A 57,671-nucleotide genomic window follows, 5' to 3' on the forward strand; every position below is an offset into this window, starting at 1 on the left:
GGGCAACTGGCGCTACTGGGGGCGGGCGATCCGGTGTTGCAGGAGGGCTTCCTGGCCGCTGCGGCAGAGCATCCGGGGCAGGTAGGGGTTCAGATTGGTTATCACGAAGCCTTCTCGCATCGCATTATGGGCGGTGCGGACGTGATTCTGGTGCCGAGTCGTTTCGAGCCCTGCGGCCTGACTCAGCTGTATGGTCTGAAATACGGCACCTTGCCGCTGGTGCGTCGCACCGGGGGGCTGGCGGATACGGTATCCGACACCTCGCTGGAGAACCTGGCGGACGGCATCGCCACCGGTTTTGCGTTTGAAGACAGTAATGCCTGGTCGCTGTTGCGTGCGATCCGCCGTGCTTTCGTGTTGTGGTCTCGTCCTTCTCTCTGGCGTTTTGTGCAGCGTCAGGCGATGGCGATGGATTTTAGCTGGCAAGTTGCGGCGCAGTCTTACCGCGATCTTTATCAACGCTTGATATAACAACGCTGGAATCATAGATATGAATGCACCTTTTTCTTATGCATCACCCACCCTCAGCGTAGAGGCTTTAAAGCACTCCATTGCCTATAAGCTGATGTTCACCATTGGGAAAGATCCGGTCATCGCCAATAAACACGAGTGGCTCAACGCCACCTTGTTCGCGGTGCGCGACCGCCTGGTAGAACGCTGGCTGCGATCCAACCGCGCCCAGCTGTCGCAAGAGACACGTCAGGTTTACTACCTGTCGATGGAGTTTTTGATTGGCCGCACCCTCTCCAACGCCTTGTTGTCGCTAGGGATTTATGACGATGTAAAAAACGCGCTGGAAGAGATGGGGTTAGATTTAGAAGAGTTGATCGACGAAGAGAACGACCCGGGTCTCGGCAACGGGGGGCTGGGGCGCCTGGCGGCCTGTTTCCTCGACTCGCTGGCGACTCTTGCGTTGCCGGGGCGCGGCTACGGTATTCGCTATGATTACGGCATGTTCAAGCAGAACATCGTCGACGGGCGGCAGAAAGAGTCGCCGGACTATTGGCTCGAATACGGTAACCCCTGGGAGTTCAAGCGCCACAATACCCGCTATAAAGTGCGCTTCGGCGGCCGCGTTCAGCTGGAAGGGAAAAAGTCCCGCTGGGTTGAAACCGAAGAGATCCTTGCCGTCGCCTATGACCAGATTATCCCGGGTTACGACACCGATGCCACCAACACCCTACGCCTGTGGAACGCGCAGGCCAGTAGTGAAATCAACCTGGGTAAATTTAACCAGGGCGACTACTTTGCCGCGGTGGAAGATAAAAACCACTCGGAGAATGTGTCACGCGTGCTCTACCCGGACGACTCCACCTATTCGGGCCGTGAGCTGCGCCTGCGTCAGGAGTACTTCCTGGTGTCGGCGACGGTGCAGGACATTCTGAACCGCCACTACCAGCTGCATAAAACCTATAACAATCTGGCGGAGAAGACCGCCATCCACCTTAATGACACCCACCCGGTACTCTCGATTCCGGAGCTGATGCGCCTGCTGATCGACGAACATAAGTTCAGCTGGAACGATGCCTTTGAGGTGACCTGTCAGGTCTTCTCCTACACCAACCACACGCTGATGAGCGAAGCGCTGGAAACCTGGCCGGTGGACATGCTGGGCAAAATTCTGCCGCGCCATCTGCAAATTATCTTCGAGATCAATGACTACTTCCTGAAAACGCTTCAGGAACAGTACCCGAACGACACCGGGCTGCTGAGCCGCACCTCTATTATCGATGAGTCTAATGGCCGTCGCGTGCGTATGGCATGGCTGGCGGTGGTGATTAGCCATAAGGTCAACGGTGTGTCGGAACTGCACTCCAACCTGATGGTGCAGTCGCTGTTTGCTGATTTTGCCAAAATCTTCCCGATGCGTTTCTGTAACGTCACCAACGGTGTTACCCCGCGTCGCTGGCTGGCGCTGGCCAATAAGCCGCTCTCTGAGGTGCTGGATGCGAACATTGGCCGCAACTGGCGTACCGATCTGAGCCAGCTTAGCGAGCTGGAGCAGCATGCCGACTTCCCGACCGTGAACAAAGCGGTGCGTGACGCCAAATTGCTGAATAAAAAACGGCTGTCGGTATGGATGGCGCTGCATCTGAACGTGGTCGCGAACCCGAAAGCGCTCTACGATGTGCAGATTAAACGTATCCACGAGTACAAACGCCAGCTCATGAACGTGCTGCACGTGATCACCCGTTACAACCGCATCAAGGCCGATCCGGACGCCAACTGGGTGCCGAGGGTCAACATCTTTGCCGGTAAAGCGGCCTCGGCCTACTACATGGCGAAGCACATCATTCACCTGATCAACGATGTAGCGAAAGTGATCAACAACGATCCGCAGATTGGCGATAAGCTGAAGGTGGTCTTCATTCCTAACTACAGCGTGAGCCTGGCGCAGTTGATCATTCCGGCGGCGGATCTCTCTGAGCAGATCTCCACTGCAGGGACGGAAGCGTCCGGCACCAGTAACATGAAATTTGCCCTTAACGGTGCGCTGACTATCGGCACGCTGGATGGGGCCAACGTCGAGATGCTGGAGCACGTGGGTGAAGAGAATATCTTTATCTTCGGCAATACCACCGAAGAAGTTGAGGCGTTAAGGGCGAAGGGCTATTCACCGCGTGACTACTACGAGCAGGATGAAGAGCTTCGTCAGGTGCTGACGCAAATCGCCACCGGGGTCTTTAATCCGGACGAGCCTGGCCGCTACCGCGACCTGGTGGATTCGCTGATTAACTTTGGTGACCACTATCAGGTACTGGCCGACTACCGGAGCTATGTGGATTGTCAGGATAAGGTTGACGAGCTTTATCGCCGTCCCGAAGAGTGGACCACCAAAGCGATGCACAATATCGCCAATATGGGGTATTTCTCTTCAGACAGGACGATTAAAGAGTATGCCGAGACTATATGGCATATCGACCCGGTAAGGTTGTAAAAGCAAAACGGCAACATCGGTTGCCGTTTTCATTTTTTCACCCTCACCCAATGGGTGAGGGCATCAGCCCGCTCTGTCCCATCAGGACGCAAGCGATAATTCACGCTTTGGGGCGTTTCTGACCAGCCACTGCGCCACGCGCGATTGCTGTTCGGCATCCAGCCACATCCCCTCTTTCGTACGACGCCACAGCGCATCCTCTACACGGCGCACCCACTCGTGCTCAACCAGGTAGCGCAGCTCCGCTTCGTAAAACTCATGTCCGAAGTGCTCGCCCAAATCGGCTATCTCTTTGGCATCGCCGAGGAGCTGGACGCTGTTGCTGCCATAAGTACGGGCATAGTGGCGGGCCAGCGATTCGCTGATAAACGGATAACGGCGACGCAGTTTTGCCGCGTAGTCATCCCGGTTTCCGTCGATATCCCCCCCCGGCAGGGTAGCGCCTTTGGTCCATGCCGGGCCAATGCCGGTGTAATACGGAGTCAATTTCTCCAGCGCGTGTTCCGCCAGCTTACGGTAGGTGGTGAGCTTACCGCCAAACACGGAGAGCAGCGGCGCCTTACCGTCTTGATCGTGAATATCCAGCGTGTAATCACGGGTGATGGCCTGCGGCGAATCGGATTCGTCATCGCACAGCGGACGCACGCCGGAGTAAGTCCAGACCACATCTTCGCGACCCAGCTGCTTTTTGAAGTGCGCGTTATACACCTTCAACAAGTAGCTGATTTCGCTCTCGTCGATTTCGACATTTTTGGCGTCGCCTTTGTACTCCACGTCGGTGGTACCAATAATGGAGAACTCATCCATCCACGGGATCACAAACACGATGCGCTTGTCTTCGTTCTGCAGAATATAAGCCTGCTTCTGGGTATGCACGCGAGGCACGACGATATGGCTGCCCTTGATAAGGCGAATACCGTACGGCGAAGGCAGCTTCATGCCGTCGTCAAAGAACTGTTTCACCCATGGACCGGTCGCATTAACCAGCCCGCGCGCTTGCCAGCTGAACTTCTCGCCGGTATCGATATCTTCTGCTTCAACAATCCACAGACCATTCTCGCGGCGTGCGGAGGTCGCGCGGGTGCGGGTTTTCACCTCACCATTTTTGCGAACCACCATTTGCGCGTTTGCGAGCACCAGACGGGCATCATCGACCCAGCAGTCTGAATATTCGAATCCGCGCACGATTTCTGGCTTAAGGACCGATTCTGCGCCAAAACGCACACCGGTAGAGCCGGGCAGACTGGTGCGTTTACCCAGATGATCGTACATAAAGAGACCGATACGAATCATCCACGCCGGGCGCAAGTGCGGGCGGTGAGGCAGGCGGAAGCGCATCGGGATGGCGAGATGAGGGGCCATTTTCAGTAACACTTCGCGCTCAGCCAGCGCTTCGCTCACAAGGCGAAACTCGTAGTGTTCAAGGTAGCGCAGGCCGCCGTGAATCAACTTGGAGCTGGCGGAGGAGGTTGCGCAAGCGAGATCCTGCGCTTCCAGCATTAATACCGACAGACCACGGCCAGCGGCATCGGCCGCAATCCCGGCACCGTTGATGCCGCCACCTATCACAATCAGATCTTTGGTTTCCATCGTATCCTCACGCACTTTCGCTTACGTTCAAAAATGTTCGATATCGCTCATAATAGCAAAGGAACGCGCCTTTGGTAACATTAAAAAAACAATTTAGAGTGATACAGCTAACATAATGGCGTTTACCCGCCGCCAGGACGTACACTAGAAGGTAAAATAGTGGGGTCCTTACCTCACTTCGCACTACCCTGAATAACCGAAAGAGAGCCGCATGGATCAGTTTGAATGTATTAATGTCGAAGAAGCCCACCAGAAGATGCACCAGGGGACCGCTGTACTGGTAGATATTCGCGACCCGCAAAGCTTTGCCATGGGTCACACCCCGGGTGCGTTTCACCTCACTAACGCCTCCCTTAGTGATTTCATGCGTGACAACGACTTCGATACCCCGGTGATGGTGATGTGCTATCACGGCAACAGTAGCAAAGGTGCAGCACAATACTTGCTGCAACAGGGTTATGACGCGGTCTACAGCGTGGATGGCGGTTTCGACGCCTGGCACCGTCATTTCCCGGCGGAAGTCGAGCACACTGGGTTTTAAGGTATATACTGTCCCCCTTTGTGTGGAATAAGCGACCGCTGCCAATGCTGATGATTACCTCTTTTACCAACCCGCGCGTCGCTCAGGCGTTTGTCGATTATATGGCGACGCAGGGTGTGATCCTGACTATCCAACAACATACGCAAACGGACGTCTGGCTGGCAGATGAGAGCCAGGCCGAACGCGTGCATGCCGAGCTGGCGCGCTTTCTGGAAAACCCGGGCGACCCGCGCTATCTGGCGGCCAGCTGGCAATCCGGCCACACCGGTAGCGGGCTGCACTACCGCCGTTTTCCGTTTTTAGCCACGGTGCGTGAGCGTGCCGGCCCGTTCACGCTGCTGCTGATGGCGGCCTGTATCCTGACGTTTATCATCATGAACGTCGTAGGTGACCAAAGTGTGATGGTGCTGCTGGCCTGGCCCTATGATCCGTCGGTGCAGTTCGATGTCTGGCGCTACTTCAGCCATGCGCTGATGCACTTCTCCTTCCTGCACATTCTCTTTAACCTGCTGTGGTGGTGGTATCTCGGCGGTGCCGTAGAGAAACGGCTCGGCAGCGGTAAACTCATTGTTATCACCCTTATCAGCGCCTTGCTGAGCGGCTATGTGCAGCATAAATTCAGCGGCCCATGGTTCGGTGGGCTCTCGGGCGTCGTTTACGCCTTGATGGGCTACGTCTGGCTGCGCGGCGAGCGTGATCCCGAAAGCGGCATCTTTCTTCAGCGCGGCTTAATTGCCTTTGCGTTAATATGGTTAATTGCCGGATGGTTTGATCTGTTCGGAATGGCGATAGCTAACGGTGCACACGTGGCCGGTCTGGCCGTTGGGCTGGCGATGGCGTTTGCTGATACGCTGCATGCGCGAAAACGAACATAATTCTGGCAGGGATATTTGATGAAACAGACACAACGTCATGATGCCATTATCGAGCTGGTGAAAAAGCAGGGGTATGTCAGTACGGAAGAGCTGGTTGAACAGTTCGCCGTCAGCCCGCAAACCATTCGCCGTGACCTGAACGACCTGGCCGATCAGAACCGAATTTTACGCCACCACGGCGGTGCGGCGCTCCCCTCCAGCTCGGTCAATACCTCCTGGCATGATCGTAAAGCGACCCAGACGTCAGAAAAAGAGCGTATCGCCCGTAAGGTCGCGAGCCAGATCCCAAACGGCGCCACCTTATTTATCGATATCGGTACCACACCGGAGGCGGTGGCCCACGCGCTGCTGGACCATGAGAATCTGCGCGTGGTGACGAACAACCTGAACGTGGCCAATACGCTGATGCAGAAAGAGGATTTCCGCATCATCCTCGCCGGGGGAGAGTTGCGCAGCCGCGACGGCGGGATCATTGGCGAAGCGACACTCGATTTTATCTCCCAGTTCCGCCTCGACTTCGGCATTCTTGGCATTAGCGGCATTGATACCGACGGCTCGCTGCTGGAATTCGATTACCATGAAGTGCGTACCAAGCGCGCCATTATTGAGAACTCCCGCCACGTCATGCTGGTGGTCGATCACTCAAAATTCGGGCGTAACGCGATGGTGAATATGGGCAGTATCAGCATGGTGGATGCGGTCTATACCGATGAGGTGCCGCCTGAAGGGGTGCTGAAGGTGATTAACGACCATAAAATGCAGCTTGAGCTGTGCTGAGGTAAATGCAACACGAAAACTTCGGTTGTCATGCCGATCGGTTAAACAGGGTGGAATTGTTCCGTTCACCTCATATTCAGCGGAATATGGCATGACAACCCGAGGTTGCCATTTTCATTTCTGTACGCGCATAACTACACGCCATACCCCATCATCTTCAGCAGCTGCTGGGCATGCTGTACTGCATCCTGGCGATGCGCCACGCCAAGTTTCTGGTACAGATTACGGATATGGGTTTTGATAGTGGTTGCGGCTACCGCCAGCTCCCCGGCGATCTGCTCATTGCTATATCCCGAGTAGATTAACCCCAGCACCTGCCATTCACGCTGGGTGAGCGGGCTGGTGCGGATAAGCTCAGGCACTTCCGGATGGGTCAGCAGACGCTCGACAAAGGTCTCATCGAAATGGGCGAATTTGTGCCGATGGTGCTGGTTAATTTCACGCAGAATACGCTGCGCACGATGCTGATCCAGCTCGGGCAGGGTGTTCAGTTGAATCAGCTGACGTAACTGTTGCGCCATGGTTTCGCCCTCAATCACAAAGTGACTGATAAAACCGGTGCGGTTAGCCAGCTGCAGCGCTTCCAGTAAGACGCGCTGCGCATCAGTTTTACGACCTGCCTGCCAGTAGAGCTGGTTTTGCAATAGCAGGTTACGGTTCAGGTCGCTAATCAGACGCAGGCTGCGTGCGTTTTCGTTCAGCTCTTCCAGCACGATCTCTGCCGGTTCGAAATCACCCAGTAAAATCTGCACCCGGGCGATGTTGCGCCACTGGCTCTGCAGGAAGTGATTATTGGCAAATTCTGGCATCGGCGTCTGGCGTAACCAGTTGGCGGCCGATTTTTTATCACCCACCATCTGCCAGTAAATCACCCGCACTTTATCCGCATTAGAGACCCAGTCGCTATGGTACTGGCCGTTGCCAAGCAGGTTTTCCAGGCGATTAAGGTGGTTACGGGCATTATCCAGATCGCCGCGCGCCAGTGAACACTGCACCAGCAGCGCCAGGCACTGCAGCTGCTGCTGTGGCTGGAATGCCGAAAGCACTTCCACGCCGTGGCGGGCGGTGCTTTCTGCTTCATCCAGACGGGCCCAGGCCCACAGCAGCTGGGCGCGAATACGCAGCAGGAATTCGTGCATCGGTAATTGTTCAAGATGCTGCTCGCGGATCAGCTGGAATGCCTTCTCCTGCGACTCCCAGGCGGCCTGTAAAAAGCCCTGGGCAAACAGAATCTCGCTTTGTTGAATCAGGCTCCACAGCGCGTAGTGCCAGACATCGTGCCGACGTGCCATCTGTTCGGTCTGCTGCATCAGCGCCAGCGAGCGGGCGAGATCGCCTTTACAGTGCAGCACTTCGCCATGCACCGAGGTGGCAACGATACGGCTATAGAAGTTCGCCAGCGGCAGCTCATCGAGAGCAACCATCGCCAGGCGTTGAGCCTCTTCCTGATCGCCATCGTTAATGGCGACCTGGGCGCGCAGGGCGTTAAACTCGCCGTGCAGCGAGCTATCCATATCGCCTTTCATCTCTTGCTCGGCGCGGGCAAGCAGGGTATTCACTTCGCTGTAGCGGTGCTGGCTCTGCATCAGCCATGCCTGTAGCAGTACCAGACGCGGGTTCTCCAGCAGGCTCTCCCACGGCAGGGCACGCAACGACTCTTCCAGCAGCGTCAGTTCGCTATGGTTGAACAGGCTCCAGGCGTGATTGAGCAGGATATCGCGCAGCATATGGGCATCGCCCGCCGCCAGCGCATGGTGGATGGCCTCGCTCGGGAAGCCTTGCGCCATCCAGCTTTCCGCTGCGGCACGGTGGATCGCCGGCAGCTCGGTGGCCAGCTCCCACTGACAACGCTGGCGCAGGAAGCTGCCAAACAGCGGGTGGTAACTAAACCATTCGCCGGAGTCGTCCATGCGTTGCAGGAACAGCCCCTGACGTTCAATCTCTTCCAGTCGCATCTGGCCATTGTCTTCACCGGTGACGCGAACAATCAGCGCATCGTTCATCGAACGCAGCAGCGAGCTTTTCAGCAGGAACTGCCGCGTGGAGGTGTCAACGCTGTCGAGCACTTCGTCGACCAGATAATCTGACAAGTGGCTGGCGTTAATGCCTGCCAGACGCCGTGCGGATTGATGTGTGGGGCTATTGTTCTGTCGCGCGGAGAGGGCGATAAGCTGTAAAGCGGTGGCCCAGCCGGCAACATCGTCACACAGACGGCTGCTCTCGGCGGCTTCAATCGGGGACGTCAGGCGGCAGTCGAAGAACTGTTTCGCCTCCTGATGGGTAAAGGAGAGCTGCTGACTGCCCAGCTCAAGCAGTTGATCGCGAACGCGCAGGTTGGCAATGCCCAACTGCGGAAGGTTGCGCGACAGCACCACCAGGGTGAGGTTTTCAGGCTGATGGCGCAGGAAGAAGCGCATCGATTCATGGATCACCGGATTGGTGATCAGATGATAATCGTCAATGACCAGGAACAGCGGACGGTGCCACTCGGCCAGCTCAATAAACAGCTGCGAAAAGAGCGAAGAGAGGCTGGCATACTGGCGCTTTTGCACCATGACTTCGCTGGTGACGCAGTGGCCGTTTGTGGCTTGCTGAATGGCAGCGATCAGATAGCTGGCAAAGCGCTCCTGCTGGTTATCGCCCTCATCCAGGGAGAACCAGCCAAGATCGCTTTTATCTGACGCCCACTGTGAAATGAGCGTTGTTTTGCCATAGCCCGCAGGGCTCGTTACCAGCGCCAGTCGGAAATTGTTCGCGCCGGAAAGTTTCGCCAGTAACCGTTCGCGAACCACGGTATGGTCAAGGCGAACGGGGCGACTTAATTTGGACGGAATCAACATGGTATTCACTTCACTGTGTGGAAAACGAGAATTTTGATTTTTTTTGCGCTTCGTAATTAATGCTCATAAGTTCAGCCAGAAACACTTTTATTGCAAGTTATGACCGTTTTTAATGCGCCTGAATTTGCACTCTGTCACAAAAATATTACCGCATGGCAGGGAACTTTTATATTGGCCTTGAGAGCGCATGGATACTGGGTTGCACCGAAGCTGCTGCTTTAACAAGCCAAACCGTAAACGAAGGTTAACAATCACCTGAGTTAATAAAGTTTCGCGACTGTCATCCCTATAAAATAAAACGTTGGTTTAACGTTAATGTCGAAAAATATTATTTCACGTGAGTAATTATTTCTTGCCTGCGCTATTTCTGACGACCTTAAAAAACATATTGTCACAAGGATGACCTTATTGTGTTGATGACATTTCGTTCATCCTCTTCTGAGACAGACGGCGTTTCGGACTGTTTTCTTGAGCGCTGAAGGGCGAAACCGGGTGGATAAAGTGGCCACGATCACACTTTGATGCTCATCCCCGGTACTCCTCCCTGGCTAATCCCTGGCAGGAGGAGGAAGAGCGTTTATGAGCCAGGCACACTAGCACCAACGTGTTTATTTTTTTCTACAGGATGCCGTTTCCCTATGTCACAGCCTACCTTCAACAAAGCGCAATTTCAGGCCGCACTGACGCGTCAGTGGCAACGTTTTGGTTTAGTCGCCGCAGAGGAGATGACGTCTCGCCAGTGGTGGCAAGCCGTTAGCGGTGCGCTCGCCGAGTTACTGAACGCCCAGCCTGCGGCAAAGCCGGTTAAAGGGCAGCGTCACGTCAACTATATCTCCATGGAGTTTTTGATTGGCCGCCTTACCGGTAACAACCTGCTGAACCTGGGCTGGTACCAGGAGGTGAGCGATGTGCTTGAAGGCCACAATATTCACCTTACCGATCTGCTCGAAGAGGAGATTGATCCGGCGTTGGGTAACGGTGGACTGGGGCGTCTGGCTGCCTGTTTCCTGGACTCAATGGCGACGGTTGGCCAGTCGGCCACCGGCTATGGTCTGAATTACCAGTACGGCCTGTTCCGTCAATCCTTTGCGGATGGTCAGCAGAAGGAGGCGCCGGACGACTGGCATCGCGGCAGCTATCCCTGGTTCCGCCACAACGAGGCGCTGGATGTGCAGGTGGGCATCGGCGGTAAAGTGACAAAAGCGGGGCATTGGGAGCCAGGCTTTACCATCACCGGCCAGGCCTGGGATCTGCCGGTGCTGGGCTACCGTAACGGCGTGGCTCAGCCGCTGCGTCTGTGGCAAGCGACACACGCTCACCCGTTCAACCTGACCAAATTCAACGACGGTGATTTCCTGCGCGCAGAGCAGCAGGGTATCGACGCCGACAAACTGACAAAAGTGCTCTACCCGAACGACAACCATCTGGCGGGTAAAAAACTGCGTCTGATGCAGCAATATTTCCAGTGCGCCTGTTCAGTGGCCGATATTCTGCGTCGCCACCATCTGGCGGGCCGTAACGTGGCCGATCTGGCTGATTTCGAAGTTATCCAGTTGAACGACACTCACCCGACGATCGCTATCCCGGAACTGCTGCGCGTGCTGATCGATGAGCACCAGATGAGCTGGGACGATGCCTGGGCCATCACCAGTAAGACCTTTGCTTACACCAACCACACCCTGATGCCAGAAGCGCTGGAGTGCTGGGATGAGAAGCTGATTAAAACCCTGCTGCCACGTCATATGCAGTTGATTAACGAGATCAACAAACGCTTCAAAAAACAGGTCGAGCAAACCTGGCCAGGCGACAAAGCAATCTGGGCGAAGCTGGCGGTCGTCTATGACAAACAGGTGCGGATGGCGAATCTCTGCGTGGTGAGTGGCTTTGCGGTGAACGGCGTGGCTGCGTTGCACTCCGATCTGGTGGTGAAAGACCTGTTCCCGGAATATCACCAGCTGTGGCCAAACAAATTCCACAACGTGACCAACGGCATTACGCCGCGTCGCTGGATCAAGCAGTGCAACCCGGCGCTCTCTGCACTGCTCGACAGCACTTTGCAGAAAGAGTGGGCTAACGATCTTGATCAGCTCATCAACCTGGAAAAGTATGCCGATGACGCGAAATTCCGCGAGCAGTATCGGGCCATCAAGCAGGAGAACAAAGTGCGTCTGGCAGAGTTTGTCAAAGCGCGCACCGGCATTGAGATCAACCCGCACGCGCTGTTCGATATCCAGATTAAACGCCTGCACGAATACAAACGTCAGCACCTGAATTTGCTGCATATTCTGGCGCTGTACAAAGAGATCCGCGAGAACCCGCAGGCCGATCGCGTACCGCGCGTATTCCTGTTCGGTGCCAAGGCGGCGCCGGGTTATTACCTGGCGAAAAACATTATCTTTGCTATCAATAAGGTGGCAGAAGCGGTTAATAACGACCCGAAAGTGGGCGATAAGCTGAAAGTGGTCTTCCTGCCGGATTACTGCGTTTCAGCGGCAGAGCTGCTGATCCCGGCGGCGGATGTCTCAGAGCAGATCTCCACGGCCGGTAAAGAGGCCTCGGGCACCGGCAACATGAAGCTGGCACTCAACGGCGCGTTGACCGTGGGTACTCTGGACGGCGCGAACGTGGAAATTGCCGAGCAGGTGGGCGACGAAAACATCTTTATCTTTGGTCATACCGTGGAAGAGGTGAAGGCCCTGAAAGCCAAAGGCTACGACCCGGTGAAATGGCGTAAGAAAGATAAAGTGCTGGATGCCGTACTGAAAGAGCTGGAAAGCGGTAAATACAGTGATGGGGATAAGCACGCCTTCGACCAGATGCTGCACAGCATAGGTAAACAGGGCGGCGATCCTTATCTGCTGATGGCCGACTTTACGGTGTATGTGGATGCGCAAAAACAGGTGGACGTGCTGTACCGTGACCAGGATGCCTGGACCCGCGCCTGTATTCTGAATACCGCGCGCTGCGGCATGTTCAGCTCTGACCGCTCAATCCGTGACTACCAGGCTCGTATCTGGCAGGCAAAACGCTAAGGAAGCGCGATGGAAAGCAAACGTCTCGATAATGCCGCCCTGGCGGCGGGGATCAGCCCCAGCTACATCAATGCTCATGGTAAACCGCAGTCTATTGGTGCTGAGACCAAAAGGCGTTTGCTGGATGCTATGCACAAAGCCACACCCGGCGCAAAAGCAGCGGTCACCCCTGTACCGAATGTGAAAGTGTTCACTGCCGGTAAAAAAATGCCGCTGCCGATCGAAGGCCACGGTGAGTTTGCCTGGCTGCTGACCACTGAAACGGGGCAACAGCATAAAGGCCATGCCACCGGCGGCAAAAACCTGAACCTTCCGGCAAAGTTGCCGGAGGGCTACCACACCCTGACGCTAACCCGTGACGACCATCGCTGGCACTGCCGCGTGATTGTGGCGCCCAAACGCTGCTATGAACCCCAGGCTTTGCTGGAAGGGAAAAAGTTGTGGGGGGCTTGCGTACAGCTCTACACCCTGCGTTCAGAAGCCAACTGGGGGATCGGTGATTTTGGCGATCTCAAATCGATGCTCGCCGAAGTGGGTGAGCGCGGCGGCGCCTTTATTGGCCTGAACCCGATTCATGCGCTTTACCCGGCGAACCCGGAGAGCGCCAGCCCGTACAGCCCGTCGTCTCGTCGCTGGCTGAACGTGATTTATATCGACGTTAATGCCTTAGATGACTTCAAAAACAGTGCTGAGGCGCAGGCGTGGTGGGCGTTAGATACCACGCAACAGGCGCTGAAGCAGGCGCGTGAGGCTGAATGGGTGGATTACGCCACCGTGACGGCGCTGAAAATGGCCGCCCTGCGTATGGCGTGGAAAGGTTTTTCTCAGCGTGACGATGCCGATATGCTGGCCTTCCGGCAGTTTATCGCCGCCGAAGGCGAAAGCCTGTACTGGCAGGCGGCGTTCGATGCGCTGCATGCGCAGCAGGTTAAAGAGGACGAAATGCGCTGGGGGTGGCCGGTCTGGCCGGAGGCCTATCAGTCCGTTGACTCCCCTCAGGTTCGCGCCTTTTGCGAACAGCATGCTGACGAAGTGGAGTTCTACCTCTGGCTGCAGTGGCTGGCGTATACCCAGTTCGCCGCCTGCTGGCAGGTAAGCCAGGGTTACAACATGCCGATTGGTCTCTATCGCGACCTGGCGGTGGGGGTGGCAGAAGGGGGAGCGGAGACCTGGTGCGACCGTGAACTCTACTGTCTGAAAGCCTCGGTAGGCGCACCGCCGGACATTCTCGGCCCCCTGGGCCAGAACTGGGGACTGCCGCCGATGGATCCGCACGTTATCGTGTCTCGCGCCTACGAGCCCTTCATCGAACTGCTGCGTGCCAACATGCAGAACTGCGGCGCGCTGCGTATCGATCATGTGATGTCAGTGCTGCGTCTGTGGTGGATCCCCTACGGTGAAACCGCGGATCACGGCGCTTACGTTCACTACCCGGTAGACGATCTGCTCGCGATCCTGGCGCTGGAAAGCAAGCGCCACAACTGCATGGTGATTGGCGAAGACCTTGGCACCGTGCCGGTCGAGATCGTCAGTAAACTGCGCGACAGCGGCGTTTACTCCTACAAGGTGCTCTATTTTGAAAACGACCATGAGAAGAATTTCCGTGCGCCGCAAGCGTATCCTCAGCAGTCAATGGCAGTCGCGACGACGCATGACCTTCCTACGCTCAGAGGCTACTGGGAGAGTGGCGATCTCACGCTCGGTAAAACCTTAGGGCTGTATCCCGATGAGGTAGTGCTGCGCGGGCTGTATCAGGACAGAGAGCTGTCGAAGCAGGGGCTGCTGGATGCGTTACATAAACATGGCTGCCTGCCGAAACGTACCGGTCACAAAGCGTCGCTGATGGCGATGACCCCAACCCTTAATCGCGGTATGCAGCGTTACATTGCCGATAGCAATAGTGCGCTGTTAGGGTTGCAGCCAGAAGACTGGCTCGATATGGCCGGGCCGGTGAACATTCCTGGCACCAGTTATCAGTACAAGAACTGGCGCCGGAAGTTATCCACCTCGCTGGAGGCGATGTTTGCCGATGACGCGGTGAACAAGCTGATTAAGGATCTGGATAAGCGGCGAAAAGCGCTGTCAAAACGCCAGAAATAACAAAAACCCGCCGGATGGCGGGTTTCGTTTTTTTATACCACCGTTGCCAGCAGCAGACAGCCCACCAGGCCGCAGACTGAAATAATGGTTTCCAGCATTGACCAGGACTTAATGGTCTCGCCGATAGTCAGGTTGAAGTACTCTTTGAACAGCCAGAAGCCCGGATCGTTCACGTGCGAGAAAATCACGCTACCCGAACCGACGGCAATCACCATCAGCTCCGGGCTGACGCCGGTAGTGGCGATCAACGGGGCAACAATCCCCCCGGCAGTAATGGCTGCCACGGTTGCAGAACCGAGGGCGATACGCAGTACTGCGGCGATAGACCAGGCCATCAGGATCGGCGAGATATTGGTTTCGTGCATCATAGAGGCGATGTATTTATCCACGCCGCTATCAACCAGAACCTGTTTAAACGCACCGCCGCCGCCGATGATCAGCAGCATCATGGCGATGATTTTGATCGAAGAGCTCAGGGTATCGTTAATCTGATCCATGCTACGGCCACGGTTCAGGCCGAAGGTGAAGAGGGCAATCAGCACCGCAATCAGGGTAGCCATAACCGGGTCGCCGAGGAATTCAGCCACGCCCAGGAAAGCATGACCTTTTGGCAGAACCATCTCCGCCACGGCGCGCATCGCCATCAGCACAACCGGTACCAGAGAGGTCCAGACGCTGACGCCAAAGCTTGGCATCTCGTCTTCCGTAAAGGTTTTAGCGTTGTACAGACCTTCCGGAATAGGCTTGTCGATCCCTTTCAGGCAGCGTGCAAACACCGGGCCTGCGAGGATAACGGTCGGGATAGCCAAAATAGTACCGAACAGCAGGGTTTTACCCATATCGGCATGGAAGATGGTCGCGATTGCGGTCGGGCCCGGGTGCGGTGGCAGGAAGCCGTGCGTGACGGAGAGCGCCGCCGCCATCGGAACGCCAACAAACAGCAGAGGAATATTCGCCGCGGCGGCAATGGTGAACACCAGCGGCAGCATCAGTACGAAACCGACTTCATAGAAGAGGGCGAAACCCACGGTAAAGCCGGTTAACACCACCGCCCACTGGATATGCTGCTTACCAAATTTGGCAATCAACGTGGTTGCAATGCGCTGTGCGCCACCGCAGTCCGCCAGCATTTTACCGAGCATGGCACCGAAGCCCATGATCAGCGCCAGGCTACCCAGCGTACCGCCGACACCGGCTTTAATAGAGCTGATAACTTTTACCAGCGGCATACCCTGCATCAAACCGACTGCAAGCGCCACCAGAACCAGAGCGATGAAGCCGTTCACTTTGAAACGGATCATCAAGAGCAGTAATAACACAACACCGATAGCTACGATGACTAATGGCATGATTGACCTGGCCTTTGAATTGTTATGGGTAACGTCGTTGTTTCAACGACTATTGTCCAATTGCCCCAACTGGGAACAGAGTTGTATTGGCACTAACACTGATACCGTCCAGACTACCTAGTTTAGTCGGCTGTTATTGGGGGGGTTAGTGCCCACGCGAATGATACGGGTAACATTGGTGATTTGAGAATCACCCGGCCGGTCAAAATTTGAATTATGAGACGCAGGTCAACTTATGGTGCAGGAGAGGGCAAAAGAAAAGCCGGGCCAGCGTAAACGCATGGCCCGGCCTGGAGTCGGGTTCGATGGCCCGGTTAGCGACGCCGCCACCGGGCAAACCAGACGGGAACTTAGTAGTAAGAGTGCTCGCCGCGCTGGTGCTCGGTAAGATCGCGCACGCCTTTCAGCTCCGGGAACTCATTCAGCAGCTGCTTTTCAATCCCTTCTTTCAGGGTGACGTCGACCATAGAACAGCCGTTACAGCCACCGCCGAACTGCAGAATCGCCAGGCCATCTTCGGTGATCTCCATCAGGGAGACACGACCGCCGTGCCCGGCCAGCTGCGGGTTAATTTGCGACTGCAGAAGGTACTCGACGCGTTCCATCAGCGGAGCGTCATCGCTCACTTTGCGCATTTTGGCATTTGGCGCTTTCAGCGTTAACTGCGAACCCAACTGGTCGGTCACAAAATCAATCTCCGCATCTTCCAGATACGGTGAGCTCAGCTCATCGACATAGGCAGTCAGTTGCTCAAATTTCAGGGCGGTGTCAGTTGCTTCCACAGCGTCCGGTGGGCAATAAGAGACGCCGCATTCTGCGTTCGGGGTACCCGGATTGATGACAAAAACGCGAATCTGGGTCCCTTCTTCCTGATTTGCCAGCAGTTTGGCAAAGTGCGCTTGTGCAGCATCGGAAATACGGATCATAGCATTGGCCTAATAGTTGACTAAAATACCTGGTTATAATACGCCCAACCTGGGGGCGCTACAAGGTTCGACACAGACACCATACCTGAACCGAGGCCGCGCCGCTTCGCAAAAGCAGGCGGGATAGTTCAGCCACGGTCGTACCTGTTGTCACGACATCATCCACAATAGCGATATGGCGACCCGCCACCGGGAATTCAAGCTGAAACGCCTGCTTCAGGTTCTGCTTTCGCAATCTGGCGTTAAGCTGGTGCTGGGTAGCGGTGGGCCGGGTGCGTCGAAGGGCGGCGGGGTTGTAGTCACACTTGAGCCAGCGCGCCAGCGGACGGCAGAGCAGGTCGCTCTGGTTAAACCCGCGCCGCCAGTGACGCCGAGACCAGAGCGGCACGCTGACAATCATCTCCACCGGGGGCAGTGCCCGGGTGCGTCTGGCCCGCAATATTGCTAACAGCAACAGCCTTGCCAGCGGTTGCGCCAGCTGGCTGCGACGAGAAAATTTAAACTGATGTACCAGCCTGCTGACCGGGGGGATATAGGGACAGACTGCCACCAGTGCCTGCCAGGGCGGTGGCCTGCGCAGACAGCGTCCGCACGGCAGAAAAAGGCTGGATGCCGATAAGCCACACTGCGGACAGCATCCACGCTGTGGCGTAATGGCTTTCTCACAGACTGAGCAGATGCCCCAATGGCTCAGCATTAAGGGCATCCGACATAGCCAGCACAAGCCAGGCACTGTTAGCATAGCTCTCCTCCTTGTAGATAAAAGAGAACAGTAAGCGATGAAGAGTCTTTGGTGGCAGACCGTAGGCACAGGAAATTGTCATCTTGTGCTGCTGCACGGATGGGGGCTGAATGCCGAAGTATGGAATACAATTCGCGAGGAACTCGCCTCGCAATTTACTCTGCACCTGGTGGATCTGCCCGGTTTCGGCCGCAGCCGCGGCTATCAGGCTTTGACGCTGGAGGCGATGGCCGAAGAGGTTCTGGAACGTGCGCCGCAAAACGCGATCTGGCTCGGCTGGAGTCTGGGCGGGCTGGTGGCGAGCCAGATCGCACTGACGCACCCGAGGCGCGTTCAGGCGCTGGTGACGGTGGCATCTTCGCCTTGCTTTAGCGCGCGTGAGGGGTGGCCGGGTATCAAACCCGAGGTGTTAGCCGGGTTCCAGCAACAGCTGAGTGACGATTTTCAGCGCACGGTAGAGCGTTTTCTGGCGCTACAAACCATGGGCACCGACACTGCTCGCCAAGATGCGCGCCTGCTCAAAAGCACCGTGCTGTCTTTGCCAATGCCCGACGTCAGCGTGCTGAACGGTGGACTGGAGATACTAAAAACGGTCGATCTGCGCGCGCCGCTGGCTGCGCTGGCGATGCCGCATCTGCGGATCTACGGCTACCTGGATGGGCTGGTACCGCGCAAGATCGTCCCCTTGCTGGATGCGCTATGGCCTGATAGCGAATCGCTGGTAATTCCCAAAGCGGCACATGCGCCGTTTGTCTCTCATCCCGCCGAATTTTGCGCCGCGCTGATTGCGCTACGTCAACGCATCGAATGATTGTTTTTTAATCCGCCTGGCAAAAGTCACGTGCCGCAACAATACTCAAGAAGTCGTTGCGGTTGTTCTGCCTACGACTATCAAAACAACAATTTCTTTGGGAGTTATGACTATGAAACTTGTTACAGGTATTGTTACATCTCTGGTTATCGGGTCACTTTCTTTTGGCGTCTTTGCGGCACAGGAGCTGGAAAAAGACAAAGCGAAAGAGATGAATTTGACCAAAGTCGGTGAGATTTCAACGTCTGACACCACGGCGCCAATGGACGCTAAAAAAGAGCTTTCACAGAAAGCGGACGAAATGGGCGGAAAATATTTTGTGGTTACCAGCGCCAATAAAGATACGAAAAACGTACGCGCAACCGCAGAAGTCTTTAAGTAAGCGAGGCGAGCCGGGCAGTGATGCCCGGCTTCCTGATTAACGCAGTGCCCACCACTCTCTGAGGCAGGCTTTCCCTTCGGGGCAACTTTTACAGCTGCCGGAGAGGCAATTTTCGCGCTCCTCCTGAATACGTACTGCTTTACCCATCGCCTCAAGGCGGTGCAGCATGGCATCCACCAGCGCCTGCGGGATATGCAGACGAAGACCGATCTGTTTCGCCTCCATTCTTCCCTGGAGCGCCAGTAAATCCCGAACATCAATCATCGATGCCATATTGCGCTCCTTAGTGGCAACTTTCTGCTGGGCTGTCGCAGCAGTGAGCCGGCGTTTTACGTGTCGCCAGCAGGTTAATATCCACACGGCTGCGCGCCCGGCGCAGCATGCCAGGCAGTACCACGTTGAACAACACCACCGCCAGAATAGAGACCAGGCTGAACTGCGGATGCTGGCTGAAATTGACCGTCTGATAGAAGAGCGTAGAGAGCGAATACGCGATGTTCAGCCCCCACAGTACGGAGAAGCCCATCCAGCCGCGGCTGGACTCGCGGGCAATCGCCCCCATAACCGAGATGCACGGAATATAGAGCAGAACGAAGATCAGATAGCTGTAGGCGGCCGAGGCGCTGCCAAATTTCTCGCTCATCACGCCCATGGCGCCGGTCGCCATTTCACCGTCGCCTTTGCTGGCTTCGATGGGGTTGGCCAGCACGCTCAGGCTGAAGGTCTCTTTCAGGCTCTGCCAGGTTTCATCCACGGCGCTGTACAGCTCGTCACCGAGGTGAAATTCCGCCGGGTTAAAGGCCTCTTCCTGGATGTTTTCGGCGGTGTAGAGCGTGTTAAGTGTCCCGACGACCACCTCTTTAGCCATCGCACCGGTAAACAGCCCAACGGTGGCCTGCCAGTTATCCTCATGCACGCCGATGGGTTTGAACAGCGGCGTGATGACGCGGCTGACGGAGGCCAGCGCGGAGTCGTTGATGTTATCGGCCGCTTTCCCGCTGAGGGTGAAGCTATTCAGGGCGCTAAGGAAAATACTGACCACCACGATCACTTTACCGGCGCGCACCACGAAGCCTTTAAGACGCTGCCAGGTTTGAATCAGCAGGCTTTTCAGGTGCGGGACGTGGTAGACCGGCAACTCCATTACGAAGGGCGACGCTTCGCCACGCATAATGGTGTGCTTCAGCATCAGGCCGGTAAGAATAGCCATCACAATCCCGAGGACGTACAGCGAGAAGACCACCAGCGCTCCCTGTTGGCCGAAGAACGCCGCCGCAAAGACGGCGAAAATCGCCAGACGCGCGCCGCAGGACATAAAGGGTGCCATCATAATGGTCATCAGACGTTCACGTGGCGCATCCAGGGTTCGCGCCCCCATCACCGACGGGACGTTACAGCCGAAGCCGACAATCAGCGGCACGAAGGATTTGCCCGGCAGACCCAGCGCCTGCATCAGACGGTCCATCACAAAAGCCGCGCGGGCCATGTAGCCAGAGTCTTCCAGGAAGGAGAGGAACAGATACATCATGCCAATCTGGGGAACCAGCGGCAGAACGGTGTTGATCCCGCCGCCAATCCCCTGGGCGAGGAAAATGGTCAGCCATTCGGGGAAGTGCAGGGTGTAGCCGAGCCATTGCAAACCGTGAATGAAGATTGCCACCGAGCCGACGTCAAACAGCGGTTGCAGCGCCCCGCCAATGTTGATTGCCAGCAAAAACATCAAATACATCACCAGCAGGAAGACGGGCAGACCGAGGAAGCGGTTGAGGATAATGCGATCTACCGCAGCGGTGAAGCGTCTGGGCTCAGCGGTCAGGGTATTGCTAACCACTTCGCAGACGGCGGCGATACTCTGATAGCGTGCATCGGCGATATGCAGGGCCGGGTCATCCAGCTCTTCGCTGAGATGGGCCAGCGACGCCTCCAGTTTTTGGGCGGCATTGCCGGCAAAAGCGCGGCTGTAGATATCTCCTTCCAGCATCTGCAGACCAAGCCAGCGGCGCTGTTTTTGCGGCATCGTCGGGTCCATGAATTGCGCCAGCCGATCGGCTTCGCGCAGCAGCGGGCGAGGGTAATGCACCAGCTCAAGGTCACTATTTTTCTGGTGACGGTCAATGGCCAGCTTCAGGGCATCGATACCACGACCACGGGTAGAGATAAGCGGCACCACCGGGCAGCCGAGGCGCGCGGCCAGCGCGTCGATATCGATGCGGACTTTCTGTTTCTCCGCAATATCGAGCATGTTCAGCGCCACCACGCAGGGGATCCCAAGCTCCAGCAGCTGTAATGTCAGATAGAGATTGCGCTCGAGGTTAGAGGCATCCACCACGTTAATCAGTAAATCCGCATCGCCGCTCAAAATATAGTGACAAGCTATTTGTTCATCGAGCGAGGTTTGCGACGAGATAGTGGTAAGAGAATAGGTACCCGGCAGGTCAACCAGCGTGACATTATTATCCGTCGTCGAAAATTGTCCCTCTTTTCGTTCAACCGTAACGCCCGCCCAGTTTCCCACGCGCTGACGTGCGCCAGTTAATTGATTAAATAATGTGGTCTTGCCGGAATTTGGATTGCCAATTAAGCCAATGGTTAATTTATTCATTTTTCAAAACTCGTGGTGACGGCTGGCGGATTATTGAGGCATGGCTTCGACTTCAATGAATGCGAGATCTTTTTTGCGCAGCACCAGGTTCACCCGGCGCGTCTCGATATGTATGGGATCGCCCAGAGGTGCTACCCGCACGACCTGGAACGAGGACCCCGGCAACATGCCCAATGACAGGAGTTTCTGTCGATAAGCCGGGCTGATTTCACGCGTGAATCCGGTGATCTTCCATGCACTGTCTGGAGTGAATTGCATAGTGCCTACTTACACTGAGGTGAAATAATAAACAGATGCAATGATAATGAGAATGGTTACTACCAGCAATATTCAAACTGTGACGAAATGTGCATAGCGCTATTAATTTGCGGGCTGTTTGACCTTGCTCAATATTTAATGAATATTCGATTCGTGGGAAAAATGACTTATTTGTTAATGGAGTGATAAATTACAGTTTAATAACGGATGTGCAATCGGTTTCAGAATGAAATAAAGGGTGAGGAATAAAGCAATACTATTACAGGATTAAATACCCTCTCCGGCTGGAGAGGGTAGAGAGGTTTAGCGTTTTTTACCCATAGCTGCCGCCAGGGCATCCATCATCGCGCTATTACCCGCCGGCTGTGCGTCACGCCCGCGCGGTTTCGCCGCTTTGGCTGCCGGACGCTGCTGATCGCGAGCGCCGCCGCCGTTACCACGGCGCGCGTTGGTCTCGCCCGGCTGCTCATCCAGACGCATGGTCAGGGCAATACGCTTGCGTTGCAGGTCCACTTCCAGCACCTTCACTTTCACGATGTCGCCCGCTTTGACCACGGTGTGCGGGTCTTCCACGAACTTATCGGCCAGCGAAGAGATGTGAACCAGGCCATCCTGATGGACGCCGATATCTACAAACGCGCCAAAGTTGGTGACGTTGGTTACCGCGCCTTCCAGCACCATGCCCGGCAGCAGGTCGTTCATGGTCTCGACGCCGTCGGCAAAGGTGGCGGTTTTAAATTCAGGACGCGGGTCGCGGCCCGGTTTTTCCAGCTCTTTGATGATGTCGGTGACCGTCGGCACGCCGAACTGCTCGTCGGTGAAATCGACGGCCTTCAGGTTGCGCAGCGCGCTGTTGTCGCCCATCAGATCTTTCAGCGCCTGCTGGGTGGCGGCCAGAATACGCTCCACAACCGGGTAGGCTTCCGGGTGAACGGTGGAGGCATCGAGCGGGTTGTCGCCGTGGTTAATACGCAGGAAGCCCGCGCACTGCTCAAAAGCTTTCGGCCCCAGGCGGCTGACCTTCAGTAACTGCTGACGGTTCTGAAACTGGCCGTTCTCGTCACGCCAGGCGACGATGTTCTGCGCCATCATGCGGGTTAAGCCTGCCACGCGGGTCAGAAGAGGAACGGAGGCGGTGTTCAGGTCTACGCCAACGGCGTTTACGCAGTCTTCCACTACCGCATCCAGCTTACGCGCCAGCTGCGTCTGGCTGACGTCGTGTTGATACTGGCCCACGCCGATGGATTTCGGGTCAATCTTCACCAGCTCCGCCAGCGGATCCTGCAGACGACGGGCGATAGAGACCGCACCGCGCAGAGAAACGTCCAGATCCGGGAACTCCTGGGCCGCCAGTTCAGATGCGGAATAGACGGAGGCGCCCGCCTCGCTGACGATCACTTTCTGCGCCGTCACTTTCGGGAACTGCTTCTGCACGTCAAGATAGAAACGCTCGGTTTCACGCGACGCCGTGCCGTTGCCAATCGCCACCAGCTCGACGTTATATTTCTCGCACAGGGCGGCCACCGCAACGGCGGCTTTCGCGGCCTGGCCGGTATGTGGATAGATGGTATCGGTGGCAACCAGCTTACCGGTGCCGTCAACCACGGCCACTTTCACGCCGGTACGCAGACCCGGATCGAGACCCATGGTCGCGCGCAGGCCAGCAGGCGCGGCCATCAGCAGGTCGTGCAGGTTACGGGCGAAGACGTTGATCGCCTCGTCTTCCGCGCGTTCTCGGACGGTGCCCATCAGTTCGGTTTCGAGGTGCATTAAGATCTTGATGCGCCAGGTCCAGCTCACCACGTTTTTGCGCCAGCTGTCCGCTGGGGCGTTGTTCAGGCGAAGATTGAGGTGATCGGCAATGATTTGCTCGCAATGGCTCTCTTTTGGCGGCTCGTCAAACTGCGGGTCAGCATTCAGGGAGAGTTGCAGCACACCTTCGTTGCGGCCGCGGAACATCGCCAGCGCACGGTGAGAAGGGGCGGTAGCAATCGGCTCATGGTGATCGAAGTAGTCGCGGAATTTCGCGCCTTCTTCTTCTTTACCTGCCACCACGGTGGCCACAATGTGGGCATTCTTCCAGAGATAATCACGCACTTTGGCGAGCAGGGCGGCATCTTCGGCAAAACGCTCCATCAGAATGTAGCGTGCTCCGTCGAGCGCGGCCTTGGTATCCGCCACCCCTTTGTCGGCGTCGATAAATTTGGCGGCTTCTGTTTCCGGGTCATGCGAGGGGTCGTTCCACAGCAGATCGGCCAGCGGCTCCAGGCCCGCTTCAATCGCAATCTGCCCGCGCGTGCGGCGCTTCGGTTTGTAGGGCAGATAAAGATCTTCTAATTCCGTTTTGCTCAGGGTGCCATTGATGGCTTTTTCCAGATCGCTGGTCAGCTTGCCCTGTTCGCCGATGGATTTCAGGATCGCCTGACGTCGGTCTTCCAGTTCGCGAAGGTAGCCCAGACGGGTCTCCAGGTTACGCAACTGGGTATCATCCAGGCCGCCGGTGACTTCCTTACGATAACGTGCAATAAACGGCACGGTGTTCCCTTCGTCAAGCAGGCGAACGGCAGCTTCTACCTGTTCGGCTCTGGCCTGAATATCACCCGCAATAATGCGGCAGAGCGACTCTTTCATCATGATTGGTTCATCTTGTGGATCAAAAATCAGGGGGATAGTTATACGGGCTGGCACCGCAAAATGCCAGCCGGGGAGGGTGCTCTCGGACTATTTAACGTACTGGATCTCATTCACGTACCAGCTCGCTTCACCCGCAGGGGTGTGGACGATGGCGATATCCCCTACCTCTTTTTTCAACAGCGCGCGGGCCATGGGGGAGTCGATGGAGATGTAATCCTTACGACCAAAAATTTCATCGTAGCCGACAATGCGAAAACGCTTGAGATCGCCGTCGTCGTTTTCAATTTCAACCCAGGCGCCAAAGTAGACTTTGCCCTCCTGCTGGGGGGAGTAATCGACGATTTTCAGGTTCTCCAGGCATTTGGTCAGGTAACGCACCCGGCGGTCGATTTCGCGTAACCGCTTTTTGTTGTACTGGTAGTCCGCGTTTTCACTGCGATCGCCCAGGCTAGCCGCCCAGGTCACTTTTTTTGTCACTTCCGGGCGCTCTTCGCGCCACAGGGTATCCAGCTCTTTCTTGAGGTTCTCATACCCTTCGCGGGTGATCAGGGGCGTTTTCATCATCTTGCCTTACTACCTGGCCTGTCTCATTTACGCACATTAGGTATCACTGAGCGTAACAGACAGGATTAATAATGATTTATGTGATGGATTATGCAGATAAGCTGCTGTTAAATATGCTTTGTAACAATTTCGACTAGAATTTATACCAGAATTAGCTGGTCGTAGACGCGCACTTTTTTAGAATACGTTCTTCAAGAGTATCCGAACCTTTGGGAGTACACACAATGCAAGAGAATTATAAGATTCTGGTGGTAGATGACGACATGCGCCTGCGCGCGCTGCTTGAGCGTTATCTGACCGAGCAGGGCTTCCAGGTTCGTAGCGTAGCCAACGCCGAACAGATGGACCGCCTGCTGACCCGTGAATCCTTCCACCTGATGGTACTGGATCTGATGTTACCGGGCGAAGATGGCCTGTCTATTTGCCGCCGACTGCGCAGTCAAAGCAACCCGATGCCAATCATTATGGTGACGGCGAAAGGGGAAGAAGTTGACCGTATCGTAGGGCTGGAGATCGGCGCCGACGACTACATTCCAAAACCGTTTAACCCGCGCGAACTGCTGGCGCGTATCCGCGCGGTGCTGCGCCGCCAGGCGAACGAACTGCCGGGTGCGCCTTCTCAGGAAGAGGCGGTGATCGCTTTCGGTAAGTTTAAGCTTAACCTCGGCACCCGCGAGATGTTCCGCGAAGATGAGCCAATGCCGCTCACCAGCGGTGAGTTCGCGGTTCTGAAAGCGCTGGTCAGCCACCCGCGTGAGCCGCTCTCGCGCGATAAGCTGATGAACCTGGCGCGTGGCCGCGAATATTCCGCCATGGAGCGCTCCATCGACGTGCAGATCTCTCGCCTGCGTCGCATGGTGGAAGAAGATCCCGCGCATCCGCGCTATATCCAGACTGTCTGGGGCCTGGGCTACGTATTTGTGCCGGACGGCTCTAAAGCATGAGGCGAATGCGTTTCTCGCCGCGAAGCTCGTTTGCCCGCACCCTGTTATTGATCGTCACCTTGCTGTTCGTCAGCCTGGTGACGACCTATCTGGTGGTGCTGAACTTTGCGATTCTGCCTAGTCTTCAACAGTTTAATAAGGTTCTGGCGTACGAAGTCCGTATGCTGATGACCGATAAACTGCAGCTGGAAGATGGCACCCAGCTGGTGGTTCCGCCGGCGTTCCGCCGTGAAATTTACCGGGAGCTGGGGATATCGCTCTATTCAAACGAAGCGGCGGAAGACGCAGGCCTGCGCTGGGCCCAGCACTATGAATTTCTCAGCCAGCAGATGGCGCAGCAGTTGGGTGGCCCGACGGAAGTGCGCGTCGAGGTTAACAAAAGCTCGCCGGTCGTCTGGCTGAAAACCTGGCTGTCACCCAATATCTGGGTACGCGTACCGCTCACCGAAATCCACCAGGGCGACTTCTCGCCGCTGTTCCGTTACACCCTGGCCATTATGCTGCTGGCGATAGGCGGCGCATGGCTATTCATCCGTATACAAAACCGACCCCTGGTCGACCTGGAGCATGCTGCGCTGCAGGTCGGTAAAGGGATTATTCCACCGCCGCTGCGTGAATATGGCGCATCGGAAGTGCGGTCGGTAACCCGTGCCTTTAACCATATGGCGGCAGGGGTGAAGCAACTGGCGGATGACCGAACGCTATTGATGGCGGGCGTCAGCCATGATCTGCGAACGCCGCTTACGCGCATCCGTCTGGCGACAGAGATGATGGGCGAAGAGGACGGGTATCTCGCCGAGTCGATTAATAAAGACATCGAAGAGTGCAATGCCATTATCGAGCAGTTCATTGACTACCTGCGTACCGGGCAGGAGATGCCCATGGAGATGGCCGATCTGAACGCGGTGCTGGGTGAAGTGGTGGCAGCAGAGAGTGGTTATGAACGCGAAATCGAAACCGCGATGCAGCCAGGCGAAATTCAGGTGCGTATGCACCCGCTCTCCATCAAACGCGCTATCGCCAATATGGTGGTGAACGCTGCCCGCTATGGTAATGGCTGGATTAGAGTGAGCAGCGGTTCTGAACTGAACCGCGCCTGGTTCCAGGTGGAGGATGACGGCCCGGGCATTAAACCTGAGCAGCGTAAGCACCTGTTTCAGCCGTTTGTGCGTGGCGACAGTGCCCGTAGCACGAGCGGGACCGGTCTTGGCCTGGCGATTGTGCAGCGTATTGTTGACAACCATAACGGCCTGCTGGAGATTGGTACCAGTGAGCGGGGCGGGTTGAGCATTCGTGCCTGGTTACCGGTGCCGGTTACGCGAGGGCAGGTGAAAGAGAGTTAGAGCGTGAAGGTGCGGTCTGATGCCCTCACCGCGGCCCTCTCCCACAGGGAGAGGGAGAAGGCATTAAAAAAGGCAACGTTCGTTGCCTTTTTACTTTTATTTTTACCTTGGTCCCGCACTCACCAGCGCAGCGCCCGCCGGGGTATCGGTATACTTCTCGAAGTTCTCAATAAACAGCTTCGCCAGCGATTGCGCTTTTTCTTGCCACTGCTCCGGTGAGCCATAGGTATTACGCGGATCGAGAATGCGCGTCTCTACGCCCGGCAGCGCCGTTGGGATGGCCAGATCAAACATCGGCAACGTAAAGGTTTCCGCATCATCCAGCGAACCATTCAGAATGGCGTCGATAATGGCGCGGGTATCTTTAATCGAGATACGCTTGCCGGTGCCGTTCCAGCCGGTATTTACCAGGTACGCCTGCGCACCAGCTGCCTGCATGCGCTTCACCAGCACTTCGGCATACTGCGTTGGGTGCAGAGAGAGAAACGCTGCGCCAAAACAGGCCGAGAAGGTCGGGGTCGGCTCGGTGACGCCACGTTCGGTACCTGCCAGCTTGGCGGTAAAGCCCGAAAGGAAGTGATACTGAGTCTGGCTCGCGGTCAGACGAGATACCGGCGGCAGCACGCCAAACGCATCGGCGGTAAGGAAGATGACCTTCGTGGCATGACCCGCTTTCGATACCGGCTTCACAATATTGTCGATATGGTAAATCGGGTAACTCACGCGGGTGTTTTCGGTTTTTGACGCATCGTCAAAATCGACGCTACCGTCGGCACGGACGGTAACGTTCTCCAGCAGCGCGTCGCGACGGATGGCCTGATAGATATCCGGCTCTGCTTCGGGTGAAAGACGAATGGTCTTGGCATAGCACCCGCCTTCGAAGTTAAACACGCCGTCATCATCCCAGCCATGTTCATCATCGCCAATCAGACGGCGCTTCGGATCGGTAGAGAGGGTCGTCTTTCCAGTGCCGGAAAGGCCGAAGAAGACCGCTACGTCACCCTTCTCGCCCACGTTAGCCGAGCAGTGCATAGAGGCAATGCCTTTCAGCGGCAGCAGGTAGTTCATGACCGAGAACATCCCTTTTTTCATTTCGCCGCCGTACCATGTTCCGCCAATCAGCTGAATACGCTCCGTGAGGTTGAATGCCACAAAGTTCTCGGAATTCAGCCCCTGCTCTTTCCACTGCGGGTTGGTGCACTTCGCGCCGTTCATCACGATAAAGTCAGGTTCGAAATCCTGTAATTCTTCATCGGTCGGGCGGATAAACATGTTTTTGACGAAATGTGCCTGCCAGGCCACCTCAGTGATAAAGCGCACCGAGAGACGGGTATCGGCATTGGCACCACAGAAAGCGTCGATAATAAACAGACGCTTGCCAGAAAGTTGATGGGTGACCAGCGATTTCAGATGCTGCCAGGTTTCAGGGGAAAGCGGTTTGTTGTCGTTTTTCCCTTTACCGTTATCTGCCCACCACAGGGTGTCACGGGTAGTGTCGTCACGGACAATATACTTATCTTTTGGCGAACGGCCGGTAAAGATACCGGTATCAACGGCGATAGCGCCGGTATTCGTTAATATCCCGCGTTCGTAGCCTTCCAGTGCCGGATTAAGCTCTTCCTGATACAGCGTATCGTAATCGGGGTTATAAACGATTTCCTGGACGTCGTGAATACCATAAGCCTTGAGATCTTGCGGGGTTAAACTTTTAACGCGCATGTCACTGCTCCTTAGCCAATATGTACTGCCTAAAATTGTAGGGTTTTTCTGAGTTTGTTGACCGCGACGGGGCTCATAGATTTACGTATCCGGACAAAACCATTTTAACGGAAAACGCTGTAACTCCTGTCACTCCGCGGCACAGATTATGGCAGGATTCATTTTTTGGTTGGAGAAAATGTTCCTAAAAGGTTAAGAGGTGGTGATTTAATCCAAAAGAATGTGAATGTAATCGCATACATGAAAGTAAATTACGTAATACTTACAGAATGGAAAGTGATTCACATAACGTAAACGAAGAGAAAAAGATGAGTCAGGCTGGGAGGCGCGGGAAAAAGGAAGCGAGAAGAAGATGAACTGCCCTGCAGAGAGGGCAGTTCATAACAGGATTAGTGAACCTGCGGATCCGCCGGAGAGGCGTTATTACGAATTTCTGCTATATCCATGGCATTAAAGACATAGTGTGAACCGCAGTAATCGCAGTTCATGTCGATCTCACCGTCTTCCGCCAGAATGCTGTCGATCTCTTCATCCGGCAGCGTTTTCAGTGCGCCTGCACAGCGTTCACGGGAACAGGTGCACTTGAACTCTACATCCTGTGGATCGTAAAGCGTGACCTCTTCTTCGTGATACAAACGCCACAGTACATCATTCGCGGGTAGCGTCAGCAGCTCTTCCGCTTTGATGGTTTCGGTAAGCGTGGCCAGGTGTTCGAAATCATCGCCCTGCGCATTCTGCGCTGGCAGTACCTGCAGCAGCATACCGCCCGCGGCGGGTTTACCTTCTACTTCGCCGGTACGGATAAACAGACGAGTAGGTAACTGCTCGGAGCGCATAAAGTAATCTTCCAGGCAGGCGGCCAGGGTATCGCCTTCCAGACCTACCACGCCCTGATAGCGTTCGCCCTCTTCCGGGGTGATGGTGATCACCAGGAAGCCGTTGCCGACCAGCGTTTTCAGGTCTGCACCTTCCGGGATGTCGCCCTGCACGCGCGCAACGCCGCGCATCTGCTGCTGGTTATTACCGTTAATCACGGCCAGGTTCATTGGCCCGTCACCCTGCAACTGCACGGTAATGTCGCCCGCGAACTTCAGCGTCGCGGTGAGCAGGCTGGTGGCAACCAGCAGCTCGCCAAGGAGGGTTTTCACCGGCAGCGGATAGTTGTGGTTTTCCAGAATCTGCTGCCAGGTTTCAGATACAGTCACCAGCTCGCCGCGAACAGCAAATTGCTCAAACAGATAGCGGTGTAATTGGTCGTGTTGGGCCATAGTTTTCTCTCGTTTAACGACGATTACTCATTTTCGCCGTATTTAAATTTTATCAGGTTGCGGCGCTCTTTCTTGTCCGGTCGCCTGTCGGGATGCGGCATGGTCAGGGCATTCAGCTTGCGCGCCTGCGCCGTTTTTTCGCGTTTCTCGATGCTTTCTGCGGTCTCTTCATAGAGCAACACGGCTTCGGTCGCGGGTCGACGTTGTTCAGTGATGGCTTTGATCAGCACCGTTCGCTCGTCATTTCCCTGACGCAGCGTCAGGGTGGCATTCAGTTCAACAATCTTGCTGGGCTTAGCGCGCTGCCCGTTGTAGTGCACTTTGCCGCCGTCAACCATCTCGCGGGCCAGGGCGCGCGTTTTATAAAAACGGGCAGCCCACAGCCATTTATCCAGTCTTACCCCATCAGAGGGTTTTTCTTTCATGGCGTCTCCTTCACGCTGAGTGAGGGGATCATCCGGCGATAATCGTTCAGTCCCGGATGGCGCAGGTAGCTTTTTTCTGCCAGACCAGAATCAGGATTGGTCACACCCAGACAATAACGGATACCAAATTGCGCGGCGGCATCCAGAATCGGCTCACTGTCATCAATGAACAGCGTTCTTTCAGGCTGCAATCCGGTTTTCTCAGCCACCGCCTGCCACAAACGCTGATCTTCTTTCGGATAACCAAATGTGTGGGTGGAAAGTAATAAATCAAGGTGTGAGGCCAGTCCGGTATGTTCCAGCTTCACGGCCAGGTTATGCGGATGCGCATTCGTCAGCAAGATGCGTCGCTTGCCGCACGCTTTCAACGCCTCCAGGAAAGGAACCGTGTCTTCACGTAGTACCGCGCGTGCCCCCTGGGCGGTGGTCATCGCGCAGATATCCAGACCGAGGCGCTCGCTCCAGTAATCCAGGCAGTACCAGTTTAGCGTATGCTGCACGGCATGATACTGCTGACGAATATAATCCTGGGCTTCTGCCGGAGTGATGCCCTGCTGCGCGCCGTAAGTTTCGGGCACCAGCTTTTGCCAGAAATAGTTATCAAACGCGAGGTCGAGCAGCGTGCCGTCCATATCCAGCAGGACGGTATCAACGTCCTGCCAGGTGATATCAAGGTGCATGAGGGGGGACTCTCCAGCCAGAAGAAAGATGCGCGACAGGGTAGCACATCTTGTCGCGCAGCAGCGTTATCCGATCAGGCTTTCAGGAGAGGGGATGAGCTTCGGATTAAGGCAGTTATCATAGTACTGCTGGATTTCATCCAGACGAGTGCGCGAGCGCTGATAGCGGCGCAGCGCCAGGAAACCATTCCAGATAATACAGACAGCCAGCGCCAGCATCAGCAGAGTGGTGGAGATATAGCGCCAGAGCCCTGCGCTATCCGGCATACGATGCAGATCAACATGGCGGGTGCCGTTGGCATCGGTAAAGATACCGGTGACAATCCCCTCCGCGCTGAACGGCGTTTGCATCAGCATCTGCGCCAGGCGCTGGAACTCGCCCCACTGTTCCTGAGGCGGATAGTCATACAACGCCACCGGTGGATAGGGTTGATCGACCAGATCGGTGCCTTCATCGCTGATAATGATAAAGCCACCGGGAGCCGGGCTGTTCAGCGCCTGCGCTGCACGGGAGGTTTCACGTATCACGAACGGCGCGGTGGAAGTCGCTACCAGATTATCGAGAGACTCCGCACTGACCGGGCGCAATAGTACGTTCACGCCATCCAGTCGGCCGGCGCTGGCACGTTTGACCAGCGTCTCCCAGTCTTTACTGTTACCCAGATTCACCAGCGCATTTTTTAGCCTCACGCACTCATCCTGCGCTGAACAGAGATCCTGCGTTTTCATCACGATGTCGCCGAAGTCATCCAGCAGCACCATGCCTGACTTCTGAATGGCCGAGCGGAGCGCCGGGCTAACGCGAGAGTTCGTGTCTGGTTTCGGGTGGAGCTGGTTACTCAGCGCCTCGGTTAACGCAACGGCTTTGTTAACGGTGTCGGACTCCGGCAGCGGCAGCGGCGGGGCGTCATTCCAGATAAGTTGTGAGCAGTCAAACGGCGTGAACGGCGAGTTCTGTCGGGTCGTCCAGGTGCCAGGCGCGTGGATGTTACACATTCCTGTTCCTTTCAGACGCAGGGTGTCACCCACGCGGATACCTGCTTCTTCAAGCTGTTTGACGCTGGTGGCCTCAACGGTTTGCGCCCCTTTAATCCATGACAGGGTGAATTTGAGCGGCATATCCAGCGGCACCAGGAAGAACAGCATCGCCAGCACAATGGCGGCCCCGCCCGCAATGACGGTACTACGCAGCCAGTGCTGGAGGGGGAAGTTTTTTACTTCATCGTGCAGGGATAAATAGCGCCCCTGGCGCACGACGTGCCTGTCGAGATAGATATCAATATCGGTTTTTTGTCCGATGTCCTGGGCGATCCACTGCTGCCAGTGACGGGGATAAATAAGGTCGATAATACCGAGCGAAATATTGATATGGTCCTGATCGGTCTCGCCAAACAGACCCCAGCGTTTTGGCGTACCGCGCAGGCAGTGAATTTCACGCAGGGTATTTTTCGCTGGCGGGGCAAAAAGCCCCCATAAACCGGCAGCCAGCAGCAGAACACCGCCGCCAGCCAGCCAGGGAGCAAACACGTCTGGCGTAACCAGGCAGAAGAAGAACAGCAGGAAAGAGGCCACAATCAGTACCGCTTCGCGGATCCCGTCCGGGCGGCTTAAGGCATACTCTTCGTGCGTCTCCTGTCGGATATTAAGCAACTCGATTTGCTCGGTCTCTTCACCGCGGATAGAGGCCTGGGTAGCGCTGACATGTTCCAGCGCAAAGCGAGGCGCTTCCTGCACATACTCACCAATGGTGTGGCCGTTAAGGGCAATCACCAGTGGAATGGAGTCGGTCTGAATCAGTTCAACGCTGTTTTCATCATTGATGTACTGCTCCCAGAACGGCGGCAGGTGGACTTCGGCAGAGTCCAGGTAATAACGCCACTTGTTGGGATCGTCAGTGGTAATGCCGTAGCGGGTAATAGAACGTGTTACGCAAAGCACGGTATTGCTCTGCGCATTCAGAGTAAGGGAAACCGGTGCCGCGCTGGCGCCTGTAGGACCTGGCGTTAGCTGAATGCGGTTAAAGGCGTCGAGATATTGCTCAACGGCACTGCGCTCTTCGGCAGTGAGTTTACGCGTGCCTGCGCCAGCAAACGCATTTAAAAAGGGCAGTCGATACTGACGTTTTGCCCGACGCCTGTACACCCACCCTGCAATCATTGCGCAGGCCAGCATAGCAGCGATAAAAAACAAAATGGTGCTCATGCTTTCCCCATCTTACTTATTTTACAGGTGTAATCAGTTGCACCTTTTACAATGAATGAGAATCTGTGTTCGGCTATCGGCATGTGTGGAGTCAAACTTGAGCAATTTGAAACGCGTCCCAGTGATCCGTCATGATAGCAAAGGCAATCTATGGCGGATATCAGCAAATTCCTGGACATATTTCAACCTCTTGACTTTCAGTTTGAAATAAGGGATGAATCCCTATAAGTTGCATAAATGTAAATACAGAGCGATGAACATTGCCGAACCCGTGCGGCATATCGCACAATGACGTGAGTCCACTCAGCAAAGACCCCCCAATATGAGCAAACCATTACAAAAGCCCACGATTCTGAATGTTGAAACTGTCGCCAGGTCGCGTCTGTTTAATGTCGAAAGCGTGGATCTGGAATTCAGCAACGGCGTGCGCCGCGTCTATGAACGTATGCGTCCGTCCACGCGCGAAGCGGTAATGATTGTTCCGATTATTGACGATCATCTGATTCTGATCCGCGAGTATGCGGTAGGTACAGAGTCCTATGAGCTGGGGTTCTCGAAAGGGCTTATCGACCCGGGTGAATCTGTCTTTGAGGCAGCAAACCGTGAGTTGAAAGAAGAGGTGGGTTTTGGTGCGAAGGATCTCACGTTCCTGAAAAAACTGAGCATGGCGCCGTCCTACTTCTCAAGCAAAATGAATATTGTTCTGGCAGAAGATCTCTACCCGGAGTGGCTGGAGGGCGACGAGCCCGAGCCGCTGCCGCAGGTACGCTGGCCGCTGGCGCATCTGATGGATCTGCTGGAAGAACCTGATTTCAATGAAGCGCGCAACGTCAGTGCGTTGTTCCTGGTGAGGGAATGGCTAAAAGGACAGGGGCGGTTGTAATCGCTTATAAAAAAATAGCCCGGCGAGCCGGGCTATTTTTATGGCTGTCAGAACAGCTCGTGCGTTTCGCCGTTATCAATTAGCGTCGTACCTACCTCGTGCACAGCCTGCTGCGTTGGCTGGGTGCCCTCGATAAAGAACTCTTCACGACTGTTGCCGCCGTTCGCTAACTGACCGGTGCTGCGGTCGATATTCACCGTGATCACGCCTGGCGGCGGGGTCAGAGGTTGTTCCGGTACGCCGTCCAGGGCCACCTTCATATAGGCATCCCATGCTGGCTGAGCACTCTTCGCTCCGCCTTCGTAGCCCGAGATCTGATCCTTAATGGCGCCAGAGGCAGTGGTACGGCCCAAATCACGGCGGTGATCGTCAAAGCCGATCCAGACGGAGGTCACCACCCCCGGGCCGTAGCCGGAGAACCACGCATCTTTCGAGCTGTTGGTGGTACCGGTTTTTCCGCCGATATCTCGACGCTGTAAATCACGTCCTGCGCGCCAGCCTGTGCCCTGCCAGCCCGGCTCACCAAAGATATTGGTGTTGAGCGCGCTTTTAATCAGGAAGGAGAGCGGGGTGTTGATGACGTGCGGAGCGTACTCCTGCGCACCCACCTGCGACACCAGCGCCTGGTTAGCCTGCTCGAGCTTCGGCATTGGCACGGTGGCGTTTTGCTGCTCCTGCGACACGGCAACATCTTCCATATCTTTGCCTTCCAGCACGTCAGACTTCGGCGTGTTGCCATAAATCACCGGAATATCACACTCCGGGCAGGCAATTTTAGGCTTAGCTTCAAAAATGACGCCGCCCTGATCGTTCTCGATTTTGCTGATGAAGTACGGATCGACAAGGAAACCGCCGTTCGCCATCACCGCATAACCGCGCGCCACCTGCAGCGGCGTAAAGGAGGCGGAGCCCAGCGCCAGCGATTCGGTATGGACAATGTTCTGTGCCGGGAAACCGAAACGCTGAAGGTACTCAGCGGCATAATCTACGCCCATGGCACGCATCGCACGTACCATCACCACGTTCTTCGACTGACCCAGCCCCTGACGCAGGCGGATAGGCCCGGAATACTCCGCCGGGGAGTTTTTCGGACGCCAGTCGGAACCGGCCCCGGCATCCCAGCGAGAAATCGGCACGTCGTTCAGAATACTGGCGAGCGTCAATCCTTTATCCATCGCCGCGGTATAGAGGAATGGCTTGATATTCGAGCCGACCTGGCGCAGCGCCTGGGTTGCACGGTTGAATTTGCTCTGGTTGAAATCGAAGCCACCTACCAGCGCCAGCACGGCACCGTTGTGGGGATCGATTGAGACCAGCGCGGAGTTGACGTCCGGAACCTGTGCCAGCCACCAGCTGTCTCCAACCTGGCGGATCCAGATCTGCTGGCCCGCCTGGACGGCATCGGTCACTTTGCGTGGCGTTGGGCCCTGTGCGGTATCAGAGCGGTACGGACGCGCCCAGCGGATCCCTTCCATACGCAGTGACACTGAGGTGCCGTCGGCCATCATCGCCGTGGCCTCTTGCGGGTTGGCGCTGGTCACGACTGCGGCGATAAGCGGGCCATATGTAGGCAGCGTTTTCAGGGAGTCCGTGATTTTTTTGCTATCCCAGGCCGCTTCACCCACCTTCCACAGGACGTTCGACGGGCCACGGTAACCGTGGCGCATATCGTAATCCATGACGTTATTACGCACGGCCTGCTGCGCACCCTGCTGCACTTTGCGGGTGATGGTGGTGTATATACGATAGCCATCTTCGTACGCCTGCTCGCCGTAGCGGGAAACCATCTCCTGACGCACCATCTCGGTGAGATAAGGGGCCGAGAAGGCGATTTCCGGGGCGTGATAGTTGGCGTTAATCACCTCGTTACGCGCCTGCTCGTACTGCGTCTGGCTGATATAGCCTTCGCTCAACATACGCGACAGCACCACGTTACGACGGGCAGTTGCGCGCTCCAGCGAGTAGAGCGGGTTAAAGGTTGACGGTGCCTTCGGCAGGCCGGCAATGGTCGCCATTTCACTTAACGTCAATTGATCGATCGACTTACCAAAATAGACCTGCGCCGCAGCCCCCACGCCATAGGCGCGATAGCCGAGATAGATCTTGTTGAGGTAAAGCTCAAGGATCTCGTCCTTGTTCAGCAGTTGTTCGATGCGGATCGCCAGGAACACTTCTTTGATCTTTCGAATCAGCGTCTTTTCAGGGCTGAGGAAGAAGTTACGCGCAAGCTGCTGGGTAATGGTACTTGCACCCTGAGACGCATGGCCTGAGAACATCGCGACGCTGGCGGCACGGAAAATCCCCACCGGGTCAACGCCATGGTGCTCATAAAAACGGCTGTCTTCCGTTGCGATGAACGCTTTCACCATCACCGGCGGAATCTGATCTAAAGTCAGCGGGATACGGCGCTTCTCACCGTATTGAGCAATGAGCTCGCCATCAGCGCTATAGACCTGCATGGGGATTTGGAGTCGCACATCGCGCAGCGTGGCAACATCAGGTAGCTGGGGCTCTACATATTTGTACAAACCAATAATCGAGCCTGCTCCAAGCAGAATGCAACAGACTGCAAGGATCAATAAATACTTTACGAACTTCACCGGAGATTTCCCATTTAGTTGGACCTGGGCAGTTTCTAAACAATCGCGCGGTAGTATAAAGGCAAGCCTGGATCATTGATATAGCCGTCATCCCCGGCGGTGATAAGGAGATCGTGAAACATGGCGTTCAAAACATGGCGAACAGGCCTGCATATTCAACAGGATAAGGTGCTTGCCGTCGCACTGGTCAAGGAGAAGGCGGGCTGGGGTTTACGCCGCTGGTGGCAGATCCCGCTGGTGCCTGGCATCATCCGCGACGGGCAAATTTTGCAACCCCAACAGCTGGTAACCGCGCTGGGGGAGTGGCGTAGGCTGCTGCCACAGCAGCATCAGATTTTCCTCGCGTTCCCTGCTTCCCGTACCCTGCAGCGCACCCTGCCGCGCCCGGATATGACCCTGCGTGAAAACGAGCAGGTGGCCTGGATTCACACAGCCATCAGTCGTGAGCTGGAGATGGCTCCCGATGCGCTACGCTTCGACTACACCGAAGACACCTTCAGCCACGCTTTTCACGTCACTGCGGCGCAAAACAGAGAGATTGCGACGCTACTGGATCTGGCAGTGGCGTTACGGCTGCGGCTGACAACCATTACCCCCGATGCAGGTGCGCTGGCGCATTTTCTTCCCTGGCTCAGCTTGCCTGCCCAGTGCATCGCCTGGCGCGACAAGGAACAATGGCTATGGGCGATGCGGCACCAGTGGGGGCGGCGAACGCTGGTCGAGGCGGAGACGCCAGATCGGCTGGCGGCCCTGCTGGCGCTGCAGCCAGAGGAGATCGTCTGCTGTGGTAGCGATAGCTTCGACCCCTGGGCAACGCTCTCTTATTGCCAGCCTCCGCTCCCGGAAAATGGTGGAGAATTTAGCGTAGCGCTGGCGCTGGCCATGGGGGAGGGCACCCGGTGAGAACCGCCAATTTACTGCCCTGGCGTCAGAGCCGGCAGCGCCACTGTGTGCGCTTCTGGGGACTGCTGTTTACCGGTTCACTGTTTCTGGTCCTGTCGCTGTACCTGAGCGGACGGGCCAGCCATTTCGCTTCTTTGCCAGTATCTCAGCAGTGGCGCGACAGCAACCTGACGCTAAAGCAGGCGCTCGAACAGCGCAAAAAACAGTGGCTGGCGATGCAGAATCAGCGCCAGCAGCGGCAACGCTGGGAGCAGAAAAAAGCCGCCACTCGCGAATGGCAGCAGGTGCTCATCACCCTTTCAGAAACTCTGCCCGCGCAGGCATGGCTTACCCGTCTGCGCTTTCAGCAATCCACGCTCTACCTGACTGGTTTCACCTCCACGCCAGGCGCCCTGAACCGGCTGGAGCGCGCGCTTGAGGCATTTCCCGGTTTCCTGCTCAAGCCCGCAGGCGAGATGCGACAGGATGCGCAGGGACGCTGGCAGTTTAGCTACGCCCTGAGTAAGCGGGAGGCGAATGATGCCGGTCCCCTTTGAGCGCTGGTACGCGCTTACGCCGCGCGGGCGATGCGCCGTCTGGCTGGCCAGTTCCCTGTTGTTGCTATTGGGGTGGTGGCTCTCGTTTTACCGCCCAGCCCAACAACAGCTCATTTCGCTGGAGGCGCAGCGACAACGTGAAGCGGCTTCTCATCGCGCTATGTGGTCTGCGGCGAGAAAACTCTTTCCGCCCCCGGCTGAGGCAATAACTTCTCCCGCTCAGCCTTTTACGCCGCTGGCGTTCAACGCCAATGGCCTGCGTCTGGTGCGCTGGCAACCGGCTGCGGCAGGTGGGGAACTGGTCCTGGATGCCGCCTGGGCAGCGATCCCCGCGCTCTTCAGCTTGCTGCCCCAGCGTGATGTGGCGGTGACGAGCTTTAGCGTTGCGCCAGAGCAGCAAAGTTTACAGGTGGTTTTGCAACTGGAGCGCCAGAATGCGGGGTAGGAGGATAGGGTGGCTGCTTATCAGCCTGCCCCTGTTGCTGGGCATGCGCGACCCGTTTCAGCCGCCGCCGTCGAACTGCCCCAACGGCAAAACGGGCGAGTGGCGCTATTCAGGGGTAGTGAGTGGAAAGAGGCCGCTCGGGATTGTACGGGATGAGAATGGCCGCTGGCTTCGCGTGCGGGACGGTGAAACTCTGCCCACCGGCTGGCGAGTGCTGGCATTTAATGAGAAGGAACTCGTCATCGATACCTTAGCTGCGTGTGAACCGCAGCACTGGCGATGGCCACGAGAAGGAACAACAAAAAATGAGAACAGGGATCGTCGCGCTATTACTGATCTGCACGCCGCCGCTGATGGCTAAGCCTACAACCATCAGCCTGGTGGTGGACGAGGTACCCGTCGCGCAGGTCCTGCAAGCGCTGGCCGAGCAGGAAAACCGCAATCTGATTATCTCTCCCGAGGTGGCGGGCAAGGTATCCCTGCGGCTGACGGACGTGCCGTGGCGCCAGGCAATCCAGACGGTGGTGAACAGCGCCGGGCTGGTACTGCGGGAAGAGAACGGCATTTATTTCGTTCATACCGCTGTATGGCAGCAACAACAGCAGGCGGGCAAGGAGGCTGAGCGCAATAAAAGGGCCCAGAACGCTCCGCTGGAAGCGCGTAGCATCCCCCTCTCCTATGCGGATGCCAGCGATCTGCAGGCTGCGGCGGAGAAACTGCTCAGTGCCAGGGGGACACTGGCGGTGGACAAACGCACCAACCGGCTGCTGGTTCGTGATAGCCGGGCAGTCCTGGAGTCAATATCGCGCTGGGTTGAGCAGATGGATCTGCCCGTGGCACAGGTTGAACTGGCCGCGCATATTGTCACCATCAGCGAAAAGAGCCTGCGTGAGCTGGGGGTAAAGTGGAACCTGGCGGAAGCGCAGCAGGCGGGTAAACCCGGCCAGCTCACCACGCTGAACAGCGAGCTGGCGGTCACCAATGCTACCGGGCGGCTGGGGTTCAATATCGGGCGGATTAATGGTCGGCTGCTGGATATTGAGCTCTCTGCGCTGGAGCAGAAACAGCAACTGGAGATCATTGCCAGCCCGCGACTCTTGGCCTCGCATATGCAGCCTGCCAGCATCAAACAGGGCAGTGAGATCCCGTATCAGGTCTCCAGCGGAGAGAGTGGTGCCACCTCGGTAGAATTTAAAGAGGCGGTGCTGGGGATGGAGGTGACGCCCGTGGTACTGGCCAACGGACGCGTGCGCTTAAAGCTGCGGATCAGCGAAAATACCCCAGGCCAGGTATTGCAGCAGGCGGAGGGGGAAACGCTGGCGATCGATAAGCAAGAGATTGAAACCCAGGTCGAAGTCAAAAGCGGTGAAACGCTGGCGTTAGGCGGCATTTTTTCGCAGAAGCATAAAACCGGCAGTCAACGGGTTCCGGGGCTGGGAGGACTTCCGTTGTTAGGGCAGCTATTTCGCCATGATGGAAAAGAGAGAGAGCGCCGGGAGCTGGTGGTTTTTATTACGCCTCGCCTGGTGACGACGCGCTAACAGGTAACGATCCCCGTAGTGATTTTGCATTCAGTTTGTTGCAGATGTTTGACGTGGGGCATGAATTAGCATACAAGGAGTACCGATTTGAGTGTCAGCTTGTCTGGTCATGCGCCTTTACGCCTTAAGCTTCTGGTCCGGTGATTTATTCTGTTGCCAAACAACCGGGAGTACTGAGATAATTTTTAGTCTGACTCTCGCTCTATCGCATATGAGGTTTCAGTTCATGCCCTGTTACGCCAGGTGTCGGCGAAGCGGGTTTACCATTAACGAATAGTCTTAGTAGTACCGAAAAAATGGCAGAGAAACGCAATATCTTTCTGGTTGGGCCTATGGGTGCCGGCAAAAGCACTATTGGGCGCCAGTTAGCTCAACAACTCAATATGGAATTTTACGATTCTGATCAAGAGATTGAGAAACGAACCGGAGCTGATGTGGGCTGGGTCTTCGATGTAGAAGGCGAAGAAGGTTTCCGTGACCGTGAAGAAAAAGTTATTAATGAACTTACGGAAAAACAGGGCATCGTGCTGGCAACCGGCGGCGGCTCTGTAAAATCACGCGAGACCCGTAACCGTCTCTCCGCCCGTGGTGTCGTGGTTTATCTCGAGACGACCATCGAAAAACAGCTGGCACGTACGCAGCGCGATAAAAAGCGCCCATTACTGCAGGTTGAAACGCCTCCGCGCGAAGTTCTGGAAGCCCTTGCAGGTGAACGCAATCCGCTGTACGAAGAGATTGCTGACGTCACCATTCGCACGGACGATCAGAGCGCTAAAGTGGTCGCAAACCAGATTATTCATATGCTGGAAAGCAACTGATTCTGGCTTAATACACACTCGCCTGCGGGTATAAGCATTTAAGGTGGATGTCGCGTCATGGAGAGGATTACCGTCACTCTCGGGGAACGTAGTTACCCCATCACCATCGCGGCTGGCTTGTTTAACGATCCAGCTTCCTTTTTGCCACTGAAAGCGGGCGATCAGGTGATGCTGGTCACCAATGAGACGCTGGCGCCGCTTTATCTCGAAAAAATCCGCCTTCTTCTTGAAAAGGCGGGTGTGAAAGTCGACAGCGTCATCCTGCCGGATGGCGAACAATTTAAAAGCCTGGCGGTTCTTGATACCGTCTTCACCGCGCTGCTGCAAAAACCGCACGGTCGCGATACGACGCTGGTTGCCCTTGGGGGCGGCGTTGTTGGCGATCTAACCGGTTTCGCTGCGGCAAGCTATCAGCGCGGTGTGCGCTTTATTCAGGTTCCTACCACACTGCTTTCGCAGGTGGACTCCTCCGTGGGCGGCAAAACGGCCGTTAACCACCCGCTTGGCAAAAACATGATCGGCGCGTTCTACCAGCCCGCTTCGGTGGTGGTGGATCTCGACTGTCTGCAAACCTTGCCTGCGCGTGAGTTAGCCTCTGGCCTGGCGGAAGTGATCAAATACGGCATTATTCTCGACGGTGAGTTCTTTAGCTGGCTGGAAGAGAATATGGACGCGCTGTTGCGTCTGGATGGTCAGGCGATGGCGTACTGCATTCGTCGGTGCTGTGAGCTGAAAGCAGAAGTCGTTGCCGCAGACGAGCGCGAATCCGGCTTACGTGCTTTACTGAATCTGGGGCACACTTACGGTCACGCTATTGAGGCCGAAATGGGCTACGGCAACTGGCTGCACGGCGAGGCGGTTGCTGCGGGCATGGTTATGGCGGCCCGCACTTCTGAACGCCTGGGACAGTTTACCCCCGACGAGACGCAACGCATCATTACCCTGCTCAAGCGCGCTGGCTTGCCAGTCAGCGGCCCGCAGGAGATGTCGGCGCAGGCTTACCTGCCTCATATGATGCGCGACAAAAAAGTATTGGCTGGCGAGATGCGTCTGGTGCTCCCGCTGGCAATAGGAAAGAGTGAAGTACGCGGCGGAGTGCCGCACGATGTCGTTCTTGGCGCTATTGCTGATTGCCAGCAAGCGTAACAACTAGAAAGGTCCGGCTACCGTAAAACGTAGCCATTTTGCTTCAGGTGATATGCAGCGTTGTAAGCATGAGCCGTTGAGTGGGGTGTTAAATGGATGAATTCAAACCAGAAGACGATCTGAAACCCGATCCCAGCGATCGTCGTACTGGTCGTACTCGTCAATCTTCAGAACGTGATAACGAGCCGCAGATTAATTTTGATGACGTTGATCTTGATGGTGACGACCGCCGTCCGTCGCGAGCCCGCACGGCACGCGATGAGCGTGAAGAAGAGTATGAGTCCGAAGATGATTCAATGGACGAAGCGCCCGTAGAGCGTCGCCCGCGTAAACGTAAAAAAGCCGCCGCTAAGCCCGCCTCCCGCCAGTATGTGATGATGGGGCTGGGTGTGCTGGTTCTGCTGCTGTTGATTATTGGCGTCGGTTCCGCACTCAAAGCACCTTCTACCCCGTCGGCTAACCAAAGCGCAAATACGGAAAAGAGTATCGATCTTTCCGGTAATGCCGCCGATCAGGCTAATGGCACTCAGCCAGCCCCGGGCACAACCTCTGCAGAGCAGACTGCTGGCAATACTCAGCAAGAGATCTCTCTGCCGCCAGTCTCTTCCACACCAACTCAGGGTGAGGCAGCTGCCGTGCCTGAGGGCCAGCAGCGTGTAGAAGTTCAGGGCGATCTGAATAATGCGCTGACTCAGCCGCAGGGCCAGACGCAGGTTAACAACGTTGTCAGTTCTACGCTGCCGACGGAACCGGCTACCGTTGCGCCAATTCGTGGTGCGAATGGCCAGCAAACCGCCGCGACCGAATCAACGCCTCGCCAGACCCAGACTGCACCGCGTCAGGAACGCAAGCAGACGATTATCGAGCCGAAGCGTGAAACCAAAACACAGCCCGTAGCCAAAGCCGCAGAGCCAAAACCAGCCGCGCAGCCTAAGCACAGCGAAACCGTGACCAGCGCGCCGGTAAAAGCGCCGACCACAGCAGCGCCGTCTGCGCCGAAGGCGACCGCAACGGCACCTGCCGCTCCTGCAGCGACAGCCACTGCAACCAGCAGCGCGGGTAAAACCACTGGCAACGTCAATTCGCTGAAATCTGCACCCTCCAGCAACTATACGTTGCAGCTGAGCAGTTCATCGAACTATGACAACCTGAACGGTTGGGCTAAAAAGTCGAACCTGAAAAACTATGTGGTCTATCAAACCACGCGTAACGGTCAGCCATGGTACGTGCTGGTAAGCGGTGTTTATGCTTCTAAAGATGAGGCGAAACGCGCTGTTTCCTCGCTGCCAGCGGACGTTCAGGCGAAAAACCCATGGGCTAAACCTATCCGTCAGGTTCAGTCCGATTTGAAATAATCTGTGAAGCGCAGGATGCTGTCGGAGCTTTCTCCACAGCCGGAGAAGGTGTAATCAGTTAGTCAGCATGAAAAAAAATCGCGCTTTTCTGAAATGGGCAGGGGGGAAATACCCCCTGCTTGATGATATTAAAAAACACCTGCCGAAAGGCGAGTGCCTTATCGAGCCCTTTGTCGGGGCCGGGTCGGTATTTCTCAATACCGATTTTTCTCGTTACATCCTGGCGGATATCAACAGCGACCTGATCAGCCTCTATAACATCGTTAAAGAGCGAACAGACGAGTTCGTTGATGAGGCCCGTAAGCTGTTTACGCCTGAGCATAATCATCCGGACGTTTACTACCAGTTCCGCACTGAATTTAATCAGAGCCAGGAGCCGTTCCGCCGTGCGCTGTTGTTCCTCTATCTCAACCGCCATGGCTACAACGGCCTGTGCCGCTATAACCTGCGCGGCGAATTTAACGTGCCATTTGGCCGTTATAAGCGCCCCTATTTCCCGCAGGCCGAGTTGTATCACTTCGCCGAAAAAGCGCAGAATGCAGAGTTCCACTGCCTCTCGTATGAGGAGTGTATGGATCGTGCTGATGCAAACTCGGTGGTCTACTGTGACCCCCCTTACGCCCCCCTGTCTGCCACAGCGAATTTTACCGCCTATCACACCAACAGCTTCAGCCCTGCCGAGCAGGCGCGTCTGGCGGAGATGGCGGAAAAGCTGGTCAGCAAAAGAATACCGGTGTTAATTTCGAATCATGACACGCCTGATACGCGCGAATGGTACAAAGCCGCGAAGCATTATCAGGTGAAGGTGCGCCGTAGCATCAGCAGCAACGGCGGCACACGTAAAAAGGTGGACGAACTGCTGGCTCTCTATCGACCCTGAGCCGTTTCGCCCGCCGCTATAAACTTTTCAAGGAGATGCGGATGAAACAGTATTTGATTGCTCCCTCAATTCTGTCGGCCGATTTCGCCCGCCTGGGTGAAGATACCGCGAAGGCGCTGGCTGCCGGCGCGGATGTGGTTCATTTCGACGTGATGGATAACCACTATGTGCCGAATCTTACCATCGGCCCGATGGTGCTGAAGGCGCTGCGCAGTTACGGTATCACCGCGCCGATTGACGTACATCTGATGGTCAAGCCGGTTGATCGCATCGTGCCGGATTTTGCCGCCGCGGGTGCCAGCATCATTACTTTCCATCCGGAAGCCTCCGAGCACGTAGACCGCACCCTACAGCTGATTAAAGAGCACGGTTGTAAAGCCGGACTGGTGTTCAACCCGGCCACGCCGCTGAGCTACCTGGATTACGTGATGGATAAGCTGGATGTCATTCTGCTGATGTCCGTCAACCCGGGCTTTGGTGGTCAATCCTTTATTCCTCAAACGCTGGATAAGCTGCGTGAAGTCCGCCGCCGTATCGACGAATCCGGCTACGACATTCGTCTTGAAGTGGATGGGGGAGTGAAGGTCAATAATATTGGTGAAATCGCAGCGGCAGGTGCGGATATGTTTGTCGCCGGTTCTGCCATCTTCGATCAGCCGGACTACCGCAAAGTGATTGATGAAATGCGCAGCGAACTGGCAAAGGTAAGTCATGAATAAATTGCAGGCAATTCGGGGTGTAGCCTTTGACCTCGACGGTACGCTGGTGGACAGCGCACCGGGTTTAACCAGCGCAGTCGACCAGGCGCTATACGCACTGGAGCTGCCCGTTGCGGGAGAAGAGCGGGTCATTACCTGGATCGGCAACGGTGCCGATGTGCTAATGGAGCGCGCATTAAGCTGGGCGCGCCAGGAGCGCGCCATTCAGCGCGCCGCACAGGGCAAACCGGGCGTTGACCATGCGGATATCCCTCAGGAAGAGCAGGTACGTATCCTGCGCAAACTGTTTGACCGTTTCTATGAAGAGACGGTTGAAGAGGGCAGCTTCCTGTTCCCGGACGTTGAGGCCACGCTGAGTGCGCTGCATGCCAAAGGCTTGCCGCTGGGGCTGGTGACCAATAAGCCGACCCCCTTTGTTGCCCCACTGCTGGAAGCGCTGAATATCGCCCACTATTTCTCAGTGATTGTTGGCGGCGACGACGTACAGAACAAAAAACCACACCCGGAGCCGCTGTTGCTGGTGGCGGGAAAATTATCCTTATCGCCGGAAGCGCTGCTCTTTGTGGGCGATTCCCGCAATGATATTCTGGCTGCGAAAGCCGCGGGGAGCCCCTCCGTTGGCCTGACCTATGGCTACAACTACGGTGAAGCCATTACCCTCAGTGAGCCGGATTACGTCTTCGACCACTTTAAAGATTTACTGCCCGCACTCGGGCTCCCGCACAGTGAAAATCAGGAATTGAAAAATGACTAAGCCCATCGTTTTTAGTGGCGCACAGCCCTCAGGTGAACTGACCATTGGCAACTACATGGGTGCGCTGCGTCAGTGGGTAAACATGCAGGATGACTATCACTGCATTTACTGCATCGTTGACCAGCACGCGATCACCGTGCGTCAGGATCCACAGCAGCTGCGTAAAGCCACGCTGGATACGCTTGCCCTCTATCTGGCCTGCGGTATCGATCCTGAGAAAAGCACCATTTTCGTTCAGTCTCACGTGCCGGAGCATGCGCAGTTGGGTTGGGCGTTGAACTGCTACACCTATTTCGGTGAACTGAGCCGTATGACTCAGTTCAAAGATAAATCTTCCCGCTATGCCGAAAACATTAACGCCGGTCTGTTCGATTACCCGGTGCTGATGGCTGCAGATATTCTGCTGTATCAGACCAATCAGGTTCCGGTTGGCGAAGACCAGAAACAGCACCTGGAGCTGAGCCGCGATATCGCCCAGCGCTTTAACGCCATCTACGGCGAGATCTTCAAAGTTCCGGAGCCGTTCATTCCGAAATCCGGCGCGCGCGTAATGTCTCTGCTGGAGCCGACCAAAAAGATGTCCAAGTCTGACGATAACCGCAACAACGTTATCGGCCTGCTGGAAGATCCGAAAGCGGTGGTGAAAAAACTGAAACGTGCCGTGACCGACTCTGATGAGCCGCCAGTGGTACGTTACGATGTGCAGAACAAAGCGGGCGTCTCTAACCTGCTGGATATTCTCTCCGGTGTGACCGGCCAGAGCATTCCGGAGCTGGAGCAGCACTTCGAAGGTAAGATGTATGGCCACCTGAAAGGCGAAGTTGCTGATGCGGTGTCCGGTATGCTGATTGACCTGCAGGAGCGTTATCACCGTTTCCGTAACGACGAAGCTTTCCTGCAGAAGGTGATGAAAGACGGGGCGGAAAAAGCCAGTGCCCGTGCGTCTGAAACCCTGAAAGCGGTCTACGAAGCGATTGGCTTTGTGGCAAAACCGTAAATACGGCGAAGTCTCAGTGAAAAAAACCGGGGATGGCCCCGGTTTTTTTATGCCTGCCCGTTAGTGATTTGAGAACCAGTTAAGCTTGTTGCGAAGTTCCACCACCCGGCCAACTACAATCAACGCCGGGCTTTCAACCTGTTGTGCCAGTTCACCCAGCTGCGTCAGAACGCCGTTCACCACCCGCTGCGTAACGGCGGTGCCGTTTTCCACCAGCGCGACGGGCATCTCTGCATCCATACCCTGCTCCAGCAGTTTCGCCTGAATCGTGGCGGCCTGGTTCAGCCCCATATAGAACACCAGCGTCTGTTTTTCAGCCGCCAGGTTGTGCCAGTCCAGTTCGCTGCCGGTTTTCAGGTGCCCCGTTACCAGACGTACGCTCTGGGCGTAATCACGATGGGTCAGCGGAATACCGGAGTAAGCCGAACAGCCAGAAGCTGCCGTAATACCGGGCACCACGGAGAAGGGAATGCCCGCTTCGCAGAGGGTTTCCAGCTCTTCGCCACCGCGGCCAAAGATAAAGGGATCGCCCCCCTTGAGACGCACCACGCGTTTACCTTTCTGCGCCTCGCGCAGCAGGATCTGATTAATCTCCTCCTGCGGTACGCAGTGGTAACCCGCGCGTTTGCCCACGAACACGCGATCCGCATCGCGTCGCACCAGGTTCATGATGTCGTCCGATACGAGGCGATCGTAAACCACGATATCTGCCTGCTGGATCTGCTGCAGCCCCTTCAACGTCAGCAAGCCTGCATCACCCGGGCCTGCGCCAACCAGTACCACTTCACCGCGATGATCCAGCGGCTCGCTCAGCAGTTGCGCTGTCGTCTCTTCAATGGCCTTCTGATCCTGATTCGCCAGCGACTGCGCCAGCCTGTCGTTAACAAAGAATTTTTCCCAGAAGCGGCGGCGTTCCCCAACGGTCTGGAAAGTTTGCTTCACGCGGGAGCGAAGTTGCCCGGCGTAGTGTGCAATCTGCCCGAGGTGCTGCGGCAGCAGGGCCTCCAGCTTTTCCCGTAACAGGCGAGCCAGAACGGGCGAACGTCCTCCGGATGACACCGCAATCATCAGCGGCGAACGGTCGATGATGGAGGGCATGATAAAGCTCGCCTCTTTCGGCGCATCCACCACGTTACAGAAGATGCGGCGAACTTCGCAGGCATCGCTGACGCGCTGGTTCACATCATCATTGTCCGTGGCTGCGATGGTCAGCCAGCATGTATCAAGCAGGGATTCATCAAACTCGCCAGGCGCAAGGGTGAGCATCCCTTCCTTCGCCCAGACATCAAACTGCGGCGCGAACGCGAGAGCGTTGACGGTCAGTCGTGCACCTGCCTCTAACAGCAGACGTGCTTTGCGTTCGGCGACATCACCACCGCCCACCAGCAGGCAGTCGCGGTTGCGTAATTGACAAAATATTGGCAGGTGATCCACGACATTACCTCTTAAGAATGGGCTTTCGCCGGTGCTGTTGCGATGTTGGCCGGAGTCGGACGCTCCGCTTTAGGGGTAGCATACCAGTAACCTAAGCCCATAAATACTGCACCCGAAAGGGTATTGCCCAGGGTTACCCACAACAGGTTATGGCCGATACCCGAAAGGGTGAAAGCTTCGCTATGGTGTCCAAACCAGGAGAGGGCGAAGAGGGTCATGTTTGCCACGGAGTGCTCGTAGCCGGAGGCGATGAACGCCAGCAGGCACCACCAGATAGCGATAAACCTGGCCGCGCCTTCGGTACGGATTGCCATCCATATTGCCAGGCATACCAGCCAGTTACAGAGCGCGCCCTTGAAGAACAGAGCCATAGCTGGCTGAGTCGTCTTCGCCAGCGCTACGGAGTGAACGATGCTGGTATCCACAGGCAGCAGGCTTCCGCCACCCCAGCTATACAGCAGCGCGACGAAGACCGAGCCCAGCAGGTTACCCATCCAGGTTTGCGGCAGGATGGCCCACATCTGGCCCTGAGTAATGGTGCCCGCTTTAACGCCCAGCGTCAGGAACATGGTATGGCCCGTGAAGAGCTCCGAGCCGGCGATGATGACCAGGGTTAACGCGATACCAAAGGTTGCGCCCATCACCAGCGGACGAACAGAGGGCTCCAGCAGATTGCCAAGGGTGAAGATCAAGATGATGCCCAGACCAACGTAGGCGCCCGCCATCGCTGAGCTGACCCAAAACCCGAGGGGATTATTCTTGCTGAGCCGTGCGATGCGCGCAGCGTTAGCCGCACACTTGTTGATAGTGTCTGTAAACATGGTTTGATTATCCTGAAAATAAAAAGAAAAATTTAAAAAAAGGGAGGCGTTGCGCCTCCCAATAAGTGTTTAACCGCGCAGTTGCACCTGCCCATCCTTCACCCGGACGTCATAGTGCTTCACGGAGTGGCCTTCATCTTCCATACAGAGCCCGTCGCTCAGACGGAAACGCTGTTTTTTCAGCGGACTGGCAACCCACAGTTCACCCTGGTGTTCAGCAATCAGGCCGCGGGAGAGCACGCTGGACTCGAAGAACGGGTCGATATTGCTGATGGCAAAAACCTGTTCATCGTGACGTGGACGGAAAATGGCGACCTGCTCGTTACCTAAAAGCGCACATACGCCGGTTGCAGGCAGAATAGCGTCAATGCTGCAGATGTTTACCCACTGGCTCATACGTTTTCCTCCACCAGAGTGACGGGAATGCGTTCATACGGTGTTGCAGGACGGTGCTGCTCGCGCTCAGGCACCACCTGCACGTTCGGGTCGCGCTGGGTGCTGTTGATGAAGTGTTTGAAGCGAACCTGAGCGGCCGGGGTGTTCACGGTTTCTGTCCACTCGCAAATCACCGCGTCGCGCAGGCGGGCCATCTCTTCTTCCAGGTGTGCGTTCAGACCCAGTTTGTCGTCAATAATGACCGACTTCAGATAGTCGATGCCGCCTTCCAGATTATCTAACCACGGGGCGGTACGGGTCAGTTTGTCCGCAGTGCGGATGTAGAACATCATGAAGCGGTCGAGGTATTTGATCAGCGTTTCGCGATCAATGTCCGCTGCCAGCAGATCCGCATGACGTGGTTTCATCCCGCCGTTACCGCAGACGTACAGGTTCCAGCCCTTCTCGGTAGCAATGATACCCACGTCTTTACCCTGCGCTTCCGCACATTCACGGGTACAGCCGGAGACGCCAAACTTCATTTTGTGTGGCGTACGGATGCCTTTGTAGCGGTTTTCCAGCTCAACGCCGAAGCCCACGCTATCGCCCACGCCGTAGCGGCACCAGGTACTGCCTACGCAGGTTTTCGCCATACGCAGCGCTTTAGCATATGCGTGACCGGTTTCGAAACCAGCTTCAATCAACTGACGCCAGATTTCCGGCAGGTCATCTTTCTGCGCACCAAACAGGCCGATACGCTGAGAACCGGTGATTTTGGTATAGAGGTTAAACTCGCGTGCAATGCGACCAACCGCGACCAGCCCTTCCGGCGTGATTTCGCCACCGGCAGAGCGTGGGATCACCGAGTAGGTACCATCTTTCTGGATGTTGGCCAGGAAGTTGTCGTTGGTATCCTGCAGCGGCGTATGCTGCGGTTTAAGGATGTAGTCGTTCCAGCACGAGGCCAGCAGTGAGCCCACTGTCGGTTTACACACTTCACAGCCATAACCCTGGCCGTGTTTTTCCAGCAACTCGTCGAAGGATTTGATGCCTTCAACACGAATCAGGTGATACAGCTCCTGGCGAGAGTAAGCGAAATGCTCGCACAGGTTGTTATTCACTTCGATGCCCTGTTTGGCCAGCTCGGCGTTCAGCACTTGAGTTACCAGCGGGATACAACCCCCGCAGCCGGTACCGGCTTTGGTTTCGGCTTTCAGCGCCGCAACGGTGTGACAGCCTTTGTTGATGGCCGCAACCAGCATGCCTTTGGTGACGTCGAAGCAGGAGCAGATCTGCGCGCTATCCGGCAGTTTATCCACGCCGATAGACGGCTTACCGCTGGACGCGTGCGCCGGGAGGATCAGGGCATCCGGATTCTCCGGCAGCTCAATCCCGTTCAGAACCAGTTGCAACAGGTTACCGTAGTCGCTGGTGTCGCCCACCAGCACCGCGCCAAGCAGGGTTTTGTTATCCGGGCTAACGATTAGGCGTTTATAGACCTCTTTGCTTTCGTCGAGGTAAACGTAGCTGCGAGAGTTCGGGGTGCGACCATGTGCATCACCGATGCCGCCCACGTCCACGCCCAGCAGTTTCAGCTTGGCGCTCATGTCGGCGCCCGAGAAGGCATTTTCATTACCCAGGATATGGTCTGCAACGACCTGCGCCATTTTGTAGCCAGGGGCGACCAGACCGTAGACGTGGTTCTCCCAGCTGGCACACTCACCGATGGCGTAAATATCCGGATCGGAGGTCTGACAGGTGTCATTAATCATGATCCCGCCGCGCTGGGCCACGGCCAGGCCGCACTGGGTCGCCAGTTTGTCGCGAGGACGAATACCGGTAGAGAAGACGATAAAGTCGACTTCCAGCTCGCTGCCGTCAGCAAAGCGCATCGTTTTACGCGCCTCGGTACCTTCCTGCACGATCTCTTTGGTATTTTTGCTGGTGTGTACCTTCACACCCATACTTTCGATTTTGCGTTTCAGCTGATCGCCACCCATGTGGTCGAGCTGTTCTGCCATTAGCATCGGGGCAAATTCGATGACGTGGGTTTCAACGCCTAAGTTCTTCAGCGCACCGGCCGCTTCCAGACCGAGCAGACCGCCGCCGACGACCGCGCCGCGTTTGCTACGGCGGGCGCAGGACTCGATGGCGTTCAGATCTTCAATGGTGCGATAAACGAAGCAATCCTGGGTTTCCGAGCCTTTAATGGGCGGGATCCATGGATAGGAGCCAGTCGCCATGATCAGCTTGTCGTAAAAAACCGTGCGTCCCGCACTGGAATGAATCACTTTTTCCTGACGGTTAATGGTGATAGCGCGCTCGCCCACCAGCACCTTCACGCCATGCTTCTCGTAAAAGCCGTCACGCACCAGAGAGAGCTCTTCGGCAGTGTGGTGAGAGAAGTAGGAGGAGAGGTGCACGCGGTCGTACGCCTTACGGGGTTCTTCACAGAACACGGTAATGTCGAACTGGTCAGCCTCGGCTTTATCGAGAAGATCCTCAATAAAGCGGTGGCCGACCATGCCGTTACCGATGATAGCGAGTCTGACTTTGCTCATTTTTGCCTCGATTTCTTTTCTATTACTGCCTACCTTAACGATTCAGCAAAGCCACTTATTGATGTAAATCAAATACGCCTTCAACTACTCCTTAGTGAGTAGATACCTGATTTGTCAGGGATTTTATAAGTTGCGGAAATATCGAGCTTTTCGTCTTTGTTGAATTTGTGTACAAATTACAGGGTTATTATGCCGATCCGGCTACCTCTAAATTTCAGCCGCGTTTTTCAGGAGAACATCATGAGTACAGCTCCGCTTTGGCTTATCCAGAATGTCCGTTTACCTGGCCGTGAAGGGCTCTGGCAACTTGCCGTGGAGAACGGTCATTTTGGCGAGATTACGCCGATGGGCGATGCCCACGCTGAAAGTTATGAAGTGCTTAATGGCCGCGGCGGCCTGGCGATCCCGCCGTTTATTGAGCCGCATATTCATCTCGATACCACCCAGACCGCAGGTGAGCCGAACTGGAACCAGTCCGGCACCCTGTTCGAGGGCATTGAACGTTGGGCGGAGCGCAAGGCGCAGCTGAGCCACGACGATGTGAAAGCACGCGCCTGGAAGACGCTGAAATGGCAAATTGCCAACGGCATCCAGTTTGTACGTACCCACGTGGATGTCTCCGACCCGACGCTTACCGCCCTGAAGGCCATGCTGGAGGTGAAGCAGGAGGTGACGCCGTGGGTGACGCTGCAAATCGTGGCATTTCCGCAGGAGGGGATCCTCTCTTACCCGAACGGCGCGGCGCTGCTGGAAGAGGCGTTAAAGCTGGGGGCGGATGTGGTCGGCGCAATCCCGCATTTTGAGTTCACCCGCGAATATGGCGTGGAGTCGCTGCACATCGCCTTCGCGCTGGCGAAGAAATATGACCGTCCGCTGGACATTCACTGCGATGAAATCGACGACGAACAGTCACGGTTTGTCGAGACGGTGGCAACCCTGGCCTATGAGGCAGGCATTGGCCCGCGCGTGACCGCCAGCCACACCACCGCTATGCACTCCTACAATGGCGCTTATACCTCGCGGCTGTTCCGGCTGCTGAAGATGTCGGGGATTAACTTTGTGGCTAACCCGCTCGTGAATATCCACCTGCAGGGTCGCTTTGACGACTACCCTAAGCGTCGCGGCATTACCCGGGTTAAAGAGCTGCAGGAGGCGGGGATTAACGTCTGCTTCGGCCATGATGACGTTTTTGATCCCTGGTACCCACTCGGCACCAGCAATATGCTGCAGGTGCTGCATATGGGGCTACATGTGTGCCAGATGATGGGTTATTCGCAGATCGACAGTGGGCTGAACCTGATCACTCACAACAGCGCCCGCACCTTCGGACTGAGTGATTACGGCATCGAGACGGGAAATCCGGCGAACCTGATTATTTTGCCCGCGGAGAGCGGTTTTGAAGCGGTGCGCTGTCAGGTGCCGGTACGCTGGTCAATTCGTCACGGGCGGGTGATTGCCACCACGCAGCTGGCGCAGACCTGGATTCAGATGGACAACGGTGGGGAGGAGGTATTCTTTACGAAAAACAGCCCCTTCGCAGAGCGCAAAGGGGCATAAGGATTAGTGCGACGCTGCCGCCATGTTGTGCTGGCGGTGGCGGGTCACAAAGCCCAGTACCAGACACATAACAAACACCACGGCGTACAGACCGTTAGCGGTATGCAGGGCGGCCAGCGGGCCGTTGTGCGCCACGATCGGGCCGGTAACCACAAAGGTCAGCATGGTGCCGATGGTGCCGCAGGTCAGAACGAAGTTCACCAGCTTCGGCGAGGCCACTTTGGTCTGCAGCGATCCCAGCGTAATGATGGAGGTATAAATCGCGCTGGAGAAGAAGCCCAGGGTCAGAATGAACCATGGCATATGCTCCGGTGAACCGTTGATGAACAGATACATCAGCACGGTTGCCAGCCCCGCCAGTACGGTCAGAATGCGCTGCAGGTCGAAGAAGCGCAGGATGAAGCTAAACGCCCACATACCGAACATGTAAGACATCCAGAAATCGCTCACCAGTTTACCCGCGTCATTCAGGCTCATGCCCAGACCTTTCGCATATTCCGGTACCCAGGAGATAAAGCCCAGCTGCCCCAGGATGTAGCACAGGGCGGCGATAGAGAGAAACAGTACGCCGATGCCCCATTTCTCTTTCACCACCGGCTCTGAGGTCGTCTGCGCTTTTTTGCCCAGCACCGGGAAGTCGCAGCCGAAGGTCAGAATAAAGATCGCCACGTACACCAGCCCGATGCAGGCATATACCCAGTACCACTCAATGCTACGCGCCAGCAGCACGGCAGCCACCATCGGGAATATCATCCCGGCCATGCTGAAGAAGGAGTCGGTAAAGAGCAGGCGAGCGCCGCGCTGACGGCCTTCATACATGTGAGTAATCAGGAAGGTACCGATGGACATGGTGATCCCGCTCACCAGACCCAGTACGAACATGGCGGCAGAGAAGAGCGCGATGCTGTGGCTGAGCATCAGGCCCGCCACGGCGGCAACCATCAGCACAAAGCCAAAGCGCAGCTGTGTTTTCAGCGGGACAATTTCCATCAGCCAGGCGTTCAGGAAGATGGAGATCAAGATCCCCGCGTTAAGGAAGGTGAAGGTGTTACTCATGCTGGAAACGGGCAGCTGGAAGTAGTCTGCGATATTTCCCATCACCATCCCGGTGACGATCACCAACGCGCCGGTCAGGGCGTAGGAGAAGAAGCTGATCCATGTGAGCTTGATGCGATTGCTGTTAGTCATGTCTGGCCTGTTCAAAAAGAGAAGCGCCGGAAAGGGCGCTGAGAGCGGGCAGATTTTAGACATTAAAGTGATCCATTCATATCTTTTAAGAGAAATTTGAAGATCGTTGCAGTTTTATATGTGATCCAGATCACATTAATCGGCGAGATAACCAATCGTTTGCGCGGTAATAATTGTTTCATTTTCGTAAAATTAGGTAAAAGGCTGGTCTCGGCTCATACTGCTCTTTAGAATCAAGCCATTCGCTTTTTATACTGCGCTTTGTTAAGGAATTCTCATGCTCAAATCAACACTGGCGGCTGTTGCAGCTGTGTTTGCTCTTTCTGCCGTTTCTCCTGCTGCGCTGGCAGCGAAAGGAGACCCTCACGTTCTGTTGACCACTTCCGCCGGCAACATTGAGCTGGAACTGAATAGCCAGAAAGCCCCTGTATCGGTAAAAAACTTCCTCGATTACGTAAACAGTGGCTTCTATAACAACACCACCTTCCACCGTGTGATCCCGGGCTTTATGATCCAGGGCGGCGGTTTCACCGAGCAGATGCAGCAGAAGAAGCCTAACCCGCCAATCAAAAACGAAGCGGATAACGGACTGCTGAACAAGCGCGGCACCATCTCTATGGCGCGTACCGCTGATAAAGACAGCGCAACCAGCCAGTTCTTCCTCAATGTGGCTGACAATGCCTTCCTCGATCACGGACAGCGTGATTTTGGCTATGCAGTGTTCGGTAAAATTGTGAAAGGAATGGACGTGGCGGATAAGATTTCTCAGGTGCAGACTCACGACGTGGGCCCATACCAAAATGTTCCGTCAAAACCGGTAGTTATCCTCTCCGCGAAAGTCCTGCCTTAATCGCCCTTCACGCGGACATTCTACGTCCGCGATGCGTTTTCCTCCCTGCGGAACCGCTATTTGCTGCTTATACTTGTGGCAAACACGGACACAAGCAGGGAGGACATAAGTGAAAAAGCTCACCGATAAGCAAAAATCCCGTCTCTGGGAGCAGCTACGAAATGCCAATTTCCGGGCCAGTCGCCTCCTTGAGGGGGTCGACAGTCCACTGGTTACGCTTAATGCGGAAGAAGCGCAGGTGCGCCTTGAGGAACTCAGGAGGCACTATGAGCGATAAATACGGCGACGGTCGCGACCCTTATCTCTATCCCGGTTTGAATGTGATGCGTAACCGGCTGGGAATTCGCCAGGCCGAACGCCTTGCGCAGGCGGCCTATGAACTGACGGCTCTGCGCGCTGCAACTTTGCCCCTGGGGCCCTCTGCGCGCGGCTTGCCACATCTGTGCGCCATTCATCGCCATCTTTACCAGGATGTGTTTGACTGGGCGGGTGAGATTCGCGAAATCGATATTTACCAGGGGGACACCCGTTTTTGTCACTTCGCCTATATCGAAAAAGAGGGCAATGCCCTGATGCAGGATTTGGAGGATGAGGCGTACCTGGTGGGGTTGAACCCAGAGGAGTTTGTTGCCCGCCTCAGCCATTATTATTGTGAAATTAACGTCCTGCATCCATTCCGTATTGGCAATGGTATTGCGCAGCGCATTTTCTTTGAACAACTGGCTATTCATGCGGGTTACCAGCTTAACTGGCGCGATATTGATCCCGAGGCCTGGGCACAGGCCAATCAGAGCGGGGCGATGGGCGATCTCAGCGCGTTGCAGACCATCTTTGGCAAAGTGGTGAGCGAAGCGGGAGAATCTGAGTAAAATAGGGCGGCGATTGTTGACCCGGAGCCGCCATGATTTTACTGATTGATAATTACGATTCGTTCACCTGGAACCTGTACCAGTATTTTTGCGAGCTGGGGGCAGAGGTGGAAGTACGGCGAAACGATGCGCTAACGCTGGCGGATATCGCTGCTCTGGATCCACAAAAAATCGTTATCTCGCCTGGCCCCTGCACGCCTGATGAGTCAGGGATCTCGCTTGAGGTCATCCGCCATTATGCCGGTAACATACCGCTGCTCGGCGTCTGCCTCGGCCATCAGGCCATTGCTCAGGTATTTGGCGCGAGCATTGTCCGTGCAGCAAGGGTCATGCATGGTAAAACCAGCCCCATCACCCATAGCGGGACCGGCGTTTTCCAGGGGCTAAACAACCCGCTCACCGTGACCCGCTATCACTCGCTGTTAATTGATCCTGCTACGCTTCCCGCCTGCTTTGAGGTCACCGCCTGGAGTGAGACGCAGGAGATCATGGGTATCCGCCATCGTGAGTGGGATCTGGAAGGCGTCCAGTTCCATCCGGAGAGCATTCTTAGCGAGCAGGGGCACCAACTGCTGGCTAATTTCCTTCATCGTTGATTTTTAGTTGCCACAAAGTGATTTTTTAAGCATATTTCGTGATTATATTTTCACTTCCTGTTTTTGCTTAAAAAAGGGTGGGGTTACATGGCAACTGAACAATCTGCAATTACACGCGCGACATTCGACGACGTCATTCTGCCAGTTTATGCACCGGCTGAATTTATCCCGGTTAAGGGGAAAGGGAGCCGCGTCTGGGATCAGCAGGGGAAAGAGTACGTTGATTTCGCCGGCGGGATTGCGGTTACCGCGTTAGGCCACTGCCACCCGGCGCTGGTAGAGGCGCTGAAAACTCAGGGCG

General features: G+C 55.8%; 51 protein-coding genes (2 of these 51 only partly in view). 30 read left to right on the forward strand and 21 right to left on the reverse strand.

The features are described 5' to 3' along the window. Together glgA and glgP are read left to right on the forward strand one after the other, a co-directional pair. Nucleotides 1-471: the 3' end of a glycogen synthase GlgA gene (glgA, locus tag B3511_RS00975; protein WP_046886776.1), read on the forward strand. The gene continues 963 nt to the left of window position 1, outside the view; only the last 471 of its 1,434 coding nucleotides appear in the window; the start codon falls outside the window, past its left edge; the stop codon is at nt 469-471. A gap of 19 nt (nt 472-490) precedes the next feature. Beyond that, nucleotides 491-2,938, forward strand: coding sequence for a glycogen phosphorylase (gene glgP, locus B3511_RS00980; protein ID WP_040078265.1), 2,448 nt, complete (start codon nt 491-493; stop codon nt 2,936-2,938). 81 nt (nt 2,939-3,019) lie between these two features. On the opposite strand, the gene glpD is transcribed toward glgP, so the two are convergent. Continuing rightward, nucleotides 3,020-4,528, reverse strand: coding sequence for a glycerol-3-phosphate dehydrogenase (glpD, locus tag B3511_RS00985; protein ID WP_046886775.1), 1,509 nt, complete (start codon nt 4,526-4,528; stop codon nt 3,020-3,022). A 211-nt stretch (nt 4,529-4,739) separates the two neighbouring features. Here glpD and glpE point away from each other — a divergent pair, with 211 nt between their 5' ends. Genes glpE through B3511_RS01000 form a run of 3 tightly spaced genes read left to right on the forward strand, consistent with a single transcriptional unit; the run spans nt 4,740 to nt 6,721 of the window. Further along, entirely contained in the window at nt 4,740-5,069 is a 330-nt protein-coding gene (gene glpE / locus B3511_RS00990; protein WP_040078267.1) for a thiosulfate sulfurtransferase GlpE, read from the forward strand. A 44-nt stretch (nt 5,070-5,113) separates the two neighbouring features. After that, entirely contained in the window at nt 5,114-5,944 is an 831-nt protein-coding gene (gene glpG / locus B3511_RS00995; RefSeq protein ID WP_040078268.1) for a rhomboid family intramembrane serine protease GlpG, read from the forward strand. 18 nt (nt 5,945-5,962) lie between these two features. After that, nucleotides 5,963-6,721, forward strand: coding sequence for a DeoR/GlpR family transcriptional regulator (locus tag B3511_RS01000; protein WP_040078270.1), 759 nt, complete (start codon nt 5,963-5,965; stop codon nt 6,719-6,721). A gap of 134 nt (nt 6,722-6,855) precedes the next feature. On the opposite strand, the gene malT is transcribed toward B3511_RS01000, so the two are convergent. Next, on the reverse strand, nt 6,856-9,561 hold the full coding sequence (malT, locus tag B3511_RS01005; protein WP_286758436.1) for an HTH-type transcriptional regulator MalT: 2,706 nt from the start codon (nt 9,559-9,561) through the stop codon (nt 6,856-6,858). Between the two features lie 638 nt (nt 9,562-10,199). Here malT and malP point away from each other — a divergent pair. Further along, nucleotides 10,200-12,593 (forward strand): maltodextrin phosphorylase, encoded by a 2,394-nt coding sequence (gene malP, locus B3511_RS01010; protein WP_286758438.1) that lies wholly within the window; start codon nt 10,200-10,202, stop codon nt 12,591-12,593. Between the two features lie 9 nt (nt 12,594-12,602). Continuing rightward, entirely contained in the window at nt 12,603-14,693 is a 2,091-nt protein-coding gene (malQ, locus tag B3511_RS01015; protein ID WP_286758439.1) for a 4-alpha-glucanotransferase, read from the forward strand. 32 nt (nt 14,694-14,725) lie between these two features. Here the strand turns inward: malQ and gntT are convergent, their stop codons facing one another. The 3 genes from gntT to gntX all read right to left on the reverse strand — a co-directional run bounded on the left by gntT (nt 14,726) and on the right by gntX (nt 17,710). Then, nucleotides 14,726-16,042 (reverse strand): gluconate transporter, encoded by a 1,317-nt coding sequence (gene gntT / locus B3511_RS01020; RefSeq protein WP_207292528.1) that lies wholly within the window; start codon nt 16,040-16,042, stop codon nt 14,726-14,728. A gap of 350 nt (nt 16,043-16,392) precedes the next feature. Beyond that, nucleotides 16,393-16,968, reverse strand: coding sequence for a Fe-S biogenesis protein NfuA (gene nfuA / locus B3511_RS01025; protein WP_040078277.1), 576 nt, complete (start codon nt 16,966-16,968; stop codon nt 16,393-16,395). A 58-nt stretch (nt 16,969-17,026) separates the two neighbouring features. Beyond that, entirely contained in the window at nt 17,027-17,710 is a 684-nt protein-coding gene (gene gntX, locus B3511_RS01030; protein ID WP_286758440.1) for a DNA utilization protein GntX, read from the reverse strand. A 37-nt stretch (nt 17,711-17,747) separates the two neighbouring features. Between gntX and bioH the strand changes: the two genes are divergently transcribed. Continuing rightward, complete coding sequence (gene bioH / locus B3511_RS01035) at nt 17,748-18,521, forward strand: pimeloyl-ACP methyl ester esterase BioH (protein WP_286758441.1); 774 nt, start codon at nt 17,748-17,750, stop codon at nt 18,519-18,521. Nucleotides 18,522-18,633: 112 nt separating this feature from the next. Beyond that, on the forward strand, nt 18,634-18,903 hold the full coding sequence (locus B3511_RS01040; protein ID WP_040078280.1) for a YdgH/BhsA/McbA-like domain containing protein: 270 nt from the start codon (nt 18,634-18,636) through the stop codon (nt 18,901-18,903). Nucleotides 18,904-18,939: 36 nt separating this feature from the next. Here B3511_RS01040 and feoC read toward each other — a convergent pair whose 3' ends face one another. The 5 genes from feoC to greB all read right to left on the reverse strand — a co-directional run bounded on the left by feoC (nt 18,940) and on the right by greB (nt 24,958). Beyond that, the gene (gene feoC, locus B3511_RS01045; RefSeq protein WP_286758442.1) at nt 18,940-19,176 is read right to left on the reverse strand and encodes a [Fe-S]-dependent transcriptional repressor FeoC; all 237 of its coding nucleotides are present in this window, start codon (nt 19,174-19,176) and stop codon (nt 18,940-18,942) included. A 10-nt stretch (nt 19,177-19,186) separates the two neighbouring features. Continuing rightward, a complete protein-coding gene (gene feoB / locus B3511_RS01050; protein ID WP_286758443.1) occupies nt 19,187-21,505 on the reverse strand; it encodes a Fe(2+) transporter permease subunit FeoB in 2,319 nt (772 codons plus the stop codon). 30 nt (nt 21,506-21,535) lie between these two features. Further along, nucleotides 21,536-21,763, reverse strand: coding sequence for a ferrous iron transporter A (gene feoA / locus B3511_RS01055; RefSeq protein WP_040078283.1), 228 nt, complete (start codon nt 21,761-21,763; stop codon nt 21,536-21,538). Between the two features lie 303 nt (nt 21,764-22,066). Beyond that, nucleotides 22,067-24,397: a Tex family protein gene (locus tag B3511_RS01060; RefSeq protein ID WP_233802575.1), complete on the reverse strand. Its 2,331-nt coding sequence runs from the start codon at nt 24,395-24,397 to the stop codon at nt 22,067-22,069. Nucleotides 24,398-24,484: 87 nt separating this feature from the next. Continuing rightward, the gene (gene greB / locus B3511_RS01065) at nt 24,485-24,958 is read right to left on the reverse strand and encodes a transcription elongation factor GreB (RefSeq protein WP_286767818.1); all 474 of its coding nucleotides are present in this window, start codon (nt 24,956-24,958) and stop codon (nt 24,485-24,487) included. A 227-nt stretch (nt 24,959-25,185) separates the two neighbouring features. On the opposite strand from greB, the gene ompR reads away from it, so the two are divergent. Together ompR and envZ are read left to right on the forward strand one after the other, a co-directional pair. Next, the gene (gene ompR, locus B3511_RS01070) at nt 25,186-25,905 is read left to right on the forward strand and encodes a two-component system response regulator OmpR (protein WP_001157751.1); all 720 of its coding nucleotides are present in this window, start codon (nt 25,186-25,188) and stop codon (nt 25,903-25,905) included. After that, the gene (envZ, locus tag B3511_RS01075) at nt 25,902-27,248 is read left to right on the forward strand and encodes a two-component system sensor histidine kinase EnvZ (RefSeq protein WP_286765038.1); all 1,347 of its coding nucleotides are present in this window, start codon (nt 25,902-25,904) and stop codon (nt 27,246-27,248) included. Before ompR ends, envZ begins: the two co-directional genes overlap by 4 nt. Nucleotides 27,249-27,350: 102 nt before the next feature. Here the strand turns inward: envZ and pckA are convergent, their stop codons facing one another. The 5 genes from pckA to B3511_RS01100 form a co-directional block, all read right to left on the reverse strand. Next, entirely contained in the window at nt 27,351-28,967 is a 1,617-nt protein-coding gene (gene pckA / locus B3511_RS01080; RefSeq protein ID WP_046886763.1) for a phosphoenolpyruvate carboxykinase (ATP), read from the reverse strand. A gap of 389 nt (nt 28,968-29,356) precedes the next feature. Next, complete coding sequence (hslO, locus tag B3511_RS01085) at nt 29,357-30,235, reverse strand: Hsp33 family molecular chaperone HslO (RefSeq protein ID WP_040078654.1); 879 nt, start codon at nt 30,233-30,235, stop codon at nt 29,357-29,359. 23 nt (nt 30,236-30,258) lie between these two features. After that, nucleotides 30,259-30,660: a ribosome-associated heat shock protein Hsp15 gene (hslR, locus tag B3511_RS01090; protein ID WP_286765041.1), complete on the reverse strand. Its 402-nt coding sequence runs from the start codon at nt 30,658-30,660 to the stop codon at nt 30,259-30,261. Next, the gene (gene yrfG, locus B3511_RS01095; RefSeq protein ID WP_040078290.1) at nt 30,657-31,340 is read right to left on the reverse strand and encodes a GMP/IMP nucleotidase; all 684 of its coding nucleotides are present in this window, start codon (nt 31,338-31,340) and stop codon (nt 30,657-30,659) included. Before yrfG ends, hslR begins: the two co-directional genes overlap by 4 nt. Before the next feature lie 66 nt (nt 31,341-31,406). Then, nucleotides 31,407-33,542 carry an intracellular growth attenuator family protein gene (locus tag B3511_RS01100; RefSeq protein ID WP_046886762.1) on the reverse strand — a complete coding sequence of 712 codons (2,136 nt, stop codon included), beginning with the start codon at nt 33,540-33,542 and terminating at the stop codon, nt 31,407-31,409. Nucleotides 33,543-33,864: 322 nt separating this feature from the next. Between B3511_RS01100 and nudE the strand changes: the two genes are divergently transcribed. Beyond that, nucleotides 33,865-34,425, forward strand: coding sequence for an ADP compounds hydrolase NudE (gene nudE, locus B3511_RS01105; protein WP_046886761.1), 561 nt, complete (start codon nt 33,865-33,867; stop codon nt 34,423-34,425). 47 nt (nt 34,426-34,472) lie between these two features. Here the strand turns inward: nudE and mrcA are convergent, their stop codons facing one another. Beyond that, a complete protein-coding gene (mrcA, locus tag B3511_RS01110; RefSeq protein WP_046886760.1) occupies nt 34,473-37,025 on the reverse strand; it encodes a peptidoglycan glycosyltransferase/peptidoglycan DD-transpeptidase MrcA in 2,553 nt (850 codons plus the stop codon). Nucleotides 37,026-37,145: 120 nt separating this feature from the next. On the opposite strand from mrcA, the gene B3511_RS01115 reads away from it, so the two are divergent. From B3511_RS01115 to trpS, 12 genes are all read left to right on the forward strand, one after another. Then, nucleotides 37,146-37,928 (forward strand): DNA utilization protein HofM, encoded by a 783-nt coding sequence (locus B3511_RS01115; protein ID WP_286765045.1) that lies wholly within the window; start codon nt 37,146-37,148, stop codon nt 37,926-37,928. Further along, on the forward strand, nt 37,925-38,464 hold the full coding sequence (locus tag B3511_RS01120) for a PilN domain-containing protein (RefSeq protein ID WP_286765047.1): 540 nt from the start codon (nt 37,925-37,927) through the stop codon (nt 38,462-38,464). The genes B3511_RS01115 and B3511_RS01120 overlap by 4 nt, the downstream gene beginning before the upstream one ends. After that, entirely contained in the window at nt 38,445-38,909 is a 465-nt protein-coding gene (locus B3511_RS01125) for a hypothetical protein (protein ID WP_286765048.1), read from the forward strand. The genes B3511_RS01120 and B3511_RS01125 overlap by 20 nt, the downstream gene beginning before the upstream one ends. Further along, the gene (locus tag B3511_RS01130; RefSeq protein ID WP_286765049.1) at nt 38,899-39,270 is read left to right on the forward strand and encodes a HofP DNA utilization family protein; all 372 of its coding nucleotides are present in this window, start codon (nt 38,899-38,901) and stop codon (nt 39,268-39,270) included. The genes B3511_RS01125 and B3511_RS01130 overlap by 11 nt, the downstream gene beginning before the upstream one ends. Further along, nucleotides 39,215-40,450, forward strand: a complete 1,236-nt coding sequence (hofQ, locus tag B3511_RS01135; RefSeq protein WP_414671864.1) for a DNA uptake porin HofQ — start codon at nt 39,215-39,217, stop codon at nt 40,448-40,450. Before B3511_RS01130 ends, hofQ begins: the two co-directional genes overlap by 56 nt. 296 nt (nt 40,451-40,746) lie before the next feature. Further along, nucleotides 40,747-41,268 (forward strand): shikimate kinase AroK, encoded by a 522-nt coding sequence (aroK, locus tag B3511_RS01140; protein WP_010436374.1) that lies wholly within the window; start codon nt 40,747-40,749, stop codon nt 41,266-41,268. 57 nt (nt 41,269-41,325) lie between these two features. Then, nucleotides 41,326-42,414: a 3-dehydroquinate synthase gene (aroB, locus tag B3511_RS01145; protein ID WP_040078301.1), complete on the forward strand. Its 1,089-nt coding sequence runs from the start codon at nt 41,326-41,328 to the stop codon at nt 42,412-42,414. A gap of 92 nt (nt 42,415-42,506) precedes the next feature. Then, entirely contained in the window at nt 42,507-43,769 is a 1,263-nt protein-coding gene (damX, locus tag B3511_RS01150) for a cell division protein DamX (RefSeq protein WP_286765053.1), read from the forward strand. Nucleotides 43,770-43,836: 67 nt separating this feature from the next. After that, complete coding sequence (gene dam, locus B3511_RS01155) at nt 43,837-44,649, forward strand: adenine-specific DNA-methyltransferase (RefSeq protein ID WP_040078303.1); 813 nt, start codon at nt 43,837-43,839, stop codon at nt 44,647-44,649. A gap of 41 nt (nt 44,650-44,690) precedes the next feature. Next, the gene (gene rpe, locus B3511_RS01160; protein WP_040078304.1) at nt 44,691-45,368 is read left to right on the forward strand and encodes a ribulose-phosphate 3-epimerase; all 678 of its coding nucleotides are present in this window, start codon (nt 44,691-44,693) and stop codon (nt 45,366-45,368) included. Next, nucleotides 45,361-46,122, forward strand: a complete 762-nt coding sequence (gene gph / locus B3511_RS01165; RefSeq protein WP_040078305.1) for a phosphoglycolate phosphatase — start codon at nt 45,361-45,363, stop codon at nt 46,120-46,122. The genes rpe and gph overlap by 8 nt, the downstream gene beginning before the upstream one ends. Further along, the gene (gene trpS / locus B3511_RS01170) at nt 46,115-47,119 is read left to right on the forward strand and encodes a tryptophan--tRNA ligase (protein WP_040078306.1); all 1,005 of its coding nucleotides are present in this window, start codon (nt 46,115-46,117) and stop codon (nt 47,117-47,119) included. Before gph ends, trpS begins: the two co-directional genes overlap by 8 nt. 60 nt (nt 47,120-47,179) lie before the next feature. Here trpS and cysG read toward each other — a convergent pair whose 3' ends face one another. From cysG to nirB, 4 genes are all read right to left on the reverse strand, one after another. Further along, a complete protein-coding gene (cysG, locus tag B3511_RS01175) occupies nt 47,180-48,553 on the reverse strand; it encodes a siroheme synthase CysG (protein ID WP_286765057.1) in 1,374 nt (457 codons plus the stop codon). Nucleotides 48,554-48,564: 11 nt separating this feature from the next. After that, nucleotides 48,565-49,374, reverse strand: a complete 810-nt coding sequence (gene nirC, locus B3511_RS01180) for a nitrite transporter NirC (protein WP_207292515.1) — start codon at nt 49,372-49,374, stop codon at nt 48,565-48,567. Nucleotides 49,375-49,443: 69 nt separating this feature from the next. After that, nucleotides 49,444-49,770: a nitrite reductase small subunit NirD gene (gene nirD, locus B3511_RS01185; protein ID WP_040078310.1), complete on the reverse strand. Its 327-nt coding sequence runs from the start codon at nt 49,768-49,770 to the stop codon at nt 49,444-49,446. Beyond that, nucleotides 49,767-52,310 (reverse strand): nitrite reductase large subunit NirB, encoded by a 2,544-nt coding sequence (gene nirB / locus B3511_RS01190; protein ID WP_286765060.1) that lies wholly within the window; start codon nt 52,308-52,310, stop codon nt 49,767-49,769. Before nirB ends, nirD begins: the two co-directional genes overlap by 4 nt. Nucleotides 52,311-52,550: 240 nt before the next feature. On the opposite strand from nirB, the gene B3511_RS01195 reads away from it, so the two are divergent. Then, nucleotides 52,551-53,867, forward strand: a complete 1,317-nt coding sequence (locus tag B3511_RS01195; protein WP_286765062.1) for a cytosine deaminase — start codon at nt 52,551-52,553, stop codon at nt 53,865-53,867. A gap of 3 nt (nt 53,868-53,870) precedes the next feature. Here B3511_RS01195 and tsgA read toward each other — a convergent pair whose 3' ends face one another. Then, entirely contained in the window at nt 53,871-55,055 is a 1,185-nt protein-coding gene (gene tsgA, locus B3511_RS01200) for an MFS transporter TsgA (protein ID WP_286765063.1), read from the reverse strand. Nucleotides 55,056-55,332: 277 nt separating this feature from the next. Here tsgA and ppiA point away from each other — a divergent pair, with 277 nt between their 5' ends. From ppiA to argD, 5 genes are all read left to right on the forward strand, one after another. Continuing rightward, entirely contained in the window at nt 55,333-55,905 is a 573-nt protein-coding gene (ppiA, locus tag B3511_RS01205; RefSeq protein WP_040078315.1) for a peptidylprolyl isomerase A, read from the forward strand. A 109-nt stretch (nt 55,906-56,014) separates the two neighbouring features. Further along, on the forward strand, nt 56,015-56,182 hold the full coding sequence (locus tag B3511_RS01210) for a YhfG family protein (RefSeq protein ID WP_072056378.1): 168 nt from the start codon (nt 56,015-56,017) through the stop codon (nt 56,180-56,182). Continuing rightward, complete coding sequence (locus tag B3511_RS01215) at nt 56,172-56,774, forward strand: putative adenosine monophosphate-protein transferase Fic (RefSeq protein WP_046886751.1); 603 nt, start codon at nt 56,172-56,174, stop codon at nt 56,772-56,774. The genes B3511_RS01210 and B3511_RS01215 overlap by 11 nt, the downstream gene beginning before the upstream one ends. Before the next feature lie 32 nt (nt 56,775-56,806). Next, on the forward strand, nt 56,807-57,370 hold the full coding sequence (gene pabA / locus B3511_RS01220) for an aminodeoxychorismate synthase component 2 (protein WP_286765065.1): 564 nt from the start codon (nt 56,807-56,809) through the stop codon (nt 57,368-57,370). A gap of 87 nt (nt 57,371-57,457) precedes the next feature. Continuing rightward, nucleotides 57,458-57,671: the 5' portion of a bifunctional acetylornithine/succinyldiaminopimelate transaminase gene (gene argD, locus B3511_RS01225; RefSeq protein WP_286765067.1), read on the forward strand. 1,007 nt of this gene lie beyond the right edge of the window; only the first 214 of its 1,221 coding nucleotides appear in the window; the start codon lies at nt 57,458-57,460; the stop codon falls past the right edge of the window.

It is taken from the genome of Leclercia sp. UBA1284, assembly GCF_002308415.1.
GTDB lineage: Bacteria > Pseudomonadota > Gammaproteobacteria > Enterobacterales > Enterobacteriaceae > Enterobacter > Enterobacter pneumoniae.

What these genes read in the sequence shown, in the direction of transcription:
- damX (WP_286765053.1), top strand. Translation starts at nt 42,507, where the DNA reads ATGGATGAATTCAAACCAGAAGACGATCTGAAACCCGATCCCAGCGAT.
- aroB (WP_040078301.1), top strand. Translation starts at nt 41,326, where the DNA reads ATGGAGAGGATTACCGTCACTCTCGGGGAACGTAGTTACCCCATCACC.
- pabA (WP_286765065.1), top strand. Translation starts at nt 56,807, where the DNA reads ATGATTTTACTGATTGATAATTACGATTCGTTCACCTGGAACCTGTAC.
- glgP (WP_040078265.1), top strand. Translation starts at nt 491, where the DNA reads ATGAATGCACCTTTTTCTTATGCATCACCCACCCTCAGCGTAGAGGCT.
- feoA (WP_040078283.1), bottom strand. Translation starts at nt 21,763, where the DNA reads ATGCAATTCACTCCAGACAGTGCATGGAAGATCACCGGATTCACGCGT.
- gntT (WP_207292528.1), bottom strand. Translation starts at nt 16,042, where the DNA reads ATGCCATTAGTCATCGTAGCTATCGGTGTTGTGTTATTACTGCTCTTG.
- malQ (WP_286758439.1), top strand. Translation starts at nt 12,603, where the DNA reads ATGGAAAGCAAACGTCTCGATAATGCCGCCCTGGCGGCGGGGATCAGC.
- tsgA (WP_286765063.1), bottom strand. Translation starts at nt 55,055, where the DNA reads ATGACTAACAGCAATCGCATCAAGCTCACATGGATCAGCTTCTTCTCC.
- malP (WP_286758438.1), top strand. Translation starts at nt 10,200, where the DNA reads ATGTCACAGCCTACCTTCAACAAAGCGCAATTTCAGGCCGCACTGACG.
- gntX (WP_286758440.1), bottom strand. Translation starts at nt 17,710, where the DNA reads ATGCTAACAGTGCCTGGCTTGTGCTGGCTATGTCGGATGCCCTTAATG.
- gph (WP_040078305.1), top strand. Translation starts at nt 45,361, where the DNA reads ATGAATAAATTGCAGGCAATTCGGGGTGTAGCCTTTGACCTCGACGGT.
- nirD (WP_040078310.1), bottom strand. Translation starts at nt 49,770, where the DNA reads ATGAGCCAGTGGGTAAACATCTGCAGCATTGACGCTATTCTGCCTGCA.
- trpS (WP_040078306.1), top strand. Translation starts at nt 46,115, where the DNA reads ATGACTAAGCCCATCGTTTTTAGTGGCGCACAGCCCTCAGGTGAACTG.
- envZ (WP_286765038.1), top strand. Translation starts at nt 25,902, where the DNA reads ATGAGGCGAATGCGTTTCTCGCCGCGAAGCTCGTTTGCCCGCACCCTG.
- hofQ (WP_414671864.1), top strand. Translation starts at nt 39,215, where the DNA reads ATGAGAACAGGGATCGTCGCGCTATTACTGATCTGCACGCCGCCGCTG.
- yrfG (WP_040078290.1), bottom strand. Translation starts at nt 31,340, where the DNA reads ATGCACCTTGATATCACCTGGCAGGACGTTGATACCGTCCTGCTGGAT.
- nudE (WP_046886761.1), top strand. Translation starts at nt 33,865, where the DNA reads ATGAGCAAACCATTACAAAAGCCCACGATTCTGAATGTTGAAACTGTC.
- B3511_RS01130 (WP_286765049.1), top strand. Translation starts at nt 38,899, where the DNA reads ATGCGGGGTAGGAGGATAGGGTGGCTGCTTATCAGCCTGCCCCTGTTG.
- B3511_RS01060 (WP_233802575.1), bottom strand. Translation starts at nt 24,397, where the DNA reads ATGATGAAAGAGTCGCTCTGCCGCATTATTGCGGGTGATATTCAGGCC.
- nirB (WP_286765060.1), bottom strand. Translation starts at nt 52,310, where the DNA reads ATGAGCAAAGTCAGACTCGCTATCATCGGTAACGGCATGGTCGGCCAC.
- glpG (WP_040078268.1), top strand. Translation starts at nt 5,114, where the DNA reads ATGCTGATGATTACCTCTTTTACCAACCCGCGCGTCGCTCAGGCGTTT.
- dam (WP_040078303.1), top strand. Translation starts at nt 43,837, where the DNA reads ATGAAAAAAAATCGCGCTTTTCTGAAATGGGCAGGGGGGAAATACCCC.
- hslO (WP_040078654.1), bottom strand. Translation starts at nt 30,235, where the DNA reads ATGGCCCAACACGACCAATTACACCGCTATCTGTTTGAGCAATTTGCT.
- aroK (WP_010436374.1), top strand. Translation starts at nt 40,747, where the DNA reads ATGGCAGAGAAACGCAATATCTTTCTGGTTGGGCCTATGGGTGCCGGC.
- greB (WP_286767818.1), bottom strand. Translation starts at nt 24,958, where the DNA reads ATGAAAACGCCCCTGATCACCCGCGAAGGGTATGAGAACCTCAAGAAA.
- ompR (WP_001157751.1), top strand. Translation starts at nt 25,186, where the DNA reads ATGCAAGAGAATTATAAGATTCTGGTGGTAGATGACGACATGCGCCTG.
- feoC (WP_286758442.1), bottom strand. Translation starts at nt 19,176, where the DNA reads ATGGCATCGATGATTGATGTTCGGGATTTACTGGCGCTCCAGGGAAGA.
- nirC (WP_207292515.1), bottom strand. Translation starts at nt 49,374, where the DNA reads ATGTTTACAGACACTATCAACAAGTGTGCGGCTAACGCTGCGCGCATC.
- malT (WP_286758436.1), bottom strand. Translation starts at nt 9,561, where the DNA reads ATGTTGATTCCGTCCAAATTAAGTCGCCCCGTTCGCCTTGACCATACC.
- glpD (WP_046886775.1), bottom strand. Translation starts at nt 4,528, where the DNA reads ATGGAAACCAAAGATCTGATTGTGATAGGTGGCGGCATCAACGGTGCC.
- pckA (WP_046886763.1), bottom strand. Translation starts at nt 28,967, where the DNA reads ATGCGCGTTAAAAGTTTAACCCCGCAAGATCTCAAGGCTTATGGTATT.
- feoB (WP_286758443.1), bottom strand. Translation starts at nt 21,505, where the DNA reads ATGAATAAATTAACCATTGGCTTAATTGGCAATCCAAATTCCGGCAAG.
- rpe (WP_040078304.1), top strand. Translation starts at nt 44,691, where the DNA reads ATGAAACAGTATTTGATTGCTCCCTCAATTCTGTCGGCCGATTTCGCC.
- hslR (WP_286765041.1), bottom strand. Translation starts at nt 30,660, where the DNA reads ATGAAAGAAAAACCCTCTGATGGGGTAAGACTGGATAAATGGCTGTGG.
- ppiA (WP_040078315.1), top strand. Translation starts at nt 55,333, where the DNA reads ATGCTCAAATCAACACTGGCGGCTGTTGCAGCTGTGTTTGCTCTTTCT.
- B3511_RS01195 (WP_286765062.1), top strand. Translation starts at nt 52,551, where the DNA reads ATGAGTACAGCTCCGCTTTGGCTTATCCAGAATGTCCGTTTACCTGGC.
- nfuA (WP_040078277.1), bottom strand. Translation starts at nt 16,968, where the DNA reads ATGATCCGTATTTCCGATGCTGCACAAGCGCACTTTGCCAAACTGCTG.
- B3511_RS01215 (WP_046886751.1), top strand. Translation starts at nt 56,172, where the DNA reads ATGAGCGATAAATACGGCGACGGTCGCGACCCTTATCTCTATCCCGGT.
- B3511_RS01125 (WP_286765048.1), top strand. Translation starts at nt 38,445, where the DNA reads ATGATGCCGGTCCCCTTTGAGCGCTGGTACGCGCTTACGCCGCGCGGG.
- B3511_RS01040 (WP_040078280.1), top strand. Translation starts at nt 18,634, where the DNA reads ATGAAACTTGTTACAGGTATTGTTACATCTCTGGTTATCGGGTCACTT.
- B3511_RS01115 (WP_286765045.1), top strand. Translation starts at nt 37,146, where the DNA reads ATGGCGTTCAAAACATGGCGAACAGGCCTGCATATTCAACAGGATAAG.
- bioH (WP_286758441.1), top strand. Translation starts at nt 17,748, where the DNA reads ATGAAGAGTCTTTGGTGGCAGACCGTAGGCACAGGAAATTGTCATCTT.
- B3511_RS01000 (WP_040078270.1), top strand. Translation starts at nt 5,963, where the DNA reads ATGAAACAGACACAACGTCATGATGCCATTATCGAGCTGGTGAAAAAG.
- glpE (WP_040078267.1), top strand. Translation starts at nt 4,740, where the DNA reads ATGGATCAGTTTGAATGTATTAATGTCGAAGAAGCCCACCAGAAGATG.
- B3511_RS01100 (WP_046886762.1), bottom strand. Translation starts at nt 33,542, where the DNA reads ATGAGCACCATTTTGTTTTTTATCGCTGCTATGCTGGCCTGCGCAATG.